Source organism: Streptomyces sp. CB01580, from assembly GCF_001905795.1.
Classification (GTDB): Bacteria; Actinomycetota; Actinomycetes; order Streptomycetales; family Streptomycetaceae; genus Streptomyces.
Window position 1 is genome coordinate 113,174 of record NZ_LIXJ01000015.1, and the last position, 57,671, is coordinate 170,844.

Genomic DNA, 57,671 nt, shown 5'->3' on the forward strand with positions numbered 1-57,671 from the left:
GTCAGCAGGCATGGGAGGCGCACCCCCCGTTAGCTCGGAGTCAGAACACAGCCGCTCGCGAAACAGCTGCTCAGCCGCCCGGCTGTTCGACCGTTCGCGGGACGGCCGCTCGCGCACATCGCCGGAGGAACCCCATGCGTCCTGCTCGCCCAGTGACCGCTGCCACCACCATCACCATTCCCATAGCCGCGCTCGCCCTCTTCGCCACAGGGCAGCCCGCGTACGCGGGTGCCACCGGTACGGCACGGACCGGCTCGGCCGCCACGGCGCCCGTCGACGATGCCCTGCGGGAGCGCGGGTTCCTCCTGGAACCCGCGCTCCCGCAGGAACAGGGCGGCGGGGACGGATCGACGGGGACCGGACGCGACACCCCCTTCGGAGGCCTCAACGTCCCCTCGCTGCTCGACTCCGTCGGCGGGCTGAACGCCGTCTCCGGGCTCGGGACCGCCAGGAACAACGAGGGCTCGAACGAGGGCGGCAACCGGAACTCGTCCGAGGGCGGCGGCTCGTCCCGCCGCGAGGACTCGTCCGGACGCGACGATTCCTCAGGGCGCGACAACGGATCCGGACGCGGCAACTCGTCGGGGTCCGACGCTCCGCGCGGGGGCGTCAGAACTGGCGTCGGCGGCAGTGTCCGTTCCGACACCACCCAGATCGCGGCGGGAGCCGGCGTAGTCGCCGGAGCCGCCGCCGGCGGAGCCTGGCTCCTGCGTCGTCGGGCGAGCGGCACGCGGGCAGCCGGCTGACGGAGACGGATTCACGTCTCCGTACCCGCCTGGTTCCCGTCCCGGTGGTCGCGCGCCACCGGGACGGGACCGCACCTGTTTCCGCGCCCGTCCCCTGGACGTGCCGGAACCGGTGCCCGCGCCGGGCCCGGATCCATGCGTGTGCCCGCGTCCCTACCGGATCCCTTGTTCATGCCGGAGCCCGGATACGTGCCGGTGCCCGTATCCGTACCGGCGCCTCTCCCCCGTCCCCGTACCCGTCTTCGTTCCGTCACCCGGAGGACGACCGTGTCCCAGAAGGGCAAGGGCTGGCTGCTGGCCATCGCCGCGCTGGCAGGTGTCTGGCTGATCCGCCATGGCGCCGACGCACAGCTGACGCCACCCCAGCCGACCACCGCGCAGGCGTTCGCCGGTGCCCCGGCGCCGCTGCCCGGATCACCCGTCGCCGAACCGTTGAAGCCCTCGGCCCCCGTGCGCATCCGGATCCCGAGCATCCGCGTCGACGCCCCGATGATGCGGCTCGGGCTCGGCACCGACGGAAGTCTCGACGTGCCACCGGCCGAGGACCGCAACGTCGTGGGCTGGTACCGGGGCGGCACTCCCCCGGGCTCCAAGGGCAGCGCGATCGTCGCCGGTCACGTCGACAACGCGCAGGGACGCTCGGTCTTCTACGACCTGGGCGCCCTGCGGAGGGGGAGCACGGTGGAGGTGGTCCGCCGGGACGGCCGCACCGCCGTCTTCTCGCTCGACGCGATCGAGGTCTACGGCAGTGACGACTTCCCCGACGAACGGGTGTACGGCGACTCGCCCTACGCCTCGCTCCGGCTGATCACCTGCGGCGGCGGGTTCTCGAAGAAGACCGGCTATCAGGGCAACGTGGTGGCGTACGCGCACCTCACCGAAGTGCGCTGAGAGCACTCTCACGACGGCCGCCCGCCAACGGGCACTCACGTCCGGCCGCCCGTGAACGACCGCCCACGATCGAGCGCTCACGCCACCCACTGGTCGAACGCCAGCTTCGCGACCAGCGAGAACACAACGACCAGCAGCACACCGCGGACGAAGCCGCTGCCCCTGCTGAGCGCCATCCGCGCGCCGACGAGGCCGCCCACCAGGTTGAACACCGCCATCAGCGCACCCAGTTGCCACATGACGTTGCCCTGGTACGCGAACATCGCCAGCGCCCCGCCATTGGTGCAGACGTTGACGATCTTGGCGTTGGCGGACGCCGTCACCAGGTCGAGGTGGAGCACCGCGGTCAGGGCCAGCACCAGAAACGTTCCGGTGCCCGGGCCGAACAGTCCGTCGTAGAAGCCGATGCCACCGCCGACCAGCAGGATCGCGGCCACGATACGGGCGCGGGTGACCTCCGGCCGCGCGCCGTCTTCCTCCGCCGCCCTTCCGAACGAGGGCCGCAGCATCACGAACGCCGCGACCGCCAGCAGCACCACCATGATCACGGGGCGCAGCACGGCGCTGCTGATGCCCGCGGCGAAGAACGCGCCGGCCATCGATCCGGCCAGGGCCGCCAGCCCGATCCGCAGGGCCGTCCAGAGCCTGACCGGCGCCTTGCGCAGGTAGGTCACGGCGGCGCCCGTGGTGCCGACGATCGCGACCGCCTTGTTGGTGCCGAGGACCTGCGCGGCGGGGACTTGCGGGAGCCCCAGCAACAGTGCGGGCAGCAGGAGCAGTCCGCCGCCGCCGACCACCGCGTCGATCCAGCCCGCAGCCGCTGCGGCGAGACAGAGGACGACCAGTGTGGTGAGTGCTATGTCGGACATGACCACGACACTAAGGACGTGATCACGCACCCGTCCAACCACTCGGGCCGGTTCGCGGAAAAGCTGAGCAGGATCTGAGCTTCCCCGTCCCCGGGCCCCGGACCGGGGCTCCCCGCGGGCTCCCCGGTCTCCGGTCCCGGTCCCGGCTTCCCGGCGGGCGGCCGGGGCTCAGCCCTGCTGCTCCGCGACGGCGGCCGGGTCCATCCACATGACCTCCCAGATGTGACCGTCCGGGTCCTGGAAGGAACGGCCGTACATGTGGCCGAAGTCCATCGTCTCGCCGGCGGGCGATCCACCGGAGGCGAGGGCGGTGTCGGCCATCTCGTCGACCTTCTCGCGGCTCTCCGCGCTCAGCGCGAGGATCACCTCGGTGGTCCTGGAGGTGTCCGCGATCTCCTTCTTGGTGAAGTCCTTGAATCGGGACTCCGTAAGGAGCATGGCGAAAATGGTGTCGCTGATGACGAGACAGGCGGCGTTCTCGTCGCTGAACTGCGGGTTGCAGGAGTAGCCGAGCTTGCCGAAGAACGCCTTGGCCGCTTCGAGGTTCTTGACCGGCAGGTTCACGAAGATCATCTGAGACATGTTCGTTCCGCTCCATCTGATGTTCGAATGCTTTACGACAGGTAGACCGCGCGACCGCGCGGAACTCATCGGTGTCCGCGAAAAAAGTTCTTTCCCCGTCGCGAGGCCCGCTGAACGGCCCACCCGCGAGGCCCGGCGAACGGCCCTCCCACGAGGCTCGGCGAGCGGCCACCGGAGCCATGGCGCGGCCGGCCAGGCAGGCGGGTGGGCGAGCAGGCGGGCGAGGCGGCGGTCAGGACATGGCGAGCGGCGCGCCACCCCGGAGCAGCGATCCGCCCAGCGGGGTCAGCGTGTGCAGGACCGAGCTGCCGTGCCGCAGCGTGTGGATCAGACCGGCCTCGCGCAGCACACAGGCGTGCTGGCTCGCGGAGGCGAGCGATATCCCGGCGCGGAGGGCGAGTTCGCTGGTCGTGCAACCATTGCCGATGACCCGCAGCACGGTCGAGCGGGTGTTCCCGAGGAGCCGGCCGAGCCAGGGGCCCGGTTCGGCGAAGACCGGGGCGCGGGAGTGCGTGACCGGGTAGACGAGGACGGGCGGGAGCCGCTGGTCCCGGTAGACGACCGGGGTGACTCGGCAGAAATAGGACGGCTGGAGCAGCAGTCCCCTGTCGTTCAGATGGATCTCGCGGTCGAAGGGATAGTCGGCCTCCAGCACGGGCGGGCGCCAGCGGATCATGGGCGGGAGGGAGGCGAGCAGCTCCTCGGTCCCGCCGTCCAGGAGGGCGCGGCCACGGACGGCGCGGTCGGCCTCGACGCTGGACCGGATGTGCGGCCAGTAGGGTTCGATCGCGGCGCGGTGATAGGCGCGCAGGGCGTCGGCGAGTCGACCGAGCGGCTCGACCCGCCCGTCCAGGACCCGGCCCGACATGCGACGTCCGGCGTCCAGCAGGGCCAGTTCGTCGCGTATCCGGCCGGGCGGGGTGTCGCGCAGCGCCTCTATTCCGGTGTCGATGGTGTACGGATCGCCGCTTTCCTGAGAAGGTGTCAGGAAGTCCGGGAAATAGCCACGCGGTGGAATCACGGCAGCCAACAGGCGTACTTCATTGTTCAACCGTGGCCGGGTTTCTTTACGCCATTCCCCGAACACCGTCGAACCGCGCCGGTCCCGCAGCCGGTGGAAACTCAAAATGGTTTCCCACAGCGCGTCCGGCCGAGTGGCCATCCGCACCTTGGACAGGTCCACTCCGGACATGTGGATACGCAGCACCGGGCCCCCACCTGTTGCACGTGCAATTACCCCCACCCAAGGGTATGCGACCCATAACAGCACGTCACCACGGGGTTTCGGCCAGAGGTGAAACGTCTCGCCTCCGCACGTCGCCACCGGAAAGCTGTACGGCGTCGGGTGCGTATCCGGAGCCACCGGAAGAGCGAGTGAAGGCCGTGGGGGGTTTTGCTCGTTCGGCGGCGGTCGGCGACGGTGCGGCTCCGCACCCGACGGGGGTAAGCCGGGGTGCGGTCCGTGGGTGGGGATCCACGGGCCGTATCCCGGTCCGTTACGGGTACCCCGCTCGCCGCGGCACCGTGGCCCTTTCGGCCCTGCCGCCGCGTTACCGCATCGGTTACGGGATCCCGATCCGATACCGGCCCATATCTTTCTGCATTGAACAAACTTCTTGCATTGAAGAACAAAGAAATGGCACAGAATCGCACAGCCATTTCACCGCCCCTAGCCGGAGCGACGGCGCAGGCGCGCGAGCACCCAGGCGGACAGGCACGCAGGGACTCGGGCACGCAGGGACTCGGATGGAAGCAGCCGGAAGGCGGCACACGGCCGGGGCGGAACGAGGCGGCGGCCCCTGTGCGGGGGCCGCCGCCTCGAGAGTTCCGGCTCCGGAGGTCCGGTGCCGGAATTCCCGGTACCGGAAGTTCCGGGGCCGCCGCCGGGGCCGCTGAGGGGTACGAACCGGCGGGCGGCGGCCCCGGAAGTCGGGGGACGGACCGCGTCAGCGGCTGTCGCTGCCGACGGACTCCGCCGCCGCCCGGCCCGCTTCGAGGCGGGCGACGGGGATGCGGAACGGGGAGCAGGACACGTAGTCCAGGCCCACCTCGTGGAAGAAGTGCACCGAATCCGGGTCGCCGCCGTGCTCGCCGCAGACGCCCAGCTTCAGGTCCGGGCGGGTGGCCCGGCCGGCCTCGACGGCGCTGCGGACCAGCGAGCCGACACCGTCCCTGTCGATCGTCTCGAACGGCGACACCCCGAAGATGCCCTTCTCCAGGTACGCGGTGAAGAACGATGCCTCCACGTCGTCGCGGGAGAACCCCCACACCGTCTGGGTCAGGTCGTTCGTGCCGAAGGAGAAGAACTGCGCGGCCTCGGCGATCTGCCCGGCGGTCAGCGCGGCACGCGGCAGCTCGATCATGGTGCCGATGGACAGCTTCAGCTGGGTGCCGGTGGCCGCCTCGACCTCGGCGATGACCTGGTCGGCCTCGTCGCGGACGATCTCCAGCTCCTGCACCGTACCGACGAGCGGGATCATGATCTCGGCACGCGGGTCGCCCTTGGCGTTCTTGCGCTCGGCCGCGGCCTCGGCGATCGCCCGTACCTGCATGGCGAACAGTCCGGGAATGACGAGGCCGAGACGGACGCCGCGCAGGCCGAGCATGGGGTTCTGCTCGTGCAGCTTGTGCACCGCCTGGAGCAGACGCAGGTCGTTCTCGTTGGCGTCCTGGCGGGCCTCGGCGAGCGCGACCCGCACCGAGAGCTCGGTGATGTCGGGCAGGAACTCGTGCAGCGGCGGGTCCAGCAGCCGCACGGTGACGGGCAGTCCGTCCATCGCCTCGAACAGCTCGATGAAGTCGGCCTTCTGGAGCGGGAGCAGCTCCGCCAGCGCGGCTTCGCGCTCGTCGTCGGTGTCCGCCAGGATCAGCTTCTCGACCAGCCCGCGCCGCTCGCCGAGGAACATGTGCTCGGTGCGGCACAGGCCGATGCCCTGGGCGCCGAAGCGGCGGGCCCGCAGCGCGTCCTCGGCGTTGTCGGCGTTGGCGCGTACCCTCAGCCGGCGCACCCGGTCCGCGTACGCCATGATCCGGTGCACGGCGGAGACCAGTTCGTCGGCGTCGTCGGCGCCCGCGTGCATCCGGCCCTCGAAGTACTCGACCACCGGGGACGGCACGACGGGCACCTCGCCCAGGTACACCTTGCCGGTGGAGCCGTCGATGGAGACGACGTCCCCCTCCTCGACGACCCGGCCGCCCACCGTCATCCGGCGGCGCTTGGTGTCGACCTCCAGCTCCTCGGCACCGCAGACGCAGGTCTTGCCCATGCCGCGGGCGACGACGGCGGCGTGCGAGGTCTTGCCGCCGCGCGAGGTCAGGATGCCCTCGGCCGCGATCATGCCGTCGAGGTCGTCGGGGTTGGTCTCGCGGCGGATCAGGATGACCTTCTCGCCGGAGCGGGACCACTTCACGGCGGTGTACGAGTCGAACACGGCCTTGCCGACCGCGGCGCCGGGCGAGGCCGCGATGCCCCGGCCGAGCAGCTCGGTGTCCGCCTCCTCGTCGAAGCGCGGGAACATCAGCTGCGCGAGCTGGGCCCCGTTGACCCGCTGGAGTGCCTCGGCCTCGTCGATCAGGCCCTGGTCGACGAGCTGGGTCGCGATCCGGAAGGCGGCACCTGCGGTGCGCTTGCCGACCCGGGTCTGCAGCATCCACAGCCGGCCGCGCTCGATGGTGAACTCGATGTCGCACAGGTCCTTGTAGTGCGTTTCGAGCTTCCCCATGATCTGCATCAGCTGGTCGTACGACTTCTTGTCGATCGACTCCAGGTCGGCGAGCGGCACCGTGTTGCGGATACCGGCGACGACGTCCTCGCCCTGCGCGTTCTGCAGGTAGTCGCCGTAGACGCCCTGGTGGCCGCTGGCCGGGTCGCGGGTGAACGCGACGCCCGTGCCGGAGTCGGGACCGAGGTTGCCGAAGACCATCGAGCAGACGTTGACGGCGGTGCCGAGGTCGCCGGGGATACGCTCCTGGCGGCGGTACAGCTTGGCCCGGTCGGTGTTCCACGAGTCGAAGACCGCCTTTATGGCCAGGTCCATCTGCTCGCGCGGGTCCTGCGGGAAGTCGCGTCCGGCCTCGCTCGAAACGATCTTCTTGAACTGCTTGACCAGCTTCTTCAGGTCGGCCGCGTCGAGATCCACGTCGACCGTGACGCCCTTGGTCTCCTTCGCCGCCTCCAGCGCCTCCTCGAAGAGGTCGCCGTCGACGCCGAGCACGGTCTTGCCGAACATCTGGATGAGGCGCCGGTAGGAGTCCCATGCGAACCGCTCGTCGCCCGCCTGCGTGGCGAGACCGGCCACGGACTTGTCGGACAGACCGATGTTGAGGACCGTGTCCATCATGCCGGGCATCGAGAACTTCGCGCCGGAACGGACCGAGACCAGCAGCGGGTCGTCCACCTGGCCGAGCTTCTTGCCCATCCGCGCCTCAAGGGCGTCGAGGTGCGCGCTGACCTCGTCGCGCAGCTCCGCCGGCTCCGCTCCGCTCTCCAGGTAGACCTTGCACGCCTCGGTGGTGATGGTGAAGCCCGGGGGAACGGGCAGACCGAGGTTGGTCATCTCGGCGAGGTTCGCGCCCTTCCCACCGAGGAGGTCCTTCAGATCCTTGTTGCCCTCGGTGAAGTCGTAAACGAACTTCTGCCCCTGGGACTCCGGGGATTCCGGGTTGGATACGTGGGGATCTTTGTTTTCCGACACGGGTCTCGACTCCTCGAAGACGCGGTGGCTGCCCTGACGGCGAGGAACATACCCAGATCGAAGGTGTCTGGGTACGTCCACTTGCGCGTCATGGGGGCGCAGCCACTCGTCCGCCAGCAGATCGAAAGTGACGCAGCCCGTCCTCCCACCGAAGAAAAGCGTTCACCTCTTGAACACATCACCACTCGCCGCAGTCAATAATCTCCCTTTCGACCACTCTGCGCAACGGAAGCGTCGATCGATCAAAATACGAGCCACTGGCACCGAGTGCCATCATTTGAGAAATGCACCCCTCAAAATTGCGCTCATCTGAGCGGGTCGACTCTCAGGGTGGCGAGAATCACTCTACGAGCGGCGCTCAGATGTCACCATCTGGACACGTGAAAAGCGCTCGCCGGTCACGCACAGATCAATAAGGACTAGCTCAGCGTGAGCAAAGCCGCTTCGCGGCATGCGCCACGGGTGCATTCGCATGCCCACCCGGCCGAATATCGCCGAATCTGGCCGAATCCAACGCTCAGATGAGTACGCCATCTGTAGCGGCACGCGGTGCCTCATGTGCGGGAGGGGCGCAGGCGTCGGGAGGGGCGCGGGACGCCGGGCCGCGGAAAGGTCGAGGGCCCGCCGGGGAGTACGTTCCCGGCGGGCCCTCGGCGCCGTCGCAGGCCCTTGGAGGCCGTCCGCGACCAGCACTCAGCCGCCCGATGTGTCCAGTTCCGCGTCCGCGCTCACGCCCGCGCAGTCGTAGGGGTCCTTCAGCCAGCCGTCCGGCAGCACCACGCGGTTGTTCCCCGAGGTGCGCCCGCGCGGCCCGTCGGCGCCGTCCGGCCACGGCTGGTCCAGGTCGAGCTCGTTCAGCTGCGAGCCCAGCTCGTCCAGCGAGGAGGTGACCGCCAGCTTCTTGCGCATCTCCGAGCCGACCGAGAAGCCCTTGAGGTACCAGGCGACGTGCTTGCGGAAGTCGATCACGCCCCGCGCCTCGTCGCCGAGCCACTCCCCCAGCAGCGTCGCGTGCCGCAGCATCACGTCGGCGACCTCGCGCAGCCGGGGCTCCCGCCTCGTACCCGTGCCCTCGAACGCGCTCACCAGGTCGCCGAACAGCCAGGGACGGCCCAGGCAGCCGCGCCCGACGACCACGCCGTCGCAGCCGGTCTCGCGCATCATCCGCTGCGCGTCGTCCGCGCACCAGATGTCGCCGTTGCCGAGCACCGGAATCTCCGGGACGTGCTCCTTGAGCCGGGCGATGGCGTCCCAGTCGGCGGTGCCGCCGTAGTGCTGGGCGGTCGTCCTGCCGTGCAGGGCGACCGCCTTGACGCCCTCCTCGACGGCTATCCGGCCGGCGTCGAGGTAGGTGAGGTGGTCGTCGTCGATGCCCTTGCGCATCTTGATGGTGACCGGCAGATCGCCCGCGTTGGAGACCGCCTGGTCGAGGATCGCGCGCAGCAGCGGCCGCTTGTACGGGAGCGCGGAGCCACCGCCCTTGCGGGTCACCTTGGGGACCGGGCAGCCGAAGTTCAGATCGATGTGGTCGGCGAGGTCCTCGTCGACGATCATGCGGACGGCCTTGCCGACGGTGACCGGGTCCACCCCGTACAGCTGGATCGAGCGCGGGGTCTCGCTCGCGTCGAAGTGGATCAGCTGCATGGTCTTCTCGTTGCGCTCGACCAGCGCCCTGGTGGTGATCATCTCGCTGACGAACAGACCCTTGCCCCCGGAGAACTCCCGGCACAGGGTGCGGAACGGGGCGTTGGTGATGCCGGCCATGGGGGCGAGCACCACCGGCGGCTGCACCGTGTGCGGGCCGATCCGGAGCTGCGGGAGCGAGGGGGCGAGCGTGGTCATTGCTCCATTGTCGCGTACGGCGCGGAACGGTCCGCCTCGGTCCGTGGCATGAAGTACCCCGTCCGGCCCCGCCCGGTCGGCAGGGTTCATTAGTTAACCGTACTATCGATGTATGCCCGAGCTCAGTCACCGCCGACGGCAACTGGTGCTGGCGATCTGCTGCATGAGTCTGCTGATCGTCAGTCTCGACAACACGGTCCTGAACGTCGCCCTTCCCTCCATCCAGAAGGAACTGCACGCCACCGTCGCGGGCATGCAATGGACGATCGACGCCTACACCCTGGTGCTGGCCTCGCTGCTGATGCTCGCGGGGTCCACCGCCGACCGGATCGGACGTCGCCGGGTGTTCCAAACCGGGCTGGTCCTCTTCACCCTCGGCTCGCTGCTCTGCTCCCTGGCACCGAACCTGGAGTCGCTGGTGGCGTTCCGGATGGTGCAGGCGGTGGGCGGTTCGATGCTGAACCCGGTCGCGATGTCGATCATCACCAACACCTTCACCGACCCGCGCGAACGGGCGCGTGCCATCGGGGTGTGGGGCGGCGTGGTCGGCATCTCGATGGCAGCGGGTCCGCTGGTCGGCGGGCTGCTGGTGGACTCGGTCGGCTGGCGCTCGATCTTCTGGGTCAATCTGCCCGTCGGCCTCCTCGCGCTGCTGCTCACCTGGCGCTACGTCCCCGAGTCCCGCGCCCCGAAGCCGCGCCGCCCGGACCCGGTGGGGCAACTGCTGGTGATGGCGCTGCTCGGCTCGCTGACGTACGTGATCATCGAGACGCCGACGGTGGGCTGGACCGCGCCGCATGTCCTGGGACTCGCCGTGCTCGCCGTCGCAGCTCTCGCCGGGCTGTTGCTGTACGAGCCGCGGCGCACCGAACCCCTCATCGACCTGCGGTTCTTCCGCAGCGCCCCGTTCAGCGGGGCCACCGCCATAGCGGTCTGCGCGTTCGCCGCGCTGAGCGGGTTCCTGTTCCTCAACACGCTCTACCTGCAGAACGTGCGCGGACTGAGCGCACTGCACGCCGGTCTGTACATGCTGCCGATGGCGGCCCTGACCTTCGTCTGCGCCCCGCTGTCCGGACGGCTCGTCGGTGGCCGGGGGCCGCGGCTGCCCCTGCTCGTGGCCGGGACGGCCATGACGGCGTGCGGGCTGATGTTCGCCGCGTTCGAGGCGGAGACGGACAACGTCCTGCTGTTCACCGGGTACGTGCTGTTCGGCATCGGCTTCGGCATGGTGAACGCGCCGATCACCAACACGGCCGTCTCCGGGATGCCCCGCGCCCAGGCCGGGGTGGCCGCGGCCGTCGCCTCGACCAGCCGTCAGGTCGGCGGGACGCTCGGGGTCGCCGTGATCGGCGCGGTGCTCGCGGCGGGCGTGGCCGGGACCGGATCGCCGCGCGGCTCCGCGTACGCGGCCGCCTTCGTGGACGCGGGCAGGCCCGCCTGGTGGATCATCACCGGATGCGGGCTGTGCGTCTTGCTGGTGGGGGCGCTGACGAGCGGGCGCTGGGCACGGGAGACGGCGCGCCGGACCGCCGTACGCCTGGAGGCCCGGACGGCCGCCCATGTCGGGAAGCAGCCCTCGGCGAGCTCCCGGGCCTGAAGCCGCTCCGGCCCCGCTCCGGCCGCCGGGCGGGGCGGCGCCACCGAGTGGCACCACTTGGCACCATCTGGCACCACCCCGCACACCCACAGGCGCATGAGCAGGCGTGGCGCCACCACGACTCACCCCGCCCCCATCACGTTTTCGCAGGTCAGAGCGATCACCCTCGCACCATCCCCGCATGCGACACCATCAGGGCTTGCACATGGCACCACAATGATGCCACCATGACGCCATGGACCTCACCCCGTATGTCGACACCCTGCGCCGCGAACTCACGGTGGCCGCCGAAGCCGGCGGGGAAGACGCCCGCGAGCTGGCCGAGCGGCTCACCGCTCCTCTGGAGTCGGCGACCCGTCTGACCATGCTCAATGTCCTCTCCGCCGCGATGGACGAGATCACCCGCGAGCTCGCCCCCGGCTCGGTCGACGTGCGGCTGCGCGGGCTGGACCCCGACTTCGTGGTGACGCCACCACCCGGCGGCGGCGTCACGGAAGCGGCCGTCGCACCCGTCGAACCGGTCAGGGCGCAGGCGCCCGCCGACAGCGACGAAGGCGGCACCGCCCGCGTCAATCTGCGTCTGCCGGCACACCTCAAGGCGCGGGCCGAGGAGGCCGCGAGCCGCGAGGGCCTGTCGGTCAACGCGTGGCTGGTGCGGGCCGTGTCGGCCGCGGTCGACGGCGGCGCGCGAGCGCGCACCCCGCAGAAGTCCCGCACCACCGGACAGAGCTTCACGGGCTGGGTGCGCTAGTGCTGCGACCGGAAACGTTCACCGGCAAACCTTTCCGGCCACAGCACTAGCCGCGCCCGCGCCCGCGCCCGCTCCACTTCACCCACACCACGTCCCACCAGCGGGGACGCCCCAAGGACTCATGAGGACGGTACAGCCATGCCTTCTTTCGACACTCCCGAACCGATTTTGGTCACCGCACACGTCGGCGCCGGCTCGATCCGGTTCACCGCGAGCGACCGCCTCGACACGGTCGTCGAGGTGCGGCCCGCCGGCCCGAAGCAGAGCAAGGACGTGCGGGCCGCCGAGCAGACCGAGGTGGTGTACGCGAGCGGCGTCCTGACCATCAGGACGAAGCAGCGCTACTTGATCGGCCCCACCGGCGCCGTCGACGTGTCGGTCGAGTTGCCCGCGGGCTCGCGCGTCGACCTGACCGGCTCCTGGACCCAGGTGGTGGGCGAGGGCCGCCTGGGCGAGGTCCAGGTGAAGACCTCGGGCGGAAACGTCCGCCTCGACATGACCGGGCCGCTCCAGCTGAACGCCTCCCACAGCTCGGTCTTCATCGACCGGATCGAGGGTACGGCGGGGATCACCACCAGCTCCGGCAACCTGCGCGTCGGCATCGTCGACGGTTCCGCCGTCCTGAAGAACTCGCACGGCAACACGACCGTCGCCGCCGTGACCGGCGACCTCCGGGTGAGCGGCGCCCACGGCGACATCGACATCGAGCGTGCCGAGGGCTCGGTCACCGCCACCACCGCCCACGGCGCCCTGCGCGTCGCCGAGGTCACCGGTGGGGTCGTCCACCTGGAGACCGCCTACGGCGGCATCGAAGTCGGCGTCCGCGAGGGCACCGCAGCCTGGCTCGACGTCAGCTCCGAGCGCGGGCAGGTGCACAACGCACTCGCCGACTCCGCCCCGCCGACGGAGACCGAGAACACCGTCGAGGTCCGTGCCCGGACCCGCTGGGGCAACATCGACATCCGCCGCGCCCGGGCCTGAGCACCGGCCCGCGGACTCGCCCGCTCCCCCATCACCTCAGCCCTCGAACGGGAGGACCCCATGCCCTCTTCTGTCATGCCCACACCAAGGACGGCCGGTTCGCGACCGCCCGCCGCCGTCTCCACCGTCGGTCTGCGTAAGTCGTACGGCGCCAAGACCGTGCTCGACGGCATCGATCTGCACATCCCGGCCGGGTCCGTGTTCGCGCTGCTCGGACCGAACGGCGCCGGCAAGACCACCACCGTGCAGATCCTGTCCACGCTCGTCGCCGCCGACGGCGGGCAGGCCCTGGTCACGGGCCACGACATCGCCACGTCACCGGACGAGGTGCGCGCCGCGATCGGCGTCACCGGGCAGTTCGCCGCCCTCGACGACCTGCTCACCGCCGAGGAGAACCTGCTCCTCATGGCCGACCTGCTGCGCCTCGGCAAGCACGAAGGCCGGTCCCGTACCCGGGAACTGCTTCAGCGGTTCGACATCGCGGACGTCGCGCACAAGCGGGCTGCCACCTTCTCCGGCGGTATGCGGCGCCGGCTCGACATCGCCATGACGCTGGTCGGCGACCCCCAGGTGATCTTCCTGGACGAGCCGACGACCGGGCTCGACCCGCGCAGCCGCCGCACCATGTGGGACACGGTGCGCTCGCTGGTCGCGGGCGGCACCTCCGTCTTCCTCACCACCCAGTACCTGGAGGAGGCCGACCACCTCGCCGACCGGATCGCCGTGCTCGACGGCGGCCGGATCATCGCCGAGGGCACCGCGGACGAGCTCAAGGCGCGGATCCCCGGCAGTCACGTACGGCTGCGGTTCACCGACCCCGCCGAGTACGAGCGCGCGGCCGCCGCCTTCCCCGGCGCGGCCCGCGACGACGAGAACCTCGCCCTGCGCGTGGCGGGCGACGGCGGCATCGACGCGCTGCGCGCCCTGCTCGACCGGCTCGACGCCGTCGGCATCCGGGCCGCCGACTTCTCCGTGCACACCCCCGACCTCGACGACGTGTTCCTCGCCCTGACCGGCGACGGCGCCACCGGCACCGGTACCACCTCCGCGCTTCACATCAAGGAGACCCTGCGATGAGCACCCTCGCCTACGCCGCGCACGACTCGATGACGATGCTGCGGCGCAACCTCAAGCACGCGATCCGATATCCGAGCGTGGGGTTCGGCAGCGCCATGACGCCGATCCTGATGCTGCTGCTGTTCGTGTACGCCTTCGGTGACTCGATCGGCGCCGGCATGGGCGGCGGCCGGGACGCGTATCTGAACTATCTGACCCCGGGCATCATCGTCATGGGGGTGGCCGCCGGCTCGATGTCGACCTCGATCGCGGTCTGCTCCGACATGACCGAGGGCATCATCAACCGCTTCCGCACCATGAGCATCACGCGCTCGTCGTTCATGACGGGCCATGTCATCGGCAGCGTCATCCAGACGATGGTGTGCACCGTGCTGGTCGTGGGCGTGGCGCTCGCCGTCGGCTTCCGCTCGGGGGCGAGCCCGCTGGAGTGGCTGGCCGCGGCCGGTCTGCTCGCGGCGATCGCGTTCGCCGTCACCTGGCTGTCGGTGGCACTCGGTCTGATCTCCAAGACCGTCGAGTCCGCGAGCAACAAGCCGCTGCTGATCCAGTTCCTGCCGTTCCTCGGCTCCGCCTTCGTGCCGGCCGACTCGATGTCCCCGGGCCTGCGCTGGTTCGCCCAGAACCAGCCGTTCACACCGATGACCGAGACCCTGCGCGGCCTGCTCTCGGGCTCGGAGATCGGGAACAACGCCTGGATCTCGCTCGCCTGGTGCGTCGGCATCGCCCTGGTCGGCTACGTCTGGTCGCGCTCGCTGTTCAACAGCACCACCAAGCACTGAGAGCCTGTCAGCACCACCAAGCGCTGAGAGCCCGTCAGCACCACCACGTGCTGAGAGCCCGTCCCGCCCCTGCGATCGACCCCGAAAACGCGCCACGGCGGAGGCCCCGATCCACTCGGGCCCTCCGCCGTGGCGTTCCGGTATCCGCCTCCTGACGCCCCGTCGGCAGACGGGGCGTCCTCACGCGTCCCGGCCGACGCCGTCGGCGAACAGCGCGCGTTCGTACGGGGGTCGGGGAGCGGTCAGCTCTGCGCCGGGCCGTCTTGCTCGGTCATGTCCGGCTGCGACGAGCCGTCCGACGACTCCTCCCGCGCAAGGTCCGGAGCCGACTGCGTACGCTCGCGCATCCTGCGCAGCAGTTCCTGCTTCTGGTCGTCGGCCGCCTTGCGGTCGGCCTGGCGTGCGGGGTCCATGCCCTGCTGGTCGGCGCGGGACAGCTTCTTGCGCTGTCCGCCCACGCCGAGGAGGCTGTTGCGGCTCTTGGCCACGGTGTTCTCCCATTCATGGTGAAGGGCGAGAGGGGGGAAGGAGGCCCGAGTCGGCCTCTGATCGATCCGGTGGGCGGCGGGTGCTCGGACCCGCCGCGCTCTCACTCGTAGATCTGGAAGAACGAAGAAGACATGGCGGCACCGTACTGCGCCCCGTCCGCCACCGCACCCGCTTTTCCCGCGCGTCGGCCCGGAACCGCGCACTGCGGCATACGACGGAGCCCCCGGCTCCTCCGCGCGGGGTGCGGGGAACCGGGGGCTCCGGCCGATGCCACGGACCGGGCCGCCGCTGCGGACCAAGCGGTGCGAGCAGGCGTCAGCAGCCGAGCAGGCGGGCGCCGAGGTAGGCCTGGATCTGGTCCAGGGAGACGCGCTCCTGCTTCATGGTGTCGCGCTCGCGCACGGTCACCGCGTTGTCGTCCAGGGTGTCGAAGTCGACGGTGACGCAGAACGGCGTACCGATCTCGTCCTGGCGACGGTAGCGGCGGCCGATGGCGCCCGCGTCGTCGAATTCGATGTTCCAGTTCTGCCGCAGGTCGGCGGCGAGGCCCTTGGCCTTCGGCGACAGCTGCGGGTTGCGGGACAGCGGCAGCACGGCGACCTTGACCGGCGCGAGGCGCGGGTCAAGGCGCATCACGGTGCGCTTCTCCATGACGCCCTTGGCGTTGGGTGCCTCGTCCTCGATGTAGGCGTCGAGGAGGAAGGCGAGCATCGCGCGGCCGACACCGGCTGCCGGCTCGATGACGAACGGGGTCCAGCGCTCGCCGGCCTCCTGGTCGAAGAACGACAGGTCGGTGCCGGACGCCTTGGAGTGCGCCTTGAGGTCGTAGTCCGTGCGGTTGGCGACGCCCTCCAGCTCACCCCACTCGCTGCCGCCGAAGCGGAAGCGGTACTCGATGTCGGCGGTGCGCTTGGAGTAGTGCGAGAGCTTCTCCTGCGGGTGCTCGAACCACCGCATGTTCTCCTCGCGCAGGCCCAGGCCGGTGTACCAGCTCCAGCGCTGCTCCATCCAGTACTCGTGCCACTTCTCGTCCTCGCCCGGCTTGACGAAGAACTCCATCTCCATCTGCTCGAACTCACGGGTGCGGAAGATGAAGTTGCCCGGGGTGATCTCGTTGCGGAAGGACTTGCCCATCTGGGCGATGCCGAACGGCGGCTTCCGGCGCGAGGTCTGCTGGACCTGGGCGAAGTTGGTGAAGATGCCCTGGGCGGTCTCGGGGCGCAGGTAGGCGACCGAGCCGGAGTCCTGGGTCGGGCCGAGGTGGGTGGAGAGCAGACCGGAGAACTGCTTGGGCTCGGTGAACGTGCCCTTGTTGCCGCAGTTGGGGCAGTTGAGGTCGGTCAGGCCGTTCGCGGGGAGGTGGCCGTGCTTCTCCTCGTACGCCTCCTCCAGGTGGTCGGCGCGGAAGCGCTTGTGGCAGGAGGTGCACTCGGTCAGCGGGTCGGTGAACGTGGCGATGTGGCCGGAGGCGGCCCACACCTCGGAGGCCAGGATGACCGACGAGTCGATTCCGACCACGTCCTCGCGGGAGGTGACCATGTAGCGCCACCACTGGCGCTTGAGGTTCTCCTTCAGCTCGACGCCCAGCGGCCCGTAGTCCCAGGCGGCCCGCTGACCACCGTAGATCTCACTGCAGGGATAGACGAAGCCACGGCGCTTGCTCAGGCTGACGATGGAGTCGATCTTGTCGGCGGCCACGGTGCTCTCTTCATTACGAGGACGAACGTCGAATGCTACAGATTACCGGCGGGCCCGCCCCTCGGATCAAATCGGTGGCGGTCCGGTCGGCCGCATGACCATCTCATCATCCTTGTTGACAATCGTTTCCAATTTCATTGAAAATGAGTGTCATGAACGTCAGCCGCCTCATACCCACCATCACCCTCGCCGGAGCGGTCACCCTCGGCCTCACCGCCCTCACCGCCTGCTCCGCCTCGGACGCCGCCGATCACAAGAACGGCGACAAGCTCGACGTGGTGGCCTCGTTCTATCCGATGCAGTACCTGGCCGAGCAGATCGGCGGAAAGCACGTCTCGGTCACCACACTGACCAAGCCGGGCGTCGAGCCGCACGACCTGGAGCTCAGCCCGAGGCAGATCGGCGGGCTGAGCGACGCCGACTACGTCCTCTACCTCAAGGGCATCCAGCCCGCCGTCGACGACGCCATCAAGCAGTCCGGCGTCAAGAACGCCGTCGACGCCTCGAAGCTCACGAAGCTGGAGGAACACGGCACCGAGGCCGGCGACGACCACGACCACGCCGGGAGCGACGAGCACGGCCACGAGCACCACGGCGACGAGACCGGGGCAGACCCCCACATCTGGCTGGACCCGGTGAAGTACGCCGAGGTCGCCGAGGGCGTCGGGAAGTCGTTGGAGAAGGCCGACCCCGACCACGCCGCCGACTACCGCAGGAACACGGAAGCGCTGGTCGGCAAGATCGACGCGCTGAACACGGCGTACGAGACGGGCCTGAAGTCCACCGCGACCAGGACCTTCATCACCACCCACTCCGCCTTCGGCTACCTCGCCGAGCGCTACGGCCTCACCCAGGAGGGCATCGCCGGCGTCGACCCCGAGGCCGAGCCCAGCCCCGCCCGGATCAACGAGATCCACGCCATCGCGAAGAAGAACAAGGTCACCACCGTGTTCTTCGAGACCCTCGCCAGCGACAGGACCGCGAAGACCCTCGCCCGGGACACCGGTCTGAGGACGGACGTCCTGGACCCGCTGGAGGGAATCACCGACAAGTCCAAGGGCGACGACTACATCGAGGTCATGCGGTCCAACCTCGCCGCGCTGCAGAAGGCGCTCGGCGCGAAGTGACCCGGACGACCCCCACGGCCCATGCGCCCCGCACGGCGCACGCCGCCCACACGGCAGAAGCGGCGACCGCGACCCACGCGACAACCGCCACAGCAGCATCGGAGGCGCTCATGCCCGAGTACGGGAGCACCACCAAGGACCCCGTCATAGCCCTCAGGGGCGCCACGGCCACGCTCGGCGCACGTGCGGTGCTGCGCGGCATCGACCTGACGGTCCAGCGCGGCGAGGTCGTCGCACTGCTCGGCGCCAACGGCTCGGGCAAGTCGACCGCCGTGCGCTCCGTCATCGGCCAGGTCCCGCTCACCGGCGGCTCCGTCGAACTGTTCGGCACCCCACTGCGCCGCTTCCGCGCCTGGTCCCGCGTCGGCTACGTGCCCCAGCGCACCACCGCCTCGGGCGGCGTGCCCGCCACGATCCGCGAGGTCGTCTCGTCCGGGCGGCTCTCCCGTACGCGGCTGGGCCCGCTCCGCAAGGCGGACCGGGCCGCCGTCGACCGGGCCATCGAACTGGTCGGCCTGAGCGACCGGGCCGGGGACTCGGTGAACGCGCTCTCCGGCGGACAGCACCAGCGCGTGCTGATCGCCCGGGCGCTGGCCGCCGAACCGGAGTTGCTGATCATGGACGAGCCGATGGCCGGCGTCGACCTGGGCAGCCAGGAGATCCTCGCCACGACGCTCCGCGAACAGGTCGCCACCGGCGCCACCGTGCTGCTGGTGCTGCACGAACTCGGCCCGCTGGAGCCGCTGATCGACCGCGCGGTCGTGCTGCGCGACGGCTGCGTGACGCACGACGGGACGCCCCCGAAGGCCGTGGGCCAGCACGCCCTGCCGGGACACGACCATGTACACCCCCACGCGGCCACCGAGCCCGTCCGGACCGGACTGCTGAGCTGATCATGGAATTCCTCGATCCCCCCTTCATGCAGCGGGCCCTGCTCGCCGCCGTCCTGGTCGGCGTCATCGCCCCTTCCGTCGGCGTCTACCTCGTCCAGCGCCGCCAGGCCCTGATGGGCGACGGCATCGGTCACATCGCGATGACCGGCGTCGGCCTCGGCTTCCTGCTGTCCACCAGCCCGGTGTGGATGGCCACGGCGGTCGCCGTCGCCGGCTCGGTGGTGATGGAGCTGATCCGCTGGTACGGACGCACCCGCGGCGACATCGCCCTGGCCATGCTGTTCTACGGCGGCATGGCGGGCGGCGTCCTGCTGATCAACCTCTCCGACACCGGTTCCAACGCCAACCTCACCTCGTACCTCTTCGGCTCGCTCGCCACCGTCTCCACCGAGGACATCACCGCGATCTGCCTGCTGGCCGCCTTCGTCCTGCTGGTGACGCTGGGGCTGCGGCGACAGCTGTTCGCGGTCAGTCAGGACGAGGAGTTCGCCCGCGTCACCGGGCTGCCGGTGCGCGCGCTGAACCTGCTGGTCGCCGTGACCGCGGCGGTGACCGTCACCGTGGCGATGCGGGTCGTCGGGCTGCTGCTGGTCAGTGCCCTGATGGTGGTGCCGGTCGCGGCGGCGCAGCAGATCTCCCGGTCGTTCCGGCTGACGTTCGTGCTGTCGGTCGTCATCGGTACGGCGGTGACCCTGGCCGGCACCGTCACCTCGTACTACCAGGACGTACCGCCCGGTGCGACGATCGTCCTGCTGGCCATCGTGGTCTTCGTCGCCCTGACGCTGCTCGCGACCCCGCTGGCCCGGCGGCGGGCCCGCCGGAGCGAGGAGGCGTCCGGCGAGTGCACCCTTGAAGCAGGGGCCGGCAGCCCCGTGGAGGACGAACTCCGGGTGTGACCACGAGGGCCGGGCAGACTGGCACAATGGCCCGACACAGGTACGGGCGACACGAGGAGGCGGCTGTGGCAACGGCGCCGATCAGTGGAACGAACGCGGCCCCGGTACGTGGCCGGTCGACCCGGCAGCGGGCGGCGGTGGCGGCGGCGCTCGACGAGGTGGACGAGTTCCGCAGTGCCCAGGAGTTGCACGACGTGCTCAAGCATCGCGGCGACTCGGTCGGGCTGACCACCGTCTACCGCACCCTCCAGTCCCTCGCCGACGCGGGCGAGGTGGACGTGCTGCGCACCACGGACGGCGAGTCCGTGTACCGCCGCTGCTCGACCGGCGAACACCACCACCACCTGGTGTGCCGGATGTGCGGCAAGGCCGTCGAGGTCGAGGGTCCCGCCGTGGAACAGTGGGCGGAGTCGATCGCCACGCAGCACGGATACGTGAACGTGGCGCACACGGTGGAGATCTTCGGCACCTGCGCGGAGTGCGCCGGGCGCGCCGACGAGAAGGAGTGAGGGCCCGGGCGGCGGGGCCGGCGATGTGTGCCGGCCCCGCCGTCCGCTCAGCCCTTCGGCGCGGGGGCCGTCTCCACGGCGCCGCCGAACCGCCGGTCCCGCTGGGCGTACTCCAGACAGGCCCGCCACAGGTCGCGGCGGTCGAAGTCCGGCCACAGCACGTCCTGGAAGACCATCTCGGCGTAGGCGCTCTGCCAGATCAGGTAGTTGGACGTGCGCTGCTCACCGCTGGGGCGGACGAACAGGTCGACGTCCGGCATGTCCGGGTAGTAGATGTACTTCGCGAACGTCTTCTCGTTGACCTTGGACGGGTCCAGCTTCCCGGCCGCGACGTCCTGCGCGATGCGCTGCGCGGCGTCGGCGATCTCGGCCCGGCCGCCGTAGTTGACGCAGAAGTACAGCGTCATCCGGTCGTTGTCCTTCGTCTGTTCCTGGGCGACCTGGAGCTCCTGGACCACGGACTTCCACAGCTTCGGCATGCGCCCCACCCAACGGATGCGGATGCCCAGCTCGTCCATCTCGTCGCGGCGGCGGCGGATCACGTCCCGGTTGAAGTTCATCAGGAACTTCACCTCCTCCGGGGACCGCTTCCAGTTCTCCGTGGAGAACGCGTACAGCGAGAGGTTCTTGACGCCCATCTCGATGCAGCCCTTGAGGACGTCCATGACGACGCCTTCGCCGACCTTGTGCCCCTCGGTGCGCGGCAGGCCGCGTTCCTTGGCCCAGCGGCCGTTGCCGTCCATCACGATGGCCACGTGCTTGGGCACCAGCTCGCCGGGAATCCTCGGGGGCGTGGCACCGGAGGGGTGCGGCTCCGGGGTCTTGTAGTCGCGTCGGTTACGGCCGCCCAGTATCCCGCGTACTGCCATGAACTGTCTCGCTCCCTGTGCCTGATCCATGCCGGATCCGTACCTGATCCGCCTGTGTCACTTCTCTACGTACCGCAGTGAGCGCAGCCCGCGCTCCAGATGCCAGTGGAGATAGGCGGACACCAGTCCGCTCCCCTCCCTGACATGACGCGCCTCGCACGCGTCCGCCGTCTCCCAGTCGCCGGTGAGCAGCGCACTCAGCAGACCGACGGCCTCGGTCGAGGGTACGACGCTGCCGGGCACCCGGCAGTCGCCGCATACGATGCCGCCCGCCGCGACGGAGAAGAACCGGTTCGGCCCGGGCATGCCGCACTTCGCGCAGTCCTCGAAGCTGGGCGCGTAGCCGTTGACGGCGAGCGAGCGCAGCAGGAAGGCGTCGAGGACGAGATGTGGTTCGTGCTCGCCGCGGGCGAGGGTGCGCAGCCCTCCGACGAGCAGCAGGTACTGCTGGACCGCGGGCTCGCCCTCGTGGTCGGTGAACCGCTCGGCGGTCTCCAGCATCGCGGTGCCGGCGGTGTAGCGGGCGTAGTCGGTGACGATGCCGCCACCGTACGGGGCGATCGTCTCGCTCTGCGTGCAGAGCGGCAGCCCCCGGCCGACCAGCTCGCTGCCCCGGGCGAAGAACTGCACGTCGACGTGGGAGAAGGGTTCCAGCCGGGCGCCGAACTTGGACTTCGTGCGCCGCACCCCGCGCGCGACGGCCCGTACCCGGCCGTGGCCGCGGGTGAGGATCGTGATGATCCGGTCGGCCTCGCCCAGCTTCTGCGTGCGCAGCACCACGCCGTCGTCCCGGAACAAGCTCATGCGTCCATTGTCCGGTACGGGGACGGGGCCTCTCACCCGCACTCCCGGGGGCGAGCGGGCAGGAGCGGTCAGGAAGGGGTGCGGGCCGCCGCGGCCAGCAGCCGGGCGGTGTCCTCGGCGCAGATCCGCAGCGCCCCGCCCACCGTGGTCAGCACCTCGCGCTCGGACGGGCCGTAGGGGCCGTCGGCGAGGGCGATCCTGGCGCCCTGGAGGAGGATCGCCTCGCGTCCGGCGGGGGCCAGGTGCGGGGCGAGGGGCTCCAGCGCCTCGTGCAGTTCGATGGCGAGGGCGGCGCCGCACGCCTCGGCCGCCGGGTCGAAGGCTGAGCCGTGGCCGATGTCGGCGGAGAGGACCTCGACGACGATGGAGAGCTGTTCCTCCGTGCAGTCGTCGAAACCGGCACCGCGCACGGTGGCGGCGGCGGTCCGCAGGACCGTGCGGGAGGTGGTGCCGCCGGCCGCGAGGACGCCGAGGGCGACCGTGTGGACGGCGTCCCGGAGCATCGCGGAGAGCCGGGTGGTGGTGGGGTGGTCGAGCACATCGGTGTCGAAGCGACTCCGACAGGCGGCGCATTCGACGACGGGTCCGGTGGTGCCGCGGCGCAGCATCGGCACGCCGAGCACGGCGAAGCGGCGGCGTCCGGTGAGCCTGCGGTAGTTGCGGTCGCCGCCGCAGCCGGGGCAGAAGAACTCGCCGTCGCCGACGGCGTCCCAGACGGTGCGGATGCCGCAGATGCGCAGCTTCATGGCGCGTTGTCCCAGGGCTGACCGCACGTCGCACACCTCCGTAACTCCCCCGTGGCCCTCAGGGCACGGGAGGCGCCCCCTCCGGCAACATTGCCGCGTGGACGTGATGTTAACCACAGTCGTGAGGTGCCGTCAGTACCCCGATCGTCACAACCCCGGAGATGGCCGAACCCCACCCCCGGCCGGAGCGGGGGCGGGGTCCTGGGCCGTGCGGTCGCGGACGCCGTCGGGCGGGCCGGGTCAGCGGCCGGCGCGGTTGACCGCGGAGACGACCGCCTTCAGCGAGGCGCGCGTGGTATTGGCGTCGATGCCGATGCCCCACAGCACCCGTCCGTCGATGGCGCACTCGATGTACGAGGCGGCCTGGGAGCTGGCGCCCTCGCTCATGGTGTGCTCGGTGTAGTCGAGGAGACGGGCGTCGATGCCGATGGCCTGCAGCGCTTCGAAGAACGCGGAGATCGGACCGTTGCCGGTGCCGGTCAGCACGGTGTCGGTGCCGTCCACCGTCGCCTCGACGGTGATGGTGTCCCGGCCGTCGGAGCCGGTCGTGGACTGGCCCGAGCGGATCTGTACACGACCCCATTGGGCCGCGGCGTTCTCGGGGTTGGGCAGGTACTCGTCCTGGAACACGGACCAGATCTGCGCCGGGGTGACCTCGCCGCCCTCGGCATCGGTCTTGGCCTGAATGATCCGGGAGAACTCGATCTGCATCCGGCGCGGCAGGTCGAGCTTGTGGTCGTTCTTCAGGACGTAGGCGATGCCGCCCTTGCCGGACTGCGAGTTGACCCGGATGACGGCCTCGTAGCTGCGGCCGACGTCCTTCGGGTCGATCGGCAGGTACGGCACGGCCCACTCGATCTCGTCGACGGTCGTGCCCCGGGCGGCCGCGTCGGCCTCCATGGCGTCGAAGCCCTTCTTGATGGCGTCCTGGTGGGAGCCGGAGAAGGCGGTGTAGACGAGGTCGCCCGCGTAGGGGTGGCGCGGGTGGACCTCCATCTGGTTGCAGTACTCGCTGGTGCGGCGGATCTCGTCGATCTGCGAGAAGTCGATCTGCGGGTCGACCCCCTGCGAGAAGAGGTTCATGCCCAGGGTGACCAGGTCGACGTTGCCGGTGCGCTCGCCCTGGCCGAACAGGCAGCCCTCGATCCGGTCCGCGCCGGCCATGAGGGCCAGTTCGGCGGCGGCGACGGCGGTGCCGCGGTCGTTGTGCGGGTGGACGGACAGGCAGATGTGCTCGCGACGGGTCAGGTTCCGCGACATCCACTCGAAGCGGTCCGCGTGCGTGGACGGGGTCGACCGCTCCACGGTGGCGGGCAGGTTGAGGATGATCTCGCGCCCCTCCTCCGGCTGCCAGACGTCGCAGACCGCCTCGCAGACCTCCAGGGCGAAGTCCAGCTCGGTGTCGGTGAAGATCTCCGGGCTGTACTGGTAGCCGAAGATCGTCTCCGGGCCCAGCAGCTTCTCCGCGTACTCCATGACCAGCCGGGTGCCGTCGACGGCGATCTGCTTGATGTCGTCCTTGGAACCGCGGAAGACGACCCGGCGGAAGGTGGGGGCCGTGGCGTTGTACAGGTGCACGGTGGCACGGCGGGCGCCGACCAGGGACTCGATGGTCCGCTCGATCAGGTCCTCACGGGCCTGCGTCAGGACGGAGATCGTCACGTCCTCGGGGATCGCGCCCTCCTCGATGATCGAGCGGACGAACCCGAAGTCGGTCTCTCCGGAGGACGGGAAGCCGACCTCGATCTCCTTGTAGCCCATGCGGACGAGCAGGTCGAACATCTCGCGCTTGCGGGCCGGCGACATCGGGTCGATCAGGGCCTGGTTGCCGTCGCGCAGGTCGGTGGAGAGCCAGCGGGGCGCCACGGTGATCCGCTTGTCCGGCCAGGTGCGGTCGGGGATGTCGACGGCCTCGTACCGGCCGTACTTGTGGATCGGCATCCCGGACGGCTTCTGCATCCCGGTGGCGTTGGTGATCGGCGTCGGACGTCCGACAGCGGTCGTGGCAGGCATCGGGGCGTGGCGGTCGGTGGTCATGGCGTGCGGCTCCTCGGGGTCCAACCAATGGGACGGCCGACGTGTCGCTGCACCACCAGACTCCGCGGGGAGGGGGTCGGCCTACGACTACAGGCCCTCGCCGCGGCAGCTAAGAAGAAGCAGCCCGAAACGCATGATGCGACGAGAGTAACCGAGACACGTCTGATGCGTCCGACCCGTATCACTATGCGGAATCGCGACCGCCGTACGGGATCGGAATCAGCGTGCGGCATCGAGGCCGCACGGGCCAAAACCGCTTTGCGCGGTCGGGCACTCGAAACACCCGGGCGCGGCCGGTCACTCCATCTGACCAACCGCCGTCGCAACCAGCGACAAGCCGGTTACGTGCTGCCACAGTCGGGTGTATGCAGCCTCACTCCCGGAACGGGTTCCGCCCCGTCTTCTGCACCATCGTGCCGCCCCATGTCCTCGACAAGCTCTCCCGCTCGGACAACCCCGATCTCGCCGGGCGCGCCCGGCGCACGCTGGAGAGCGATGCCGCCCGCCGCACCCGCCGCCATCTGGCGACGGTCACCGCCCCGTCCGCGACCCGTCCGGCCGGGGCCGAGCCGTCCGACACGCCCGACCGGACGCTGTACGACTGCCGGAACGGCACCGCGCTGCCCGGTACCAAGGTCCGCGCCGAGGGCGAGGAGCCGACGCAGGACGCGAGCGTCAACCGCGCGTACGCGGGGCTCGGCGCCACCTTCGACCTCCTGTTCAAGGTGTACGGCCGCCGTTCGATCGACGACAACGGACTGCCGCTGATCGGTTCCGTGCACTACGACGAGAAGTACAACAACGCCTTCTTCGACGGCGAGCAGATGGTGTTCGGCGACGGCGACGGCGAGATCTTTCTGGACTTCACCCTCCCGATCGATGTGATCGCCCACGAGCTGACGCACGGTCTGACCCAGTACACCGCCAATCTGAGCTATTACGGCCAGTCCGGCGCGCTCAACGAGTCGGTGTCCGACGTCTTCGGCTCGCTGGTGAAGCAGTACACGCTGGGCCAGAGCGCGGACCGGGCGGACTGGCTGATCGGCGCCGGTCTGCTGGCCCCCGACGTCCAGGGCGTCGCGCTGCGCTCGATGAAGGAGCCGGGCACGGCGTACGACGACGACATGCTCGGCAAGGACCCGCAGCCGGGGAAGATGGAGGACTACGTCCACACCGGTCAGGACAACGGCGGGGTGCACCTCAACTCCGGCATTCCGAACCGCGCGTTCTACGTGCTGGCGACGGCGCTCGGCGGCAACGCGTGGGAACGGGCCGGGCAGATCTGGTTCGATGTGCTCACGGGCGGGCGGCTGGCCGTGGACGCGGACTTCGCGGACTTCGCTCGTCTGACGGTGGACGCCGCCCGTGGCCGCTTCGGGGAGGGCGACGAGACCGAAGCGGTGCTGAAGGCGTGGTCGGAGGTGGGCGTTCCGACCGCTTAGCAGGACCGGGCCGGGCGCGCAGGACGATCGGACCCGTGCTCCGGTCCGTCCGGCGATGACGACAGGGCCCGTGCCCCGGCCCGTCCGGCGATGAAGGACAACCGCATGCGGATTCAGGTCAGCAGGACCGGCGGCTTCGCCGGTATCGCACGCAACGGCGAGGTCGACACCTCCGGACGGGCCGATGCCGCGGAGTGGGAGGCGCTGGCCGAATCAGCGCTCGCCGCGGGCCAGGGCTCCCCGCCCCGGGGCGTGCCGGACGGCTTCCAGTACCGGATCACGGTGGACGGCCGCTCGGTGCACTGCGCGGACCCCCGGCTGACCGACGCGCAGCGCGCCCTGATCTCACGCGTCCTGAAGGAGGGCGCGTGAGGCGGCCGGGAGGGGACCTGGCGTACGACTGACCGGGCGCCCGGCCGACGGCTCGTGCGGCGTCGGCCCGGGCCCTCGGCCCAGCGGGGTCAGAAGCCCAGCTTCCGCAGCTGCTTGGGGTCGCGCTGCCAGTCCTTGGCGACCTTCACGTGCAGGTCCAGGAAGACGGGCGTGCCGAGCAGCGCCTCGATGTGCTTACGGGACTTCGTACCGACTTCCTTCAGCCGCCTGCCCTTCGGGCCGATGATGATGCCCTTCTGGCTGGGACGTTCGATGTAGACGTTGGCATGGATGTCGAGCAGCGGCCGGTCCGCCGGGCGGCCCTCGCGGGGCAACATCTCCTCGACGACGACGGCGATGGAGTGCGGCAGCTCGTCGCGCACGCCTTCGAGCGCGGCCTCCCGGATGAGCTCCGCGACCATGACCATCTCGGGCTCGTCGGTGAGGTCGCCCTCCGGGTAGAGCGGGGGGCTCTCCGGGAGCAGCGGGGCGATCAGATCGGCCAGCAGACCGACCTGGTTGTCCTTGACCGCCGAGACCGGGACGATCTCGGCCCATTCGAAGCCGAGTTCCTCGGCGAGACGGGAGACGGCGAGGAGCTGTTCGGCGAGCTGCTTGGAGTCGACCAGGTCGGTCTTGGTGACGATGGCGATCTTCGGGGTCTTCCTGATGCCCGCGAGTTCCTTGGCGATGAACCGGTCGCCGGGGCCGAGCTTCTGATCGGCGGGCAGGCAGAAGCCGATGACGTCGACCTCGGCCCAGGTGGTCCGCACGACGTCGTTGAGCCGCTCGCCCAGCAGCGTGCGCGGCTTGTGGAGGCCGGGCGTGTCGACCAGGACCAGCTGCGCGTCCTCGCGGTGCACGATGCCGCGCACGGTGTGCCGGGTGGTCTGGGGCCGGTTGGAGGTGATCGCCACCTTCCGGCCGACCAGAGCGTTCGTGAGGGTGGACTTGCCCGCGTTGGGGCGGCCCACGAAGCAGGCGAAACCGGCCCGGTGGGGTGCGTGATCCGCGCCCTGCTGTGCGGCGGCTTCTGTGTCAGGTCGAACGCTCATGGCGCCCATTGTCCCCGATCCCGGCGGTCCCGCCGTACCGAGGGCCGCGGCGCGCCCGCCGGGGCCCGGCTCAGGTGCTTCGCGCGCGCCTGCGGCGGATCCGCAGCCGGATCCCCACGACCCCGGCGGCGACGACCGCCAGCAGGACCCCGGCCATCAGCCAGGGCAGCGCGATGTACGGGACGGAGGCGGACTCGCGGGTGCCTCGGGCGCTCGCGGTCAGCTCGATCTCACCCCATTCCAGCTCGGGCGCGTCGGCCCACCGCTCGGTCAGCCGGACCCGCTGGCGGGGCAGCAGTTCGGACGGGATCCGCTTCAGGTCGCGGGCGAGCAGGGTGCGGCCGAAGAGTCCCTCGGCCCGGAGGGCGACCTTGGGTTCGAGGGTGACGTTGCCCCGGTTGTGGAGGGTGTACGAGATGACGGCGCTGCTCCGGCCGGTGCCCGGGACCAGCGGCCGGGTGTGCTCGACCTCGATGTCGTCCACGGAGAGCGCGGGCAGCGTCGGCCCGTTCACCCGCAGGTGGATCCGGGCGCCGACCGCTTGCCGGATGCCGACGGCGACGGCTCCCCCGGCTGCGGGTTCGACGCGGTCGTCGAGGGCGACGAGGGCCCCGGGGTGGTCCCCCGGCTCGGCGTCGCGGGGAACGGTGATGGTGACCGGGACGCCGACCGACCCGTGCGGGGGCACGGTGACCAGGTCGCGGCCGGGTCTCGCCCAGGCGCCGACCGAACGCTGCCGCTCGTCCCGCGAGCGGACGGCGAACCCGCCGTCGCGGGCGGTGTTGTAGGCGTCGGCGGCGTACAGCCGGAAGGTCCGCGACCGGTCCGTCTTGTTGGCGACGGTGACCGTGTCGTGGAGAGTGGCCCCTGGGTCGGCGGAGAGGTAGAAGTACGGGCGCCGGCCGCTCTGCGCGGCGGCCGGGTAGACCGACCAGCTGCCGTTGTCCGCGGCGTGGGCGGCGGGGGCGCCGGTGAGCAGGAGGGCGCCGGCCAGGAGGGGGGCGTACAGCTTGCGCACGGTGCGGAGCCTCCGGATCGGTCGGGGGCGGGTGCCGGGGCGGTGAGTGCCGGCCGGCCGGGCAGGGGGCGGGCCGGGGCCGGTGGACCCGGGCGGGTGCGCGCCCCAGGGCCACCGGCCGGACCCCCTCAGGTGAGGGTGAGGGTGAGCACGCCGGAGTACGCGCCGGGTGCGGTGTACGCCGGTACGTCCAGGGCGAGTCGCGCGTCGACGGTGAACTCGCCGCCGGTGGCCGTCCCGTTCGGCGTGGACGCCAGGGTGGCGCCCGCGCTGCCGACCGGTCCCGCCGAACCGGCCGCGCAGGTGCTGGGGCTGCCGGGCTTCGTCGCGCAGGCCGGGGTCCAGCGCAGCGCGGACGCGCCGACGACCGCGCCGCCGGGGCCGGTGAAGTCGGTGACCTTTCCGGTCAGGGACCAGCCGGCGGGTCCGCCGCGGTAGTCCTCTACCGTCACCGTGCGCAGCGAGCCCCGGGCCGCTCCGCCGCGCCCGAAGTCGACCGCCGACAGGTCGACGGTGTCCCCGTCCTGGACCATGGACAGGGTGCCCGCCCTGACGGAGGCGGTGAGCCGCTGGCTCCCGTCCGGGACCTCGCCGCCCCCGGTGACGGTGTACGCCTGCGGGCCCGCGCCCCTGGCGGCGTCCCAGGCATCGCCCTCGTAGGCGACGATCCCGGTGGTCGCCGGGTCGTCGACGGTGATCCGGCCGCTGAAGCCGCCGGTGGCGTCCGCCGTGACGGTGGCGGTGTCGGCGGTCTGGCGGTCGCCCGCCCGGCCCGCGAGCGTGACGGCCGCGCCCGGGGTGAACTTCGCCCCGGTCACGGTGACCGCGTCGCCCGCCGCGCCGGACGCGGCCCCGAGCCGGATGGAGCGCTCGTTGACCTGTCCGCCACCGTCCGTGGCGATGATCGTCTCGGAGACGGGGGCGGGCGGATCCGTCACCGTGCACGGGGTGTCCAGCTCCATGATGTAGCTGGTGTGGATGTTGTAGTCGCCGGGCGACAGGGTGATCCGGCCGGGCGCGGTGACCGTGAAGGTGCCGGTCATCGAGAACGACGGGAAGGCGCCCTTGCCCGGCACCGGCGCGTTCTTCTTCGGCCCGGTGACGGTGACGCTCGCGCTCTGGGCTCCGCCGACGGCGACCCGGCCGGTGGGCGTCATGATGTCGGCGGGCAGCGGCAGGTCGACCGGGTTGCCCGCGGCCGGCTGGACGACGGTGTACGTGACCGTGACCGTGTCTCCCACCTCCGGCACGGCGTTGTCGACGGTGATCTCGGCCTTCGTCGTCCCGTCGATCGGCGGGATGCCCGCGATGTCCGGCGGGATGCAGTGGGTGGGGAAGTCGACCGGCACGGAGGCCGTCACCGTGGCCTGGGCGGGCGTCGCGAGCCCGCCTCCCCCGGCGACGACGAGCGCGCCCACGCCCAGCGCGGCGGCCCAGCGGCGTCCGCGGCCGGAGCGTCTTCCAGCGGCGGATCTTCGGATGGTCGGATGCGTGATCGGACGCATGGGGCCCCCTCCTGCGGGACGCGGCGCAGCGGCTCCTCCGCGCCGACGGGGGCTCATTGACGGCTCCGGCCGAGAAGAAGTCAAGGACGACGGAACACCCCGACTGATGGCCCATCAGATACTGTCGAGGTCCCTGCGCCTCAGGGACCTCGACCGGCCCCGGCGTCAGCCCGCCGTCATGCTGACCCGCAGTGTGCCGTCGGGTCCTGCGAGCAGCACGGGGGTCTCCGGGCCGCCCAGGTCCCGCACCGCGGCCCGGTCCTCGTCCGACGGGGTTTCGGCCTCGGAGACGACCGCCGCCGCCTCCAGCGAGGTGGCGCCGCTGGCCACGGCCATGGCCACGGCGGTCCGGAGCGCGCTGAGCCTCAGCGACTCCAGCCGCACGGTGCCCGCGACATACGTGCGCCCGGTCTCGTCCCGGACGGCCGCGCCCTCCGGCACGCCGTTGCGGGCGCGGGCGCTGCGCGCCAGCGTGACGATCTTGCGGTCCTCGGGGCCGAGTTCGGTGCTCTCAGTCATGTGCCGAGCATACGAGCCCCGGCGCACGCCCCTCCCCTGCGATCCCCGGTGCTGCGCCCGGAAGGGTCTGCCGGGAGGCTCGCGGCGTCCGGTGCGGTGCAGCGCGAGGCGGAGGAGCGCCCGGATGCCGGGCGCATGCGGGCGTTCCGACGGCGCGGCGAGGTGCCGCGGCCGTCGTCGCGCGTCCGCCGGGGACGGCGGGACGGCCCTCAGGCCCGGTCCAGCTGCAGCCGCTGGGTCCTGGGCAGTCCCGCCACCACCAGGTCGTAGGAGTCCTCGATCAGTTCGCGGAGCAGCCGGTCCGGCACCCCGGAGACCGTCACGGTGTTCCAGTGGCGCTTGTTCATGTGCCAGCCCGGCACCACTGCTTCGTACTCCTCCCGCAGCCGCGCCGCGTCGTCGGGGTCGCACTTGAGGTTCACCGTGAGCGGGCGCGCGTCCAGCGTGCTGAGCGCGAACATCTTGCCGAGCACCTTGAAGACGGAGATCTCCGGGCCGAAGGGGAACTCCTCCACGCTCGCGTTGAACTCCAGGCAGAAATCCCTCAGCTGCTGCGGAGTCACTCCTTCTCCTCCCCCTCCGGATCCACGGGCTCCACCAGCACCGTGACGATCTTGTTGCGGCGGCCCGCCGTGGACTCGGCGGTCAGCCGGATCCGCCGCCCGTCGGGTAGGTCGACCACCGCGGAGGCACCGGCGATCGGCACCCGCCCGAGCGCCTTGGCCAGCAGTCCGCCGACCGTCTCCACGTCCTCGTCGTCGTACTCACCGAGGTCGAACAGCTCCCCCAGGTCGCCGATGTCGAGGCGGGCGGTCACCCGGTAGCAGCCGTTCTCCAGCTTCTGGACGGGCGGGAGTTCCCGGTCGTACTCGTCGGTGATCTCGCCGACGATCTCCTCCAGGATGTCCTCGATGGTGACGATGCCCGCCGTGCCGCCGTACTCGTCGATCACGACGGCGACGTGGCTGCGCTCCTGCTGCATCTCGCGCAGCAGATCGCCGGCGTTCTTCGTGTCGGGCACGAACGCCGCCGGGCGCATCGCCGTGGAGACGAGGTCGGCCTCCGACTCGCGGTTGATGTGCGTCTTGCGGACCAGGTCCTTGAGGTAGACGATGCCGACGATGTCGTCCTCGTTCTCCCCGGTGACGGGGATGCGGGAGAAGCCGGAGCGCAGGGCCAGGGTCAGCGCCTGCCGGATCGTCTTGTAGCGCTCGATGCAGACCAGGTCGGTGCGCGGCACCATGACCTCGCGCACGAGCGTGTCGCCGAGTTCGAAGACGGAGTGCACCATGCGGCGCTCCTCGTCCTCGATCAGCGACTCCGCCTCGGCGAGGTCGACCATCGCCCGCAGTTCCGCCTCGCTGGCGAACGGTCCCTTGCGGAACCCCTTGCCCGGGGTCAGGGCGTTCCCGATGAGGATCAGCAGCTGCGGGATCGGGCCCATCACCCTGGCCAGCGGCAGCAGCACGTACGCGGAGGCCGTCGCGGTGTTCAGCGGGTGCTGGCGGCCGATGGTGCGCGGCGAGACGCCGATGGCGACGTAGGAGACGAGGACCATCACGGCCATGGCGACGGCCAGCGCCTCCCAGGTCCTCGGGAACTCCTGGAGGCAGGCGTACGTGACGAGGACGGCGGCCGACATCTCGCAGGCGACCCGCACCAGCAGGGCGACGTTGAGATAACGGGTCGGATCCGCCGCGACCTGCGCCAGCTTCTGGGCGCCGCGCCGCCCGGAGCGGACCGCCTCGGCGGCCCGGAAGCTCGACACGCGGGCGATGCCCGCCTCCGCGCAGGCCGCCAGCCAGCCGACGACGACCAGCAGGACGGCGCCCAGGACGAGGGGAACGCTCACGAGATCGTGGGGGCGGGCGAGGGACCGGTGAGACCCCGCTCGGCGCGCCAGCCGTCGACGATCGCGGCCTGCAGGCCGAACATCTCGGCCTTCTCGTCCGGCTCCTCGTGGTCGTACCCGAGGAGGTGCAGCACGCCGTGGACGGTGAGCAGCTGGAGCTCCTCGTCCATGGAGTGCCGGGTCTCCGCCTCCTCGCCCTGCTTCTTCGCGACCTCGGGGCAGAGCACGATGTCGCCGAGGAGCCCCTGCGGGGGCTCCTCGCTGTCCTTGGACGGCGGGCGCAGTTCGTCCATCGGGAAGGACATGACGTCCGTCGGGCCCGGCAGGTCCATCCACTGGATGTGGAGCTGCTCCATGGCGTCGGAGTCCACCACGATCACCGAGAGTTCGGAGAGGGGGTGGATCCGCATCCGCGCGAGCGCGTAGCGGGCGATGTCGAGGATCGCCCGCTCGTCGACCTCGGTTCCGGACTCGTTGTTGACGTCGATCGACATGGCGTGCTGCGACTACTTCCCGTGGTGGCTGTTTCGGCTGTCGTACTTCTCGTACGCGTCGACGATACGGCCGACGAGCCTGTGCCGGACCACGTCGTGGGAGGTGAGCCAGGAGAAATGCACGTCCTCGACGCCTTCCAGGATGTCCTGCACCTGGCGCAGACCGCTCTTGGTCCCGTTCGGCAGGTCGACCTGGGTGACGTCACCGGTGATGACGATCTTCGAATCGAAGCCGAGGCGGGTGAGGAACATCTTCATCTGCTCGGGATTGGTGTTCTGGGCCTCGTCGAGAATGATGAAGGCGTCGTTGAGCGTCCGGCCACGCATATAGGCCAGCGGCGCGACCTCGATCGTGCCCGCAGCCATGAGCCGGGGGATCGAGTCGGGGTCGAGCATGTCGTGCAGCGCGTCGTACAGCGGGCGCAGATACGGGTCGATCTTCTCGTAGAGGGTGCCCGGCAGGAAGCCGAGGCGTTCGCCCGCCTCGACCGCGGGCCGGGTCAGGATGATCCGGTTGACCTGCTTGGACTGGAGTGCCTGGACCGCCTTCGCCATGGCGAGGTAGGTCTTTCCGGTGCCCGCCGGGCCGATGCCGAAGACGACCGTGTGCTTGTCGATGGCGTCGACGTACCGCTTCTGGTTGAGCGTCTTGGGGCGGATCGTGCGACCGCGGCTGGAGAGGATGTTCTGGGTGAGCACCTCGGCCGGCGTCTCCTCCCCCTCACCGCTCTCGCTCGCCCTGAGCATGGCGATCGAACGTTCCACTGCGTCCTCCGTCATCGGCTGACCGGTGCGGAGCACCAGCATCATTTCGTTGAACAGGCGCTGGATGAGGGCGACTTCCGTCGCCTCTCCGGCCGCGCTGACCTCATTGCCCCGGACGTGGATGTCGGCCGCGGGGAAGGCTTTCTCGATCACGCGCAACAGGGAATCGCCGGAGCCCAGTACGGTCACCATCGGATGCTTGGCCGGGACGGTGAACTGGGCTCGCGCCTGCCCGGGCGCGGGGGTCTGGGCTATGGGTGTCTGCGTCATGGGCCGGCCCTGTGGCCTGCACATACCTCCCGTTGCAGGGTTCTCGCCGATCGACAACCTCTCGATTACCAAGCCTACGACTCGCCGCGGACAACACCGAGAGCTTTTTCGTACCCGCCACGAACACGCGTGCCGCCGGTCACGCCGGATGGCGGAAGCCGATCGTCGGCACGGCCCGGCGCAGCGGCCACGGCCGGGCGGTGGCGGGCAGCAGATTCTCCAGGAACGCGTACCGCCGCAGCGCCGCCGGGTCCTGGTCGGGGAAGGTGCGCACCCGCTGCCACCAGGCGGCGATCTCGTCCCAGTCCGGGGCCGACAGCGACCCGCCGAACTCCTGCACCGAGAGCGCGGCGGTCAGTCCGGCGAAGGCCAGCCGGTCGGCCAGCGGCCAGTCCGCCAGGGTGCCGGTGACGAATCCGGCGACGAAGACGTCACCGGCGCCGGTCGGGTCCAGGGCCTCGACCTCGATGGCGGGCACCTCTGCGCTCGCCCCGGTCGCCGCGTCCACCGCGTACGCGCCCTCCGCGCCGAGGGTGACCACGGCGAGCGGCACCCGCTCGGCCAGGGCGTGGGCGGCGGCGCGGGGGCAGTCGGTGCGGGTGTAGCGCATGGCCTCCTCCGCGTTGGGCAGGAACGCCTGGCAGTACTCCAGGTCGACGAGGGCGTCCAGGTCCCAGCGGCCGGTCTCGTCCCAGCCGATGTCGGCGAAGATCCTGGCCCCGTTGCGGGCCGCGGCGGCGACCCACGGCTCGCCGTGTCCGGGGGTGAGCGAGGCGATGGCGGCGCGGGCACGGGGCGGGCAGCACGGGAACGCGGTTCCCGCGTCGGGCGGCGCGGCGCCGACGGCGGGGCCGGCACTTCCCGCGCCTCCCCCGGCCCGGGAAGTGCCCGGGACGAACGCGGGGGGCGGGGCCTCGTGGCCGTGCGAGACCATCGTGCGCTCGCCCTCGTACGCCATCGACACGGTCACCGGCGAGTGCCAGCCGGGAACGGTGTGCGACATGGACAGGTCGATGCCCTCGCCGTGCTCCAGGGCGTCCCAGCAGTACTCCCCGTAGTGGTCGTCGCCGAACGCCGCGGCCAGGGAGGTGTGCAGGCCCAGCCGGGCCAGGGCGGTGGCCATGTTGGCGACCCCGCCGGGGCTGGAGCCCATGCCGCGCGCCCAGGACTCGGTGCCGCGCACCGGGGCGCTGTCCAGGCCGGTGAAGATGATGTCGAGGAAGACCGTTCCGGTGAGGAAGACGTCGCAGTCGGGGTCCTGCGGGGCACGCAGCCCGTCCAGCGGGTCGATCCCGTCCGACGGGGCGGTGCCACCGCGCGGGGCGGCCTCGTCCAGCGGGGCGATATCCGGATGGTCCGCGCTCACCTTGCACTCCCCGGTCGTGGCAGATCTGGCCAGTCTGCCCGATCCCGGCCATCAAGCGGAGGGGTCCGCGCCACTTCTCCCTCGGAGACCGCACCATCACCAGGGCTCCGACCTGCGAAAACAACAGTGTCTACCCGGCCGACCGAAACACAAACCAATTTGTGACTCGGATCACACCAGGGCGACTTCCTGGGAGCCGGACCCAGTTGATACAAATTGGGCCGCGAGCCCGGTTGGCGACTCTTGCCGACGCGTGCCCCTTATCTCCCCCGCACCACCATCCCCCTGTCTCCCTGCCGTCCTCGGCATGCCCTCGTGTCCTCAGGAACGCCCATGTCCCCGCGCCCGCGCGCCGCGTGGCCCCTGGTCGCCGTCTTCACCGCCGGCTACCTCGCCGCCTACCTGCTCCCCACCGTCGTCGGGCGGCTCTCCGTCCATCTGGGCCTGGGCCCGGCCCGGGCCGGTCTGGTGGGCAGCGCCCTGCTGCTGAGTTCGGCGGTCGCCGGATTCACGCTGGCGGGCCGGGTCGAGTCGTTCGGCCCGCGCAGGGCCGCCCGGACCGGGCTGGTGCTCGCCGCGGCGGGATACGGCTGCGCGGCGCTGGCGGACTCCGTGCCGCTGGTGGTCGCCGGTGCGATGGTCGGCGGACTCGGTTCCGGTACGGCGACCGCGGTGGCCGCGGCGGGCATCGCCGCACGGCAGGACCCGCACCGGACCTCGTCGCTCGGTCTGCTGAGCGTCTCCGCGACCGCCGGCGCCCTCTATCTGACGATCCCGCACCTCGGCGGCGGCCACCGGCTGCCGTTCGCGTCGATCGCCCTGGTCGCGCTGCTCGTCTGGCCCGCCACCGCCCGGCTCGGCGGGGCCACGCGGGGCGGGACCGCCGCCCCGGTCGCCCGTCCGCTGCCGCACCGCCGCTCCGGGATGGTGCTGGCGGGCGGCATGCTCGTCTGGTCCATGGCGCAGAACGCGCTGTGGGGCGTCAGCGGCCGGATCGGCACGGTGCAGGTCGGGCTCTCCGAGGTCACCGTCGGGGCGGTGTTCGCCGCCGCGCTCGGTGCGGGCCTGCTCGGGGTGTCGGGCGCCGGGGTGCTGGGAGGCCGGCTCGGCCGGGCGGTGCCGGTCGGCCTGGGCACGGTGGTCATCGCGGCGAGCATCGTGCTCAGCTCGTCGGCCGGGGACCTCGGCTCGTTCGCGACCGGCGAGATCCTGTGGAACACCTTCTACCCGGTGGTCCTGTCGTACCTGATCGGTCTGGCCGCGTCCTTGGACGTGCGCGGGCGGTGGGCGGTCCTCGCGGGCTCCGCCTCGTCCGTCGGCGTGGCCTGCGGGCCGGTGCTCGGCAGCGTGCTGTCCGAGCGGACCGGGTATCCGGTCATGGGCCTGCTGCTCGGCTCCCTCACGCTCCTGGTCGCCGTCCCGTTCACGGCCGTCGCCCTGCACACCGGCGGTCGGCCGCTGCTGCCGGGCGCGGTGCGCCGCAGGGGCGGTGCCCCGGCCGCGCTGCTCGCCGCCAGCAGCGGCGCGGTGCCCGGCCCGGTGCCCGAACTGGGCGCGCCGGAGCAGGCCGTCGCGGAGATCAGCCCGCCCGCGCTGCGCGCCGGTCGTCCGGACCGGGACGCGTTCCGGACGGCCGGCCCGTCGGCCGGGGCCGCTCAGAGCCTGTCGGGCACCCCCTGACCGGGCGGCCACGCCCTGGCGCGCACGCTTCCGGCGCTGCCGGAGTGCCCTGGCGGCTCCGCTGCGAGAACGTCCCGGCGCCTCGGCATCACACGGACCGTGCCGCGTCGGCCTACGACCTCGCCCACGATTGGCGCCGCGGCGCCGCTGACAATCGTGGGCGAGGTCGTTACTGATCGAAGGTCATCCGACAGGCTCTCAGTCGAACACGTACGCCTCGACCTCGGCCAGGTAGCGGGCCCTGCGCTCCTCGTCGTGGTCGAGGAAGGCGGCCTCGAAGGAGTTGCGGGCCAGGGTGCGCAGCTGCTCACGGTCCAGGCCGAGGGCCTCGTGGACGGCGTGGAAGGTGTCGGCCACGTAGCCGCCGAAATAGGCCGGGTCGTCCGAGTTCACCGTGCAGAGCAGCCCGGCGGCCATCATCTCCCGCAGCGGGTGCCGCTCCAGGGTGTCGATGGCACGCAGCCGCACGTTGGACAGCGGGCAGAGGGTGAGCGGAACGCGCTCCGCGACCAGCCGCTCCACCAGCTCCGGGTCCTCCATGCAGCGCAGTCCGTGGTCGATGCGCTCGACGCCGAGGACGTCCAGGCTCTCCCGGATGTACGCGGCGGGGCCCTCCTCGCCGGCGTGGGCGACCTTGCGCAGCCCGAGCGCCCCGGCCGCCTCGTACACCTCGCGGAACTTGACGGGCGGGTGCCCGGCCTCCGCCGAGTCGAGGCCGACGGCGCTGATCCGGTGCAGATACGGCTTCGCGGACTCCAGGGTCTCCATGGCCGACTCGGCGGACTGGTCGCGCAGGAAGCACATGATCAGCTGGGTGGAGATGCCGTGCCTCTCCTCGCTGCGCTCCAGCGCCCGGCCGAGCCCCTCCACGACGGTGCCGATCGGGACGCCGCGAGCGGTGTGCGCCTGCGGGTCGAAGAAGATCTCCGCGTGCCGGACGCCCTGGGTGGCGGCGCGGGCGAGATAGGCGTCGGCGAGTTCCTCGAAGTCCCGCTCGGTCCGTAGCACCGCCATCAGCGCGTAGTACAGGTCGAGGAAGCTCTGCAGGTCCTCGAAGCGGTAGGCGGCGCGGAGCTCCTCGGTGTCCGCGTAGGGCAGCCGCACGCCGTTGCGCTCGGCGAGAGCGAAGGCCAGCTCGGGTTCGAGGGTCCCCTCGATGTGGAGGTGGAGTTCGGCCTTGGGGAGGTGGTGCACGGGATTCTCGCTCACAGGGGCTGGTGCTCGTGGGGCCGCGACTGCCGGTTCACGGCAGGCGGTGCCGGGTCACCACCAGGCTATCGACCTGGGGCGACGGGGCGCGGTTCAGGGAGCGCCGCCCGATCGCCCCGGGTGCGCCGGGTCACGGAGCGGCCGACGGGTGGTGCCGGGTGGGCACAGGGATCCGGTCGAGGTCGCGGGCGATGGTCAGCCCGCCCTCGAACCCCGCGGCGCGGGCCTGGGCCTCGAAGACGGCCGGGTCGTCGTACCGCTGGGAGAAGTGGGTCAGCACGAGGTGCCGCACGCCCGCGTCCCGGGCGGCCCGGGCGGCCTGTCCGGCGGTCAGATGCCCGTGGTCGGCGGCGAGCCGCTCGTCCTCGTCGAGGAAGGTCGACTCGATGACCAGCAGGTCGCACCCCTCGGCGAGGACGTGGACGCCGTCGCAGAGCCGGGTGTCCATGATGAACGCGAACCGCTGGCCGGGCCGGTGCTCGGAGACGTCGTCGAGCGTGACGCCGCCGAGGGCGCCCTCGCGCTGGATCCGTCCGATGTCGGGTCCCCCGATGCCGTGCGCGGCGAGCCGGTCGGGCAGCATGCGGCGCCCGTCGGGTTCGACGAGCCGGTAGCCGTACGACTCGACGGGGTGCGAGAGGCGGTGGGCGCTGAGCGTGTACGCGTCCGTGACGGCGAGCACGCCGTCGGCGGCGACCGGCGCCTCGGTCAGTTCGACGGACTCGCGGTAGGCGGTGGCGTACCGCAGCCGTTCGAAGAAGCGCCGGCCGCTCGCCGGGTAGTGCGCGGTGACCGGGTGCGGCACCTGGTCGAGGTTGATCCGCTGGATCACCCCGGCCAGGCCGAGCGAGTGGTCGCCGTGGAAGTGCGTCACGCAGATCCGGTCGATGTCGTGCGCGGCGACACCGGCGCGCAGCATCTGGCGCTGGGTGCCCTCACCGGGGTCGAAGAGGATGCCCTCGCCGTCCCAGCGCAGCAGATAGCCGTTGTGGTTGCGGTGTCGGGTCGGGACCTGGCTGGCGGTGCCGAGGGCCACGAATTCGCGTACGGACATGGTGTGTTCTCGCTCGTTCCCGTGTTTCCCGGTGCCGGGAGCGTCAGCCGGGAGGCCACTGCATGCCGCGGCCGCCCAGGATGTGGGCGTGCGCGTGGAACACGGTCTGTCCTGCGCCGGAGCCGGTGTTGAAGACGACGCGGTAGCCGGTCTCCACGAGCTTCTCGTCCGCGGCGACGTTCCCCGCCTCGCGGAGTATGTCGGCGGCGACCTCCGGCGCTGCGGCGGCGAGCGAGGCGGCATCCGGGTGGTGGAGACGCGGGATGACGAGAACGTGGGTGGGGGCCTGCGGGTTTATGTCCCGGAAGGCCACGGTGGTCTCGGTCTCCCGGACGATGGTCGCCGGGACGTCACCCGAAACGATCTTGCAGAACAGGCAGTCGGGCTGCGGTTCTCCCGCCATGGGCTCGGCTCCTCGGTCGGTGCTGGTCGCTGTGGGGTGGTGATCGTTGTACGGCATGGTATCCGGGCGGCCGACACCGCCCGCGAGCCCGGGTGGGGGCACGGGAGGTCGCCGCCCGGAACGGGTCGGGGCGACCGGGCGGTCCGGACCCAAGCTGCGGTCCGGACCGCCCGGGGAGGCGCTACGCCCCCGGCCGCTGCGGCGCGCGCTTGGCCGGGGTCTCGGCCAGCGAGGCCAGCGCGATCCTGATCGCCTCGTCCAGCTGCGGGTCGCGCCCCGCCGCGTGGTCCTGCGGGGTCGTCACGACCTCGATGTCGGGGTCGACCCCGTGGTTCTCCACGCCCCAGCCGTGGGTCTCGAACCAGAACGCGTACTTGGGCTGGGTGACCAGCGTCCCGTCGACGAGGGAGTAACGGCTGTCGATGCCGACCACACCGCCCCAGGTACGGGTGCCGACCACCGGGCCGATGCCCAGCGCCTTGATCGCGGCGTTCACGATGTCGCCGTCCGATCCGGAGAACTCGTCGGCGACGGCGACGACCGGGCCGCGCGGCGCGTCCTGCGGGTAGCTGGTGGGCCGCATGCCGCGCGGCACGTCCCAGCCGACGATGCGCCGGCCGAGCTTCTCCACGACCAGCTGCGAGGTGTGGCCGCCGCGGTTCTCCCGCACGTCCACGACCAGGCCCTCGCGGGCCACCTCGACGCGCAGGTCGCGGTGGAGCTGCGCCCAGCCGGAGCCGACCATGTCGGGGACGTGGAGGTAGCCCAGGCGTCCGCCGGACCGCTCGTGGACGTACGCCCGGCGGTCGGCGACCCAGGCGTGGTAGCGCAGCGCCTCCTCGTCGGCGACGGGAACGACGACGACATGGCGCGGGTCGCCGCCGTCCACGGGCGAGATGGTCAGTTCGACCGGCTTTCCGGCCGAGCCGGTGAGCAGCGGTCCGGGTCCGGCGACCGGGTCGACGGGATGTCCGTCGACGGCCAGGATCGTGTCCCCGACGCGCGCCGCCACCCCCGGCGCCGCGAGCGGCGAGCGGGCTTCGGGGTCGGAGGTCTCGGACGGCAGGATGCGGTCGATGCGCCAGGCGCCCTCGTCCGTACGGGAGATGTCCGCGCCGAGCAGTCCCTGGCGGGCGTTCTCGTCTCGCCACCAGGCCGGGGGCCGCACATAGGCGTGCGAGGTGCCGAGTTCGCCCTGCACCTCCCACAGCAGGTCGACCAGGTCGTCATGGGTGGCGACGCGGTCCAGCACCGGGCGGTAGCGGTCCAGGACCGCGTCCCAGTCGACGCCGCCCATGTCGGGGCGCCAGAAGTTGTCCCGCATGACGCGCCCGGCCTCGTCGTACATCTGGCGCCATTCGGCGGCCGGGTCGAGGGTGCGGCGGATCCTGGTGAGGTCGACGGTGACGCTCGTGTCGCCGTCGTGGTCGTCGTCCCCGGCCGGGACCCGGCTGTCGGACGGTACGACGCGCAGCTTGCCCCGGGTGTGCAGGACCAGACGCCTGCCGTCGCCGCTGACCGCGAAGGCGCCGACGTCGGAGGCGAGTTCCTCGCAGCGCAGCTTCTCCAGGTCGTACCGCTCCAGGACGGTCTCGGGCTCGCGGGAGTCGGGGGTGGCGCCGCTGGTGCCGAGCACCCCGGTCACCGGGTGGCACAGCCACAGCAGCCCGTCCTTCGCGGCGCGCAGCGCGGAGTACCTGGCGGCCTCGACGGGCACCGGCACGATCCGGTCGGCGAGCCCTTCGAGGTCGATGCGGGTGACGGGCAGCGCGGTCGGGTTGTCCTCGCCGTCCCCGCCGCCCTTCTCCTTCTCGGTCGGGCGGCCGTGGCGCTGCGGCCCGAACGGCGAGGGCGTGGTGGCGGCGAGCGTCAGCAAGTGCGGGCGGCAGGCGCCGATGAACGCCAGGTCGAAGACGTGGGTGTCGTAGATCGGGTCGAAGGACCGCTCGGAGAGGAACGCGAGGTGCTTGCCGTCGGTGGTGAACGCGGGGGCGAAGTCCCGGAAGCGCAGCGGGGTCGCCTCGGCCACCGACAGGTCGGCGAGGTGCGCCAGCTTGAGCTGGCGGAGCGGTTCGGGCCCGGGGTGCGACCAGGCGAGCCATGCGGAGTCCGGCGAGAAGACCAGACCGGAGACGTCGCCGTGTTCGCTGCGGTCCACCTCGTGGACCTCGCCGCTCTCCCGCTCGACGAGCAGCACCCGCCCGTCGTGGGCGGCGACGGCGAACCTGCTGCCGTCCGGCGCCGCGGCGAGGCCGAGCACCCGGCCCAGGCGTCCCGCGGCGAGGCGGCGCGGCACGGCGCCCGGCGCGATGCCGGTGGCGGGGGCGCACTCCAGGGCGTCGTCGCCCTCGGCGTCGGTGACCCAGACGACGTGCTGGTCGCCGTCGGCCTGGAAGGTTCGGGGGAGCCTGGCCCGTACGCCGGGTTCGGCGGCGAGCGCGCGGACCGGGCCGTCGCGATGGGTGACCCAGTGGACGGCGCCGCGCGTGGCGACCGCGCTGCCGCGGCCGGTGCGGTCCGGGGAGGCGCTCTCCAGGTGGCCGCCCGCGTGCAGGGGATGCGGCTGGAGGTCGGCGCGCTGGCCGCCGAGCCGGATGTTCAGACGGCGGGGCTCGGCCCCGTCGAGGTCGTCCAGCAGCCACAGTTCACCGGCCGACGCGTAGCAGACGCGGGTGCCGTCGGTGGTCGCGTGCCGGGCGTAGAAGCCTTCGATGCCGGTGTGGCGGCGCAGGTCGGAACCGTCGGGGAGGGAGGAGTAGACCGCGCCGACGCCTTCGTGGTCGGAGAGGAACGCGATACGTCCCCAAGCTCTCGGCTCCGCTCGAAGAGGGGAGACCCCACCGCCCACCCACATCGGGGCCTCGATGTTGCCGTCGAGGTCCTCGTGGATGCGTATGAACTCCGCGGCCCCGTCGGCGGATTCCGGTCGCTCCTCCCGCTCGAGCCACAACTTGCCCGCGGTGCCGCCCCGGTAGCGCTTCCATGCGGCGGCCTCGCGCCCCATGGTGGCCGAGAGCAGCAGGACCCGTCCGCCGGGGCCGTACGCGACGGAGCCGACCGGCCCGTACGGAAGGGTCCGCGCGGGCCCGCCGTCGACCGGGACGGCCCTGGCCCAACGCCGTCTCAACGACGCCTGGTCGTGGGCGCTGATGGCCAGTACGTCGCCCTCCGGCGTCCAGCCGCGTACGGAGGTGGTGGCGTCGCCCCAGTGGGTGAGCCGCCGGGACGGGCCGCCGTCGACGGGTGCGACGTGCACCTCGGGTGCCCCGTCCCGGGTGGACGTCCAGGCGACCCGCGTCCCGTCGGGGGATATCCGCGGGTGGGTGACGGGCCGGTTGTCGGCGCTGACGCGCCAGGCCCGGCCGCCGTCCAGCGGTGCCAGCCAGACGTCGTCCTCGGCGGTGAAGGCGATCAGATCGCCCTGGACATGGGGGTATCGGAGGTAGGCAGACTGCGTCACACCGATCACCCTAGGCCGCGGACGTGCCCGGCGGTACCGGGTTGGCCGGAGTGCGTCGGGGCCCACAGCCGCGCACCGCGCCGGTCACCGGGCCCTGCCGCCGAACTGCCGTCGTCCGGCCGGGGGCCGGGCCGGGCGGCGTCCGACCGGTGCGTGCGAGCGCGAGGCGGATGATCGTCCGCGTACCGGACCTACGAGGAAGCCCCCGACAACACCGCGAGCAATGGGGTCTCCCCCGCTCGAGCGGAGCCGAGAGCCCGGGGAAGTGCCAGGCGTCGCACAGCAGACGCAGTTCGAGGAAGGGGCCTAGCCCCAATACCGGTGACTTGGCGCGTCGTTGACGGCTCTGACGTGTGAAAACGCCGCACAGAGGCTCTGTCAGGCGCCAAAGTCAACGGTATTGGGCCTAGTGCCGCTCCCGGCAACGTTTGCCCCGTCGCACCGCCCGGCACGCACGCTCGCGGCGTTGGCCGAAAGCCCACGTAGCCCGCTACGAGGGCTTTCGGCCGCCTTGCGATCGCACGCACCGGACGCCGCTCCTTCCGGGCAAACCTTGCCGGTCACGGCACTAGCCCCAGGGTGCGCCGGTCACCGTGACCGTCACGGTCGCCGCGGGCCGGACGCCGCCCTGGCCGCTGTTCCCGGGCGGGTACACCGCGCCGAACGTCGGTCTGGCGTCGCAGTCTCCGAGCACGTCCGTCCGGAACACGTCCCTGCCGTCGGCGCGCGCGGTCAGGTCTCCCCGCACGCACCGCCCGTCGAGGGCCTGGGTCACCTTGCCGCTGATCGAGATGTCCTGTCCGCTCCTGGTCCTTCCGGTGCACTCGACGTGCCCGGTCCGGGGCAGGGAGGCGGCCGGCGAACCGTTCACCGCCCCGCCCCCGTCCAGGCGGTCGACACCGGCCGAGCAGCTCAGCCAGCGCACGTCGACCCCGTTGCGCTGCAGGGCGCTGGTGCCGGTCCGGTCGGTGGTCACGGCGATGGACGCGGAGTTCAGACCACCCGCCGGGTCACAGGCGACGAGCCCCGCGACCGCCGCGCCCGTGAGCGCGGACGCGGCCAGAAATCGACGGATTCCGCTACACCACCATGCCCTTGTTGTCCCCATACGGGCAGCTTCCCACCGTTCGATCGCGAGACGGTAGACGGCTCGCGGCCTCATCGGGGGTGGCACCGGCGCGCGGGAGGGCGCTCACGACCAGCGGCCGGTGCGCCCCATCAGCAGGGCCGTCGCCGCCGTTCCGGCCGTGGAGGTGCGCAGCACGCTCGCACCGAGACGACAGGTGCGGGCGCCGGCTTCGGCGAAGACGGCCAGTTCGTCCGGGGACACGCCCCCTTCGGGACCGACGACGAGCACGATCTCGCCCTGGGCGGGGAGTTGGACGGTGGCCAACGGTTCGCTGTCGTGGTCGCGGTCCTCGTGCAGGACGGCGGCGAAGTCCGCCGCGCCCAGGAGCGCGGCGACCTGTTTGGTCGTCAGCATGTCCGCCACCTCGGGGAATCGCACCCGGCGCGACTGCTTGCCCGCCTCGCGGGCGGTGTTGCGCCATTTCGCCAGGGACTTGAGGCCGCGCTCGCCCTTCCACTGGGTGATGCAGCGTGATGCCTGCCAGGGCACGATCGCGTCGACGCCGGTCTCCGTCATCGTCTCCACGGCGACCTCGCCCCGGTCGCCCTTGGGCAGCGCCTGAACGACGGTGATCCGGGGGGCGGGTGGCGGCTCCTCGTGAATCGCCGTCAGGTCCATGACCACGAGCCGGTCCTTGCCCTCGGCGGCCCTGACGACGCCCTCCGTCCAGCGGCCCGCGCCGTCCGTCAGCACGACGTCCTCGCCGGGGCGCAGCCGCTTCACCGAGACGGCGTGCCGCCCTTCGGGCCCTTCCAGCACGAACTCCGGCCCGTCGGGGACCTCTTCGACGACGAAGACCGGTGCGGTCATCGCGTGCCCCCCGCGTTCAGTGCCGCCCGCGCGGCGTCCAGTTCCTCGACGAGGAGGCCGACCAGCCGGCCGGCGGGCACCTCGCGTGCCATCCGGTGTCCCTGCCCCGCCCACAGGGCCATGCCCTGGGCGTCCCCGGACGTGGCCGCCGCCTTGCGCAGTCCGGCGGTCAGGTAGTGGATCTGGGGGTAGGCGGCGGGGGCGTACGGACCGTGCTCGCGCATGAAGCGGTTGATCAGCCCGCGGGCGGGACGCCCGGAGAACGCCCGGGTCAGGGCGGTTCCCGCGAACAGCGGATTGGTCAGCGCCTGCTTGTGCAGCGGGTTCGCGCCGGACTCGGGGCAGACGAGGAACGCCGTGCCGAGCTGCGCCGCCTGGGCGCCCGCGGCGAGCACCGCGGCGATCTGGGAGCCGCGCATCAGTCCGCCCGCGGCGACGATCGGCATCTCCACGGTCTCGCGGACCTGGGCGACCAGGGAGAGCAGGCCGATGCCGGTGCCGTCGTTCAGCGGGTCGTCGCGGTGGGTGGACTGGTGGCCGCCCGCCTCCACGCCCTGCGCGCAGACCGCGTCGGCGCCCGCCCACTGGGCCGCCTGGGCCTCCTCGGGCGTGGTCACCGTCACGACGGTGTACGTGCCGACGTTCGCGAGCGCGTCGAGGGTGTCGCGGCTCGGGCATCCGAAGGCGAACGAGACGGCCGGGACGGGATCCTCCAGGAGGACGGCGAGCTTGGCCTCGTAGCCGTCGTCGCCCCCGCCGGCGTCCGGGTCGCCGAGCGGGGTCTCGTACCAGGCCCCCTCACCCGCGAGCTGATGCCGGTACACGTCGACGGCGCTCGGGTCGGCGAGGTCGGGCTGCGGCATGAAGAGATTGACGCCGAAGGGCCGGCCGGTGAGCGTGCGCAGCCGCTTGATCTCGTTGTACATGCCGTCGGCCGTCTTGTACCCGGCGGCGAGAAAGCCCAGCCCGCCCGCTTCCGAGACGGCTGCGGCGAGCTCCGGACGGGACGTACCGCCCGCCATGGGGGCCTGCACGATCGGATACCGGCAGAGATCGGTCAACACGGATGACATGACCGCATCGTGTCACGTCCGGCGCGCCCCGGCGTGCGCGGGACGCGACCGTGCGCCGTTCCCCGTCGGACGGAGAACGGCGCACGAGGTCCGCAGAAGCCCGCGCGGGGCCCGTCAGCGGCCGTTGAAGGCATCCTTCAGCCGGGAGAACAGCCCCTGCTGACCGGGCTGGAACTGGCCGGTGGGCCGCTCCTCGCCCCGCATCTTCGCCAGTTCGCGCAGCAGTCGTTCCTGCTCCGGGTCGAGCTTCGTCGGGGTCATCACCTCGACGTGCACGACCAGGTCGCCCCTTCCGCCGCCCCTCAGATGGGTGATGCCGCGTCCGTGCAGCGGGACCGACTGGCCGGACTGGGTGCCGGGCCTGATGTCGACCTCCTCCAGGCCGTCGAGCGTCTCCAACGGCACCTTCGTGCCGAGCGCGCCCGCCGTCATGGGGATCGTGACGGTGCAGTGCAGGTCGTCGCCGCGGCGCTGGAACACCGGGTGCGACAGTTCGTGGATCTCCACGTACAGGTCGCCGGCCGGGCCGCCGCCGGGGCCGACCTCGCCCTCGCCCGCGAGCTGGATGCGGGTGCCGTTGTCGACACCCGCCGGGATCTTCACGGTGAGCGTGCGACGCGACCGGACACGGCCGTCCCCGGCGCACTCCGGGCACGGGGTCGGCACGACCGTGCCGAAGCCCTGGCACTGCGGGCAGGGCCTCGAGGTCATGACCTGGCCCAGGAAGGACCGGGTGACCTGGGAGACCTCGCCGCGTCCGCGGCACATGTCACAGGTCTGGGCGGAGGTGCCGGGAGCGGCGCCCTCGCCGCTGCACGTGGTGCAGACGACGGCCGTGTCGACCTGGATGTCCTTGGTGGTGCCGAACGCCGCCTCGGCGAGATCGACCTCCAGCCGGATCATCGCGTCCTGGCCGCGCCGGGTGCGCGAGCGGGGCCCGCGCTGCGACGACGTACCGAAGAACGCGTCCATGATGTCGGAGAAGTTGCCGAAGCCGCCCTGTCCGAAGCCGCCCGCGCCGCCACCGCCGCCGGAGGCGGACAGCGGGTCGCCGCCGAGGTCGTAGACCTGCTTCTTCTGCGGGTCCGACAGCACCTCGTAGGCGGCGTTGATCTCCTTGAACCGCTCCTGGGTCTTCGGATCGGGATTCACATCCGGGTGCAGCTCGCGGGCGAGCCTCCGGAATGCCTTCTTGATCTCGTCCTGGGAGGCGTCGCGGCGCACGCCGAGTACGGCGTAGTAGTCCGTGGCCACTTACGACTCCGCCAGGATCTGTCCGACGTAACGTGCCACTGCGCGTACCGCTCCCATCGTTCCGGGGTAGTCCATGCGGGTCGGTCCGACCACGCCGAGTTTGGCGACTGCCTCGCCGCCCGAACCGTAGCCGACTGCGACGACGGACGTGGAGTTCAGTCCCTCGTGGGCGTTCTCGTGCCCGATGCGTACGGTCATGCCCGAGTCCTTGGCCTCACCGAGCAGCTTCAGCAGCACGACCTGCTCCTCCAGCGCCTCCAGCACCGGCCGGATCATCACGGGGAAGTCGTGTCCGAAGCGGGTGAGGTTGGAGGTGCCGCCGATCATCAGGCGCTCCTCCGTGTCCTCGACCAGGGTTTCGAGCAGGGTGGAGAGCACGGTGGACACGGTCCCCCGGTCCTCGCTCTCGAAGGATTCCGGCAGGTCCTGCACCAGCTGCGGGACGTCCGAGAACCGGCGCCCGACGACCCGGCTGTTGAGACGGGCCCGCAGATCGGCCAGCGAGGTCTCGCCCATCGGGGCGGGGCAGTCGATCATGCGCTGTTCGACCCGGCCGGTGTCCGTGATCAGCACGAGCATCAGCCGGGCGGGGGCCAGCGACAGCAGTTCCACGTGCCGCACCGTCGACCGGGTCAGCGAGGGGTACTGCACGATGGCGACCTGCCGGGTCAGCTGCGCGAGCAGCCGGACGGTGCGGCTCACGACGTCGTCGAGGTCGACCGCGCCGTCGAGGAAATTGTGGATGGCGCGGCGCTCCGGCGACGAGAGGGGCTTGACGCCCGCGAGCCTGTCGACGAAGAGCCGGTAACCCTTGTCCGTCGGGATACGCCCGGCACTGGTGTGGGGCTGGGCGATGAAGCCCTCGTCCTCCAGCACCGCCATGTCGTTGCGGACGGTGGCCGGGGAGACCCCCAGCTTGTGCCGCTCGGTGAGCGCCTTGGAGCCGACCGGCTCCTCGGTGCCCACGTAGTCCTGAACGATGGCGCGCAGCACTTCGAGTCTGCGTTCGCTGAGCATCGCGCGCACCTCCAGGTAGCTGGTTCAGCGGTGGTTCCCGGGCCGTACCCGATTTCTTTCCCCAGGGATCCGCCTGGCACTCTGTCGGCGCGAGTGCCAGCCATCCCCCGGTCAGTGTACGGCGGCCGACTGGGGACCTAGCAAGGGCGACCGGCCACATGATCGCGAGACCGTACCGGTCCGCTGCCGATAGCGTCCCGGTATGGACACCTCTTGGGAAGAGTTCGGCTGGGAGCGGATCGGTCACGGTACGGGACGGCGCCGCCTGCCCGGCTGGGACGCGACGACCGCGCTGGTGGCCGGAGCAGAAGGTGTGCTGCTCGTCGACACCGGGTCCACGCTCCGCGAGGGGGCCGGGATCCGGGACGGGGCACGGGCCCTGCTCGGCCGGGAGGTGACGCATATCGCACTCACCCACCCCCATTTCGATCACGTTCTGGGCACCGCGGCGTTCCCGGGTGTCCGGGCGGCCTCGGACGGCCCGGGCTCCGGGGACGTCCGGGTGTACGGGGCGGCCGGTACGGCGGACCTGCTGAGGAGCGGAAGCGGGGCGGCGGATCTGTGCTCCGACGCGGTACGCCACGGGGTGCCCGAGCACGAGGCGGCCAGGGCCGTCGCCGCGCTGGTGGCGCCGGATCACGAGGTGCGCGACGAGCGGACAATCGATCTGGGCGGCGGCCGGCGGGTGCTGCTGGCGAATCTGGGCCCCGCGCACAGCGGCCACGATCTGGTGGCGGTCGTGCCGGGCTCCCCCGCCGTGGTGTTCTGCGGCGATCTGGTCGAGGAGTCCGGTGAACCTCAGGCGGGCCCGGACGCGGCCCTGGCCCGCTGGCCGGCCGCGCTGGACCGGCTGCTGGCGCTGGGAGGCGAGGACGCGGTGTACGTCCCCGGGCACGGGGCGGTGGTGGACGCGCCGTTCGTCAGGGACCAGCGCGACCGGCTGGCGGCGCTGCACGGGGGACGCACGGGCCCCTGAGGACGGCGGGAGGACGGGCCCTGTCGGCGTGCGAGGCGGGCACCCTCGGCGTGTCGTGGACCGTTCCCGTCCTATCGTCGTCCGATGCGCAGCTACCAACCGGACCTGACCCCGCCGTGGAAGAGGTCCGCCCCCGTTCCCGAGGTCCCCGCCGAAGCCGATCTGGTCGTGGAGGAGGTCTCCACCGGGTTCTGCGGTGCGGTGATCCGCTGCGAGAAGACGGCCCAGGGGCCGACGGTGACCCTGGAGGACCGTTTCGGCAAGCAGCGGGTGTTCCCGATGGAACCGCGCGGTTTCCTGTTGGAGGGCAAGGTGGTCACGCTGGTGCGGCCGTCGGCGGCTTCACCGGCGCGCCCCGCGCGCACGGCCTCGGGCTCGATCGCGGTTCCGGGAGCGCGTGCCCGGGTCGCGCGGGCGGGGCGGATCTATGTGGAGGGCCGGCACGACGCGGAACTGGTCGAGCGGGTCTGGGGCGACGACCTGCGGATCGAGGGCGTGGTCGTCGAGTACCTGGAGGGCGTCGACGACCTTCCGGCCGTCGTGCGCGAGTTCTCCCCCGGCCCGGACGCCCGGCTCGGCGTCCTGGTGGACCACCTGGTCCCGGGGTCGAAGGAGTCCCGGATCGCGGAGCAGGTGTCGGACGCGAACGTGCTGGTGGTCGGCCATCCCTACATCGACGTGTGGGAGGCCGTGAAGCCGTCGTCCGTGGGCATCACCGGCTGGCCGGTGGTACCGCGCGGCCAGGACTGGAAGACGGGCGTGTGCCGGGCGCTGGGCTGGGAGGAGAACACCGGCGCCGCCTGGCAGCGCATTCTGTCCTCGGTGCGCTCGTACCGGGACCTGGAGTCGACACTCCTGGGCTCGGTGGAACACCTGATCGATTTCGTGACGGCGCCCGAATGAGTGTGTGACGGCCCCGGATCCGGTCCCTCCGGCAGGTGAGGAGGGGCCCCTCAGTCCACCAGGTCCCGCACCACCGCGTCGGCCAGCAGGCGTCCGCGCAGGGTGAGCACCGCCCTCCCCCGTCCGTACGGCTCCCGCTGCAACAGCCCGTCCTCGACCGCGCGGTCGGCCGCGGCCAGGCCCTCCGGCTTCAGCAGGGACAGCGGGCAGCCGTCCGCGAGGCGCAGTTCCAGCAGGATCCGCTCGACCCGCCGGTCCTCGGCGGAGAGGATCTCGCGCCCGGCGCCGGGCGAGCGTCCCTCGGCCAGCGCCTGCGCGTACGCCCCGGGGTGCTTCACGTTCCACCAGCGCACGCCTCCGACGTGGCTGTGCGCCCCCGGTCCGGCGCCCCACCAGTCGGCCCCGCGCCAGTACAGCTCGTTGTGCAGACAGCGGGCCTCGGGCGTGCGGGCCCAGTTCGACACCTCGTACCAGGAGAAGCCCGCCGCGGTCATCGCCTCGTCCGCGATCAGGTACCGGTCCGCGTGGGCGTCGTCGTCGGTCATCGGGATCTCGCCGCGCCGGATGCGCCGGGCCAGCCCGGTGCCCTCCTCGACGATCAGCGCGTACGCGGACACATGGTCCGGACCGGCCCCGATCGCCGCGTCCAGGGAGGCCCGCCAGTCGTCGTCGGACTCGCCGGGCGTGCCGTAGATCAGGTCGAGGTTGACGTGGTCGAAGCCCGCCGCGTGCGCCTCGGCGACACACGCCTGTGGCCGTCCGGGGGTGTGCGTGCGGTCCAGGACCTTCAGCACGTGCTGCCGGGCGCTCTGCATGCCGAACGAGATCCGGTTGAAGCCGCCCTCCCGCAGTTCGGCGAGATACGCCGGACCGACGGATTCCGGGTTCGCCTCGGTGGTGATCTCGGCGTCGTCCGCGAGACCGAACTCGTCGCGGATCGCCCCCAGCATCCGGACCAGGTCACCGGCGGCCAGCAAGGTCGGCGTCCCGCCGCCGACGAAGACCGTACGGACCCGGCGCGGGTCGTCGCCGAGGACCTCGCGGGCCCGGCGGACCTCGCCGGTCAGATGGGCGGCGTAGTTGTCCCGGGAGGCCAGGGCGCCGCCGGAGCCGCGCAGCTCGGTCGCGGTGTAGGTGTTGAAGTCGCAGTAGCCGCAGCGGGTCGCGCAATAGGGCACATGCAGGTAGAAGCCGAGCGGACGGTGGGCGGCGCCTTCCAGGGCATGGCGGGGCAGCGCCCCGTCGTCGGGCACGGGTTCACCATCGGGCAGTACGGAAGGCATACCGCCCATTGTCCCCCGTCGGGCGGCATCGCCCGGCCATGCCCATGACGCAAGCCCGAGACATGGCCGTGACGCACGACCGGAGGCATGCCAGTGACGCACGACCGTGACGGCGGGCGCCCACGCTCACCCCGCCTGGAGCACCAGCAGTGCCAGGTCGTCGTCCGGCGGGCGCTCGGCGAACTCGTGCACGGCCCGTTTGATCCGGTCCGCGATGCCGTCCGCCGACAGGCCCGTGCAGTCGGCCAGCGCCCGGGCCAGACCGTCCCCGTCGTCGAACATCAGCGTTCCGGACCGCCGCTCGGTCACCCCGTCCGTGACGCACAGCAGGCTGTCGCCCGGCACCAGGTCGAAGCTCTGGCTCTCGTACGCGACGTCGTCGAAGAGGCCGAGCAGCATCTGCGGCTCGGCGGCCGGGCGCACCTCGCCGTCGGGCCGCAGCAGCAACGGCAGCGGATGGCCGGCGCTGGCCAGGGTGCAGCGCACGCCGCCGTCCGGCAGCGGGACGAGCTCCCCGTACAGCAGGGAGAGGAAGCGGGACTGCCCGGTGTCCGCGGTCTGCTGGCCGCCCGCCGCGGCCACCATGAGGGCGGCCGCCTCGGCCGCCTCCATCGCGTCGTCGAGGAGCAGCCGGTTCAGCCGGTCCAGCACCTCGCCGACGCCGAAGCCCTCGCGGGCCAGCAGCCGCAGCCAGGGCCGGGCCAGGCCGGTGACGACGGCGGCCTCGGGGCCGCTGCCCTGGACGTCACCGAGGACGAAGCACCAGCGGTCGCCGGGGCACGGGAAGATGTCGTAGAAGTCGCCGCCGACCACCCCGTCGTCGCTGGGTTCGTAGACCAGCGCGCTGGTCACCCCGGGTATGTCGGCGACCTTGCCGGGCAGCAGCGCCCGTTGCAGGATGCGGCTGATCGTCGCCTGCCGGGTGTAGGCGCGGGCGGCGCCGACGGCGAGGCCGACCCGGCGGACGAAGTCCTCGATCAGGGCGGTCACTTCGTCGGGGACGCGCCCGGCGCCCTCCCGGCCGAGGAGCACGGCGCCGAGCGTGCGGCCGCCCGACGTGATGCGGTAGGCGAGGGCGGCGCGGGCGTGCGCCTCCGGCTCCTCCCCTCCCTTCCCTTCCTCCTCGCCCCAGGGCCAGGGCAGGCAGACGGGACCGGTGCCGACCCGCTCGGGCAGCCGGATGGGGTCCTGTTCGAGCACCGTGCGCAGCGACGCGGTCTCGGTCTCGTCCCGGTGCCAGACGCTGGCGAGCCGGGGCACGGCCACCGGGCCGCCGTTCTCCGGCTCCAGCCATATCGCGCACCAGTCGGCGAGCCTGGGCACCAGTAACTGTCCGGCGAGCGCCGCGACGATGTCCTCGTCGAGCTGACCGGCGAGCAGGTCCGAGGCTTCGGCGAGGAACGAGAGCGCGCCCCGGCCGGCCCAGTCCGCGTCGTCGCGCAGGGCGCGCCGGGCCGTGGGGGCGAGCAGTTCGGCGGCGCGCAACCCGTGCTGGAACCCGGTCTCGGCGGACGGTTCGGGGAAGGGGTTCCAGTCGTCGACGGGGAGCCGGGCCCAGACGGTCTTGAGACCGGTGCGGTACGTGATGCCCCAGCGCTCGGCGAGGGTGCCGACGAGTTGGAGGCCGCGGCCGTACTCTGCGGGATCGGTGGGCGCGGCGAAGCCGGTGGCGGCCGAGTCGTCCGCCGGGCCGCCGTCCTCCGGGCGTTCGCCGCGCACGGCGCGGGCGGGGTGGTGGTCGGAGACCTCCAGCACCAGGGCCGCGGCCTCGTCCTCGGTGGCCTCCTCCAGCCGGCACAGCAGCTCGACGTTGGTCCCGGCGTGCACCACCGCGTTGGTGACCAGTTCGCTGGCGACGACCGAGGCGTCGTCGGTCAGCCGCTCGCTGACACCCACGGCCGCGGCCAGTCCGCTCCCGGTCCACTCGGTGAGCGCGGCCCGCACGAACCGGCGGCCGGCGGAAGGGGCAAGGAGATTTCCGGGCAGAGATGTACGGGCCACCGGCCGCTCATCCGCACGGCCGACGGTGATACCGGGACGCTGAACGATGTCCCGCTGCAAGGGAATGGACCCCACGGCGCAGCTCCTGACCTGTTCTCGCTCTGGCTGTTCTCGTTGCTGTCTGTTCTCGCTGGACGCCTCCGACGACACCGACAGACTGACAGATGGACCAGGCCCATAAGCGGCGAGTTGCCGAAGTGAGGGCAGAAGAATACGGACCGGCCGCACGGCGCGGCCGGTCCGAAAGCCCCTGTCACCGCACCCCGCGGGCCCGGAAACCGGGCCTCACGGGGTGCGGTGAGGGGCCGTTGCGCCGGGCGCCCCGCGGATGCCGCCGCGCCCTGGCGAGATTGCGCGGTTACACCTCGCGGGCCCCCACGTACATGTCCTCGATGAGGTCCTTGTACTCGCGCTCGACGACGGGGCGCTTCAGCTTCAGACTCGGCGTCAGTTCGCCGTGCTCGATGTCCAGATCGCGGGGCAGCAGCCGGAACGTCTTGATGGTCTGCCAGCGTTGCAGCCCCTCGTTGAGCCGCCGCACATAGCCCTCGATGAGCTCGACGGCCTGCGCGGAGGCCACCACCTCGGCGTACGGCTTCCCGCCCAGGCCGTTCTCGGCGGCCCAGCCGAGGATGGTCGGCTCGTCGAGCGCGATGAGGGCGGTGCAGTAGTTGCGGTTCGCGCCGTGCACCAGGATGTTCGAGACGAACGGGCAGACCGCCTTGAACCGCCCCTCGACCTCCGCCGGGGCGATGTACTTGCCGCCGGACGTCTTGATCAGGTCCTTCTTGCGGTCGGTGATCCGGAGGTAGCCGTCCACGGACAGTTCGCCGATGTCCCCGGTGTGGAACCAGCCGTCCGCCTCCAGCACCTCGGCGGTCTTCTCCGGCTGCCCGTGGTAGCCCTGCATCACGCCGGGGCCGCGCAGCAGGATCTCGCCGTCGTCGGCGATCCGTACCTCGGTGCCGGGAAGCGGCTTGCCGACGGTGCCGGTGCGGTACGCCTCGCCCGGGTTGACGAAGGAGGCGGCGCTGGTCTCGGTGAGGCCGTAGCCCTCCAGGATGTGGATGCCGGCGCCCGCGAAGAAGTAGCCGATGTCGGGGGCGAGCGCCGCGGAACCGGAGATGCAGGCGCGCAGCCGGCCGCCGAAGGCCTCGCGGATCTTGGCGAAGACGAGGGTGTCGGCGATCTTGTGCCGGGCCCCGAGGGCGAACGGGACGGAGGACGCGCCGGTGCGCCGGAAGTTGTCCTGCGAGACCACCGCGTACTCGCGGGCGACCCCTGCCGCCCACTGGAAGATCTTGTACTTCGCCCCTCCACCGGCCCGCGCCTTGGCGGCGACACCGTTGTAGACCTTCTCGAAGATGCGGGGCACGGCCGCCATGTACGTCGGCTGGACCACCGGCAGGTTCTCGATGATCTTGTCGACCCGGCCGTCCACGGCGGTGACGTGACCGACTTCGATCTGACCGGAGGTGAGGACCTTGCCGAAGACGTGCGCGAGCGGCAGCCAGAGGTACTGGACGTCGTCCTTGGTGATCAGGCCGGTCGCCACGGTGGCCCTGGCCATGTACGACCAGCTGTCGTGCGGCAGCCGCACGCCCTTGGGGCGGCCGGTGGTGCCGGACGTGTAGATCAGGGTGGCCAGTTGGTCGGACGTGATGGAGGCGACCCGCTTCTCGACCGCGTCGGGGTGCTCGGCCAGGTACCGCGCGCCCCGGGCCTCCAGATCGGCGAGGGTGAGCACCCAGCCCTCGGGGTCGCCCTCGGCGGGTCCGGCGTCCTCGGGGTCGACGACGACCACATGGGCGAGGTTCGGCAGCCCTTCGCGGCGTTCGCGGGCCTTGGCCAGCTGCTCCGCGTCCTCCGCGATCAGCACCCGGCTCTCGGAGTCGGAGAGGATGAACGCCGACTCGTCCGCGTTGGTCGACGGATAGACCGTGGTGGTGGCGGCGCCCGCGCACATCACGCCGAGGTCGGCGAGGATCCACTCCACCCGGGTGCTGGAGGCGAGCGCGACCCGCTCCTCCGGCCGCACACCCAGGTCGATGAGTCCCGCCGCGATCGCGTACACCCGCTCGGCGGTCTCGGCCCAGCTCAGCGACTTCCAGTCATCGGGTCCCTCGCCGGTGGCCGAGGGGACCGGGTAGCGGTACGCCTCCCCGTTCGGAGTCGCCGCCACGCGGTCGATGAAGAGGTTCGCCACGGAGGGCGGTCGGTTCTCGATCTGGGTCTGTGTGTCGCTCACGACATCCTCCGGGCCTGCGGCAGTACTTCACGACCGGCTGCTGGTCGCTGCTGGTGGCTATGTGTGGCTGCTTGTTTCCTGCTGAGCTGTTCGTTTCCTGCTGGGCTGCTGTTTCCGTTCCCTCGGACCGGTACCGCGTTCCTTCGTGCGTCCGCGTGCCCGTCGTCCCGCCCGGACCGCGCGTGCACATGGGGCGCGCGTTCCGCGCGGGCCGGACGCGTTCCGCGCGGCCGCGACACCCGTCCCCCGCTGCTCACCCCGCGCCACCCGGTCCCACTTGTTTAACTGGCGAGTAACTACGAGGCAGTGATCAGGGTAGAGCGCCCGCGTCCGCCGCGTAAGAGGCAAGGGGCCGCCGCTTCATAACGAACGGGCCCCCGTGTCGCGCGGTGCGCCGCGACACGGGGGCCCGTCGGGGCCTCACGGGGTGCCACCCCCGGGCGGGTGGAAGGGCGGGGGCTACTTCTTGCTCTTGCTCTCCCCGCCGGACTCGTCCGTGGACAGCACCGCGATGAAGGCCTCCTGCGGCACCTCCACGCTGCCGACCATCTTCATCCGCTTCTTGCCTTCCTTCTGCTTCTCCAGCAGCTTCCGCTTACGGGAGATGTCACCGCCGTAGCACTTGGCGAGGACGTCCTTGCGGATGGCGCGGACGGTCTCACGGGCGATCACCCGGGAACCGATGGCCGCCTGGATCGGCACCTCGAAGTTCTGCCGCGGGATCAGCTCGCGCAGCTTGGCGACCAGCCGCACGCCGTACGCGTACGCCTTGTCCTTGTGCGTGACGGCGGAGAAAGCGTCGACCTTGTCGCCGTGCAGCAGGATGTCGACCTTGACGAGGTGGGCGGTCTGCTCGCCGGTGGGCTCGTAGTCGAGGGAGGCGTAGCCGCGCGTCTTGGACTTCAGCTGGTCGAAGAAGTCGAAGACGATCTCGGCCAGCGGCAGGGTGTAGCGGATCTCGACCCGGTCCTCGGAGAGGTAGTCCATGCCGAGCAGGGCGCCGCGCCGGCTCTGGCAGAGCTCCATGATCGCGCCGATGAACTCGCTGGGCGCGAGGATCGTGGCGCGCACGACGGGCTCGTGCACCCGGTCGATCTTGCCCTCGGGGAATTCGCTCGGGTTGGTGACGGTGTGCTCGGTGCCGTCCTCCATCTCGACGCGGTAGACCACGTTGGGCGCGGTGGCGATGAGTTCGAGACCGAACTCGCGCTCCAGGCGCTCGCGGATCACGTCGAGGTGGAGCAGCCCGAGGAAGCCGACGCGGAAACCGAAGCCGAGCGCGGCGGAGGTCTCCGGCTCGTACACGAGGGCGGCGTCGTTGAGCTGGAGCTTGTCGAGCGCCTCGCGCAGGTCCGGGTAGTCCGAGCCGTCCAGCGGGTACAGCCCCGAGAACACCATCGGCTTGGGGTCCTTGTAACCGCCCAGCGGCTCGTCCGCGCCCTTGCTCAGGGAGGTGATCGTGTCACCGACCTTGGACTGCCGGACGTCCTTCACACCGGTGATGAGGTATCCCACCTCACCGACGCCGAGGCCGTCGGCCGCGGTCATCTCCGGGGAGGAGACCCCGATCTCCAGCAGCTCGTGGGTGGCGCCGGTGGACATCATCCGGATCCGCTCGCGCTTGTTGAGCTGGCCG

Annotated in this window: 49 protein-coding genes (1 of these 49 cut by a window edge); 16 read left to right on the forward strand and 33 right to left on the reverse strand. The window is 71.4% G+C overall.

The genetic code is table 11. From position 1 onward, the window contains the following. Positions 1 to 152: 152 nt before the first annotated feature. Positions 153 to 746, forward strand: coding sequence for a hypothetical protein (locus AMK22_RS21780; RefSeq protein WP_073787419.1), 594 nt, complete (start codon positions 153 to 155; stop codon positions 744 to 746). A 267-nt stretch (positions 747 to 1,013) separates the two neighbouring features. Then, positions 1,014 to 1,637, forward strand: a complete 624-nt coding sequence (locus AMK22_RS21785; RefSeq protein ID WP_073787420.1) for a class F sortase — start codon at positions 1,014 to 1,016, stop codon at positions 1,635 to 1,637. A gap of 77 nt (positions 1,638 to 1,714) precedes the next feature. Here AMK22_RS21785 and AMK22_RS21790 read toward each other — a convergent pair whose 3' ends face one another. The 5 genes from AMK22_RS21790 to dusB all read right to left on the reverse strand — a co-directional run bounded on the left by AMK22_RS21790 (position 1,715) and on the right by dusB (position 9,624). Continuing rightward, a complete protein-coding gene (locus AMK22_RS21790) occupies positions 1,715 to 2,506 on the reverse strand; it encodes a TSUP family transporter (protein WP_073787422.1) in 792 nt (263 codons plus the stop codon). Positions 2,507 to 2,674: 168 nt separating this feature from the next. After that, the gene (locus AMK22_RS21795) at positions 2,675 to 3,088 is read right to left on the reverse strand and encodes a VOC family protein (RefSeq protein WP_073787424.1); all 414 of its coding nucleotides are present in this window, start codon (positions 3,086 to 3,088) and stop codon (positions 2,675 to 2,677) included. 232 nt (positions 3,089 to 3,320) lie between these two features. Further along, positions 3,321 to 4,295, reverse strand: coding sequence for an ArsR/SmtB family transcription factor (locus tag AMK22_RS21800; RefSeq protein ID WP_073787426.1), 975 nt, complete (start codon positions 4,293 to 4,295; stop codon positions 3,321 to 3,323). A gap of 739 nt (positions 4,296 to 5,034) precedes the next feature. Then, a complete protein-coding gene (gene ppdK / locus AMK22_RS21805) occupies positions 5,035 to 7,782 on the reverse strand; it encodes a pyruvate, phosphate dikinase (protein ID WP_073787428.1) in 2,748 nt (915 codons plus the stop codon). Positions 7,783 to 8,475: 693 nt separating this feature from the next. Next, complete coding sequence (gene dusB / locus AMK22_RS21815) at positions 8,476 to 9,624, reverse strand: tRNA dihydrouridine synthase DusB (RefSeq protein ID WP_073787432.1); 1,149 nt, start codon at positions 9,622 to 9,624, stop codon at positions 8,476 to 8,478. 112 nt (positions 9,625 to 9,736) lie between these two features. Between dusB and AMK22_RS21820 the strand changes: the two genes are divergently transcribed. From AMK22_RS21820 to AMK22_RS21840, 5 genes are all read left to right on the forward strand, one after another. Continuing rightward, on the forward strand, positions 9,737 to 11,221 hold the full coding sequence (locus AMK22_RS21820) for an MFS transporter (protein WP_073787434.1): 1,485 nt from the start codon (positions 9,737 to 9,739) through the stop codon (positions 11,219 to 11,221). Between the two features lie 235 nt (positions 11,222 to 11,456). Then, positions 11,457 to 11,972 (forward strand): toxin-antitoxin system HicB family antitoxin, encoded by a 516-nt coding sequence (locus AMK22_RS21825; protein ID WP_073787436.1) that lies wholly within the window; start codon positions 11,457 to 11,459, stop codon positions 11,970 to 11,972. Between the two features lie 138 nt (positions 11,973 to 12,110). After that, entirely contained in the window at positions 12,111 to 12,953 is an 843-nt protein-coding gene (locus AMK22_RS21830) for a DUF4097 family beta strand repeat-containing protein (protein WP_073787438.1), read from the forward strand. 75 nt (positions 12,954 to 13,028) lie between these two features. Beyond that, the gene (locus tag AMK22_RS21835; protein ID WP_073787440.1) at positions 13,029 to 14,030 is read left to right on the forward strand and encodes an ATP-binding cassette domain-containing protein; all 1,002 of its coding nucleotides are present in this window, start codon (positions 13,029 to 13,031) and stop codon (positions 14,028 to 14,030) included. Further along, positions 14,027 to 14,809, forward strand: coding sequence for an ABC transporter permease (locus AMK22_RS21840; protein WP_073787442.1), 783 nt, complete (start codon positions 14,027 to 14,029; stop codon positions 14,807 to 14,809). The genes AMK22_RS21835 and AMK22_RS21840 overlap by 4 nt, the downstream gene beginning before the upstream one ends. Before the next feature lie 242 nt (positions 14,810 to 15,051). Here the strand turns inward: AMK22_RS21840 and AMK22_RS21845 are convergent, their stop codons facing one another. Continuing rightward, positions 15,052 to 15,297: a DUF6243 family protein gene (locus tag AMK22_RS21845; protein WP_073787444.1), complete on the reverse strand. Its 246-nt coding sequence runs from the start codon at positions 15,295 to 15,297 to the stop codon at positions 15,052 to 15,054. Positions 15,298 to 15,613: 316 nt separating this feature from the next. Further along, positions 15,614 to 16,996 (reverse strand): glycine--tRNA ligase, encoded by a 1,383-nt coding sequence (locus AMK22_RS21850; protein WP_073787446.1) that lies wholly within the window; start codon positions 16,994 to 16,996, stop codon positions 15,614 to 15,616. Between the two features lie 152 nt (positions 16,997 to 17,148). Between AMK22_RS21850 and AMK22_RS21855 the strand changes: the two genes are divergently transcribed. The 4 genes from AMK22_RS21855 (at position 17,149) to AMK22_RS21870 (ending at position 20,421) form a co-directional block, all read left to right on the forward strand. Continuing rightward, positions 17,149 to 18,123, forward strand: a complete 975-nt coding sequence (locus tag AMK22_RS21855; RefSeq protein ID WP_073787448.1) for a metal ABC transporter substrate-binding protein — start codon at positions 17,149 to 17,151, stop codon at positions 18,121 to 18,123. Positions 18,124 to 18,233: 110 nt separating this feature from the next. Then, positions 18,234 to 19,016 (forward strand): metal ABC transporter ATP-binding protein, encoded by a 783-nt coding sequence (locus AMK22_RS21860; RefSeq protein ID WP_073787450.1) that lies wholly within the window; start codon positions 18,234 to 18,236, stop codon positions 19,014 to 19,016. 2 nt (positions 19,017 to 19,018) lie between these two features. After that, positions 19,019 to 19,912: a metal ABC transporter permease gene (locus tag AMK22_RS21865; protein WP_073787452.1), complete on the forward strand. Its 894-nt coding sequence runs from the start codon at positions 19,019 to 19,021 to the stop codon at positions 19,910 to 19,912. A gap of 65 nt (positions 19,913 to 19,977) precedes the next feature. Further along, the gene (locus tag AMK22_RS21870) at positions 19,978 to 20,421 is read left to right on the forward strand and encodes a Fur family transcriptional regulator (RefSeq protein WP_073787454.1); all 444 of its coding nucleotides are present in this window, start codon (positions 19,978 to 19,980) and stop codon (positions 20,419 to 20,421) included. Positions 20,422 to 20,468: 47 nt separating this feature from the next. Here AMK22_RS21870 and AMK22_RS21875 read toward each other — a convergent pair whose 3' ends face one another. From AMK22_RS21875 to leuA, 4 genes are all read right to left on the reverse strand, one after another. Next, on the reverse strand, positions 20,469 to 21,290 hold the full coding sequence (locus tag AMK22_RS21875) for an isoprenyl transferase (RefSeq protein WP_073787456.1): 822 nt from the start codon (positions 21,288 to 21,290) through the stop codon (positions 20,469 to 20,471). Between the two features lie 57 nt (positions 21,291 to 21,347). Then, positions 21,348 to 22,094: a DNA repair protein RecO gene (gene recO / locus AMK22_RS21880; protein WP_073787458.1), complete on the reverse strand. Its 747-nt coding sequence runs from the start codon at positions 22,092 to 22,094 to the stop codon at positions 21,348 to 21,350. Positions 22,095 to 22,162: 68 nt separating this feature from the next. Continuing rightward, the gene (locus AMK22_RS21885; RefSeq protein WP_073787460.1) at positions 22,163 to 22,840 is read right to left on the reverse strand and encodes a TerB family tellurite resistance protein; all 678 of its coding nucleotides are present in this window, start codon (positions 22,838 to 22,840) and stop codon (positions 22,163 to 22,165) included. Positions 22,841 to 23,080: 240 nt separating this feature from the next. Next, a complete protein-coding gene (leuA, locus tag AMK22_RS21890; protein ID WP_073787462.1) occupies positions 23,081 to 24,877 on the reverse strand; it encodes a 2-isopropylmalate synthase in 1,797 nt (598 codons plus the stop codon). 365 nt (positions 24,878 to 25,242) lie between these two features. Between leuA and AMK22_RS21895 the strand changes: the two genes are divergently transcribed. Together AMK22_RS21895 and AMK22_RS21900 are read left to right on the forward strand one after the other, a co-directional pair. Further along, complete coding sequence (locus AMK22_RS21895) at positions 25,243 to 26,319, forward strand: M4 family metallopeptidase (protein ID WP_073787464.1); 1,077 nt, start codon at positions 25,243 to 25,245, stop codon at positions 26,317 to 26,319. 105 nt (positions 26,320 to 26,424) lie between these two features. Continuing rightward, complete coding sequence (locus AMK22_RS21900; RefSeq protein ID WP_073787544.1) at positions 26,425 to 26,691, forward strand: protealysin inhibitor emfourin; 267 nt, start codon at positions 26,425 to 26,427, stop codon at positions 26,689 to 26,691. An 89-nt stretch (positions 26,692 to 26,780) separates the two neighbouring features. On the opposite strand, the gene era is transcribed toward AMK22_RS21900, so the two are convergent. From era to AMK22_RS21945, 9 genes are all read right to left on the reverse strand, one after another. Further along, on the reverse strand, positions 26,781 to 27,755 hold the full coding sequence (gene era, locus AMK22_RS21905) for a GTPase Era (protein ID WP_079186325.1): 975 nt from the start codon (positions 27,753 to 27,755) through the stop codon (positions 26,781 to 26,783). 61 nt (positions 27,756 to 27,816) lie between these two features. Further along, the gene (locus AMK22_RS21910) at positions 27,817 to 28,764 is read right to left on the reverse strand and encodes a WxL protein peptidoglycan domain-containing protein (protein ID WP_073787466.1); all 948 of its coding nucleotides are present in this window, start codon (positions 28,762 to 28,764) and stop codon (positions 27,817 to 27,819) included. Between the two features lie 128 nt (positions 28,765 to 28,892). After that, positions 28,893 to 30,269: a beta-xylosidase gene (locus tag AMK22_RS21915; protein ID WP_443333311.1), complete on the reverse strand. Its 1,377-nt coding sequence runs from the start codon at positions 30,267 to 30,269 to the stop codon at positions 28,893 to 28,895. Between the two features lie 165 nt (positions 30,270 to 30,434). Beyond that, on the reverse strand, positions 30,435 to 30,788 hold the full coding sequence (locus AMK22_RS21920) for a cytidine deaminase (protein ID WP_073787468.1): 354 nt from the start codon (positions 30,786 to 30,788) through the stop codon (positions 30,435 to 30,437). Between the two features lie 209 nt (positions 30,789 to 30,997). After that, on the reverse strand, positions 30,998 to 31,351 hold the full coding sequence (locus AMK22_RS21925; RefSeq protein WP_073787470.1) for an MmcQ/YjbR family DNA-binding protein: 354 nt from the start codon (positions 31,349 to 31,351) through the stop codon (positions 30,998 to 31,000). Then, the gene (locus AMK22_RS21930; protein ID WP_073787472.1) at positions 31,348 to 32,640 is read right to left on the reverse strand and encodes a hemolysin family protein; all 1,293 of its coding nucleotides are present in this window, start codon (positions 32,638 to 32,640) and stop codon (positions 31,348 to 31,350) included. The genes AMK22_RS21925 and AMK22_RS21930 overlap by 4 nt, the downstream gene beginning before the upstream one ends. Further along, entirely contained in the window at positions 32,637 to 33,134 is a 498-nt protein-coding gene (ybeY, locus tag AMK22_RS21935; RefSeq protein WP_073787474.1) for an rRNA maturation RNase YbeY, read from the reverse strand. Before ybeY ends, AMK22_RS21930 begins: the two co-directional genes overlap by 4 nt. 12 nt (positions 33,135 to 33,146) lie before the next feature. Next, entirely contained in the window at positions 33,147 to 34,169 is a 1,023-nt protein-coding gene (locus tag AMK22_RS21940; RefSeq protein WP_073787476.1) for a PhoH family protein, read from the reverse strand. Positions 34,170 to 34,308: 139 nt separating this feature from the next. Next, on the reverse strand, positions 34,309 to 35,505 hold the full coding sequence (locus AMK22_RS21945; protein ID WP_073787550.1) for a carbohydrate kinase family protein: 1,197 nt from the start codon (positions 35,503 to 35,505) through the stop codon (positions 34,309 to 34,311). 363 nt (positions 35,506 to 35,868) lie between these two features. Here AMK22_RS21945 and AMK22_RS21950 point away from each other — a divergent pair, with 363 nt between their 5' ends. Continuing rightward, entirely contained in the window at positions 35,869 to 37,215 is a 1,347-nt protein-coding gene (locus AMK22_RS21950) for an MFS transporter (protein WP_073787478.1), read from the forward strand. Between the two features lie 198 nt (positions 37,216 to 37,413). On the opposite strand, the gene AMK22_RS21955 is transcribed toward AMK22_RS21950, so the two are convergent. The 9 genes from AMK22_RS21955 to hrcA all read right to left on the reverse strand — a co-directional run bounded on the left by AMK22_RS21955 (position 37,414) and on the right by hrcA (position 48,624). Further along, entirely contained in the window at positions 37,414 to 38,409 is a 996-nt protein-coding gene (locus AMK22_RS21955; protein ID WP_073787552.1) for an adenosine deaminase, read from the reverse strand. A 145-nt stretch (positions 38,410 to 38,554) separates the two neighbouring features. Continuing rightward, on the reverse strand, positions 38,555 to 39,478 hold the full coding sequence (locus AMK22_RS21960; RefSeq protein ID WP_073787480.1) for a ribonuclease Z: 924 nt from the start codon (positions 39,476 to 39,478) through the stop codon (positions 38,555 to 38,557). A 43-nt stretch (positions 39,479 to 39,521) separates the two neighbouring features. Continuing rightward, the gene (locus tag AMK22_RS21965; protein WP_073787482.1) at positions 39,522 to 39,881 is read right to left on the reverse strand and encodes a histidine triad nucleotide-binding protein; all 360 of its coding nucleotides are present in this window, start codon (positions 39,879 to 39,881) and stop codon (positions 39,522 to 39,524) included. 181 nt (positions 39,882 to 40,062) lie between these two features. Then, a complete protein-coding gene (locus AMK22_RS21970; RefSeq protein WP_073787554.1) occupies positions 40,063 to 43,341 on the reverse strand; it encodes a S41 family peptidase in 3,279 nt (1,092 codons plus the stop codon). A 568-nt stretch (positions 43,342 to 43,909) separates the two neighbouring features. Beyond that, complete coding sequence (locus AMK22_RS21975; RefSeq protein WP_242434088.1) at positions 43,910 to 44,449, reverse strand: hypothetical protein; 540 nt, start codon at positions 44,447 to 44,449, stop codon at positions 43,910 to 43,912. Between the two features lie 84 nt (positions 44,450 to 44,533). Beyond that, positions 44,534 to 45,280 carry a 16S rRNA (uracil(1498)-N(3))-methyltransferase gene (locus AMK22_RS21980; RefSeq protein ID WP_073787484.1) on the reverse strand — a complete coding sequence of 249 codons (747 nt, stop codon included), beginning with the start codon at positions 45,278 to 45,280 and terminating at the stop codon, positions 44,534 to 44,536. Next, positions 45,277 to 46,353 carry a nitronate monooxygenase gene (locus tag AMK22_RS21985; RefSeq protein ID WP_073787486.1) on the reverse strand — a complete coding sequence of 359 codons (1,077 nt, stop codon included), beginning with the start codon at positions 46,351 to 46,353 and terminating at the stop codon, positions 45,277 to 45,279. The genes AMK22_RS21980 and AMK22_RS21985 overlap by 4 nt, the downstream gene beginning before the upstream one ends. 114 nt (positions 46,354 to 46,467) lie before the next feature. Continuing rightward, positions 46,468 to 47,607, reverse strand: a complete 1,140-nt coding sequence (gene dnaJ / locus AMK22_RS21990; RefSeq protein ID WP_073787488.1) for a molecular chaperone DnaJ — start codon at positions 47,605 to 47,607, stop codon at positions 46,468 to 46,470. After that, complete coding sequence (gene hrcA, locus AMK22_RS21995; protein WP_073787490.1) at positions 47,608 to 48,624, reverse strand: heat-inducible transcriptional repressor HrcA; 1,017 nt, start codon at positions 48,622 to 48,624, stop codon at positions 47,608 to 47,610. 202 nt (positions 48,625 to 48,826) lie between these two features. Between hrcA and AMK22_RS22000 the strand changes: the two genes are divergently transcribed. Continuing rightward, positions 48,827 to 49,600 carry an MBL fold metallo-hydrolase gene (locus tag AMK22_RS22000; protein WP_073787492.1) on the forward strand — a complete coding sequence of 258 codons (774 nt, stop codon included), beginning with the start codon at positions 48,827 to 48,829 and terminating at the stop codon, positions 49,598 to 49,600. A gap of 84 nt (positions 49,601 to 49,684) precedes the next feature. Continuing rightward, complete coding sequence (locus AMK22_RS22005) at positions 49,685 to 50,503, forward strand: DUF3097 domain-containing protein (protein WP_073787494.1); 819 nt, start codon at positions 49,685 to 49,687, stop codon at positions 50,501 to 50,503. Positions 50,504 to 50,553: 50 nt separating this feature from the next. Here the strand turns inward: AMK22_RS22005 and hemW are convergent, their stop codons facing one another. From hemW to lepA, 4 genes are all read right to left on the reverse strand, one after another. Next, positions 50,554 to 51,795: a radical SAM family heme chaperone HemW gene (hemW, locus tag AMK22_RS22010; RefSeq protein WP_073787496.1), complete on the reverse strand. Its 1,242-nt coding sequence runs from the start codon at positions 51,793 to 51,795 to the stop codon at positions 50,554 to 50,556. Between the two features lie 117 nt (positions 51,796 to 51,912). After that, positions 51,913 to 53,847, reverse strand: a complete 1,935-nt coding sequence (locus tag AMK22_RS22015; protein WP_073787498.1) for an ATP-binding SpoIIE family protein phosphatase — start codon at positions 53,845 to 53,847, stop codon at positions 51,913 to 51,915. Between the two features lie 298 nt (positions 53,848 to 54,145). After that, on the reverse strand, positions 54,146 to 56,035 hold the full coding sequence (locus AMK22_RS22020; protein ID WP_073787500.1) for an AMP-dependent synthetase/ligase: 1,890 nt from the start codon (positions 56,033 to 56,035) through the stop codon (positions 54,146 to 54,148). A 459-nt stretch (positions 56,036 to 56,494) separates the two neighbouring features. After that, on the reverse strand, positions 56,495 to 57,671 hold the 3' portion of the coding sequence (gene lepA / locus AMK22_RS22025; protein ID WP_073787502.1) for a translation elongation factor 4. 698 nt of this gene lie beyond the right edge of the window; 1,177 of the gene's 1,875 nt are visible here — the last part of the coding sequence; the start codon falls outside the window, past its right edge; its stop codon occupies positions 56,495 to 56,497.

What these genes read in the sequence shown, in the direction of transcription:
- AMK22_RS22000 (WP_073787492.1), top strand. Translation starts at nt 48,827, where the DNA reads ATGGACACCTCTTGGGAAGAGTTCGGCTGGGAGCGGATCGGTCACGGT.
- AMK22_RS21795 (WP_073787424.1), bottom strand. Translation starts at nt 3,088, where the DNA reads ATGTCTCAGATGATCTTCGTGAACCTGCCGGTCAAGAACCTCGAAGCG.
- AMK22_RS21865 (WP_073787452.1), top strand. Translation starts at nt 19,019, where the DNA reads ATGGAATTCCTCGATCCCCCCTTCATGCAGCGGGCCCTGCTCGCCGCC.
- AMK22_RS21985 (WP_073787486.1), bottom strand. Translation starts at nt 46,353, where the DNA reads ATGTCATCCGTGTTGACCGATCTCTGCCGGTATCCGATCGTGCAGGCC.
- AMK22_RS21950 (WP_073787478.1), top strand. Translation starts at nt 35,869, where the DNA reads ATGTCCCCGCGCCCGCGCGCCGCGTGGCCCCTGGTCGCCGTCTTCACC.
- AMK22_RS21860 (WP_073787450.1), top strand. Translation starts at nt 18,234, where the DNA reads ATGCCCGAGTACGGGAGCACCACCAAGGACCCCGTCATAGCCCTCAGG.
- recO (WP_073787458.1), bottom strand. Translation starts at nt 22,094, where the DNA reads ATGAGCTTGTTCCGGGACGACGGCGTGGTGCTGCGCACGCAGAAGCTG.
- AMK22_RS21885 (WP_073787460.1), bottom strand. Translation starts at nt 22,840, where the DNA reads ATGAAGCTGCGCATCTGCGGCATCCGCACCGTCTGGGACGCCGTCGGC.
- AMK22_RS21960 (WP_073787480.1), bottom strand. Translation starts at nt 39,478, where the DNA reads ATGTCCGTACGCGAATTCGTGGCCCTCGGCACCGCCAGCCAGGTCCCG.
- AMK22_RS21830 (WP_073787438.1), top strand. Translation starts at nt 12,111, where the DNA reads ATGCCTTCTTTCGACACTCCCGAACCGATTTTGGTCACCGCACACGTC.
- AMK22_RS21855 (WP_073787448.1), top strand. Translation starts at nt 17,149, where the DNA reads ATGAACGTCAGCCGCCTCATACCCACCATCACCCTCGCCGGAGCGGTC.
- AMK22_RS21790 (WP_073787422.1), bottom strand. Translation starts at nt 2,506, where the DNA reads ATGTCCGACATAGCACTCACCACACTGGTCGTCCTCTGTCTCGCCGCA.
- AMK22_RS21900 (WP_073787544.1), top strand. Translation starts at nt 26,425, where the DNA reads ATGCGGATTCAGGTCAGCAGGACCGGCGGCTTCGCCGGTATCGCACGC.
- AMK22_RS21975 (WP_242434088.1), bottom strand. Translation starts at nt 44,449, where the DNA reads ATGGGGACAACAAGGGCATGGTGGTGTAGCGGAATCCGTCGATTTCTG.
- era (WP_079186325.1), bottom strand. Translation starts at nt 27,755, where the DNA reads ATGGGCGCCATGAGCGTTCGACCTGACACAGAAGCCGCCGCACAGCAG.
- AMK22_RS21895 (WP_073787464.1), top strand. Translation starts at nt 25,243, where the DNA reads ATGCAGCCTCACTCCCGGAACGGGTTCCGCCCCGTCTTCTGCACCATC.
- AMK22_RS21965 (WP_073787482.1), bottom strand. Translation starts at nt 39,881, where the DNA reads ATGGCGGGAGAACCGCAGCCCGACTGCCTGTTCTGCAAGATCGTTTCG.
- AMK22_RS21915 (WP_443333311.1), bottom strand. Translation starts at nt 30,269, where the DNA reads ATGCGTCCGATCACGCATCCGACCATCCGAAGATCCGCCGCTGGAAGA.
- AMK22_RS21835 (WP_073787440.1), top strand. Translation starts at nt 13,029, where the DNA reads ATGCCCACACCAAGGACGGCCGGTTCGCGACCGCCCGCCGCCGTCTCC.
- leuA (WP_073787462.1), bottom strand. Translation starts at nt 24,877, where the DNA reads ATGACCACCGACCGCCACGCCCCGATGCCTGCCACGACCGCTGTCGGA.
- dusB (WP_073787432.1), bottom strand. Translation starts at nt 9,624, where the DNA reads ATGACCACGCTCGCCCCCTCGCTCCCGCAGCTCCGGATCGGCCCGCAC.
- AMK22_RS21840 (WP_073787442.1), top strand. Translation starts at nt 14,027, where the DNA reads ATGAGCACCCTCGCCTACGCCGCGCACGACTCGATGACGATGCTGCGG.
- AMK22_RS21875 (WP_073787456.1), bottom strand. Translation starts at nt 21,290, where the DNA reads ATGGCAGTACGCGGGATACTGGGCGGCCGTAACCGACGCGACTACAAG.
- AMK22_RS21825 (WP_073787436.1), top strand. Translation starts at nt 11,457, where the DNA reads ATGGACCTCACCCCGTATGTCGACACCCTGCGCCGCGAACTCACGGTG.
- hemW (WP_073787496.1), bottom strand. Translation starts at nt 51,795, where the DNA reads ATGGGCGGTATGCCTTCCGTACTGCCCGATGGTGAACCCGTGCCCGAC.
- hrcA (WP_073787490.1), bottom strand. Translation starts at nt 48,624, where the DNA reads ATGCTCAGCGAACGCAGACTCGAAGTGCTGCGCGCCATCGTTCAGGAC.
- AMK22_RS21820 (WP_073787434.1), top strand. Translation starts at nt 9,737, where the DNA reads ATGCCCGAGCTCAGTCACCGCCGACGGCAACTGGTGCTGGCGATCTGC.
- ybeY (WP_073787474.1), bottom strand. Translation starts at nt 33,134, where the DNA reads ATGTCGATCGACGTCAACAACGAGTCCGGAACCGAGGTCGACGAGCGG.
- AMK22_RS22005 (WP_073787494.1), top strand. Translation starts at nt 49,685, where the DNA reads ATGCGCAGCTACCAACCGGACCTGACCCCGCCGTGGAAGAGGTCCGCC.
- AMK22_RS21940 (WP_073787476.1), bottom strand. Translation starts at nt 34,169, where the DNA reads ATGACGCAGACACCCATAGCCCAGACCCCCGCGCCCGGGCAGGCGCGA.
- AMK22_RS21980 (WP_073787484.1), bottom strand. Translation starts at nt 45,280, where the DNA reads ATGACCGCACCGGTCTTCGTCGTCGAAGAGGTCCCCGACGGGCCGGAG.
- AMK22_RS21920 (WP_073787468.1), bottom strand. Translation starts at nt 30,788, where the DNA reads ATGACTGAGAGCACCGAACTCGGCCCCGAGGACCGCAAGATCGTCACG.